At 62.6% G+C, this 57671-nt stretch carries 51 protein-coding genes (1 of these 51 running past the window's edge); 8 read left to right on the top strand and 43 right to left on the bottom strand.

All coding sequences use genetic code 11. The features are described from left to right. The 40 genes from fliH to IAE36_RS15720 form a co-directional block, all read right to left on the bottom strand. Positions 1-111, bottom strand: partial view of a flagellar assembly protein FliH gene (gene fliH / locus IAE36_RS15915; RefSeq protein ID WP_201213387.1) — the beginning only. It extends 669 nt beyond the left edge of the window; only the first 111 of its 780 coding nucleotides appear in the window; the start codon lies at positions 109-111; its stop codon lies beyond the left edge, outside the window. A gap of 189 nt (positions 112-300) precedes the next feature. Next, a complete protein-coding gene (fliG, locus tag IAE36_RS15910) occupies positions 301-1320 on the bottom strand; it encodes a flagellar motor switch protein FliG (protein WP_028633471.1) in 1020 nt (339 codons plus the stop codon). Beyond that, positions 1313-3091, bottom strand: a complete 1779-nt coding sequence (gene fliF, locus IAE36_RS15905) for a flagellar basal-body MS-ring/collar protein FliF (protein WP_028633472.1) — start codon at positions 3089-3091, stop codon at positions 1313-1315. The genes fliG and fliF overlap by 8 nt, the downstream gene beginning before the upstream one ends. A gap of 15 nt (positions 3092-3106) precedes the next feature. Then, positions 3107-3439 carry a flagellar hook-basal body complex protein FliE gene (gene fliE, locus IAE36_RS15900; protein ID WP_028633473.1) on the bottom strand — a complete coding sequence of 111 codons (333 nt, stop codon included), beginning with the start codon at positions 3437-3439 and terminating at the stop codon, positions 3107-3109. A gap of 173 nt (positions 3440-3612) precedes the next feature. Beyond that, positions 3613-4959 carry a sigma-54-dependent transcriptional regulator gene (locus tag IAE36_RS15895; RefSeq protein WP_060481440.1) on the bottom strand — a complete coding sequence of 449 codons (1347 nt, stop codon included), beginning with the start codon at positions 4957-4959 and terminating at the stop codon, positions 3613-3615. Next, positions 4959-6149, bottom strand: a complete 1191-nt coding sequence (locus IAE36_RS15890) for a sensor histidine kinase (protein WP_201213402.1) — start codon at positions 6147-6149, stop codon at positions 4959-4961. The genes IAE36_RS15895 and IAE36_RS15890 overlap by 1 nt, the downstream gene beginning before the upstream one ends. Positions 6150-6264: 115 nt before the next feature. Continuing rightward, on the bottom strand, positions 6265-11136 hold the full coding sequence (locus IAE36_RS15885; protein WP_236408963.1) for a glycosyltransferase: 4872 nt from the start codon (positions 11134-11136) through the stop codon (positions 6265-6267). 77 nt (positions 11137-11213) lie between these two features. Then, positions 11214-12623: a glycosyltransferase family 2 protein gene (locus IAE36_RS15880; protein ID WP_201213385.1), complete on the bottom strand. Its 1410-nt coding sequence runs from the start codon at positions 12621-12623 to the stop codon at positions 11214-11216. After that, positions 12620-13567, bottom strand: a complete 948-nt coding sequence (locus IAE36_RS15875; RefSeq protein WP_201213383.1) for an FkbM family methyltransferase — start codon at positions 13565-13567, stop codon at positions 12620-12622. Before IAE36_RS15875 ends, IAE36_RS15880 begins: the two co-directional genes overlap by 4 nt. After that, a complete protein-coding gene (locus tag IAE36_RS15870; RefSeq protein ID WP_236408961.1) occupies positions 13564-14733 on the bottom strand; it encodes a class I SAM-dependent methyltransferase in 1170 nt (389 codons plus the stop codon). The genes IAE36_RS15875 and IAE36_RS15870 overlap by 4 nt, the downstream gene beginning before the upstream one ends. Positions 14734-14757: 24 nt before the next feature. Next, the gene (locus tag IAE36_RS15865; RefSeq protein ID WP_201213380.1) at positions 14758-16107 is read right to left on the bottom strand and encodes a polysaccharide pyruvyl transferase family protein; all 1350 of its coding nucleotides are present in this window, start codon (positions 16105-16107) and stop codon (positions 14758-14760) included. After that, positions 16104-17147 (bottom strand): NAD-dependent epimerase/dehydratase family protein, encoded by a 1044-nt coding sequence (locus IAE36_RS15860; RefSeq protein WP_201213378.1) that lies wholly within the window; start codon positions 17145-17147, stop codon positions 16104-16106. Before IAE36_RS15860 ends, IAE36_RS15865 begins: the two co-directional genes overlap by 4 nt. Next, entirely contained in the window at positions 17134-18168 is a 1035-nt protein-coding gene (locus IAE36_RS15855; protein WP_236408959.1) for a class I SAM-dependent methyltransferase, read from the bottom strand. The genes IAE36_RS15860 and IAE36_RS15855 overlap by 14 nt, the downstream gene beginning before the upstream one ends. Next, the gene (locus IAE36_RS15850) at positions 18168-18800 is read right to left on the bottom strand and encodes an HAD family hydrolase (protein ID WP_201213376.1); all 633 of its coding nucleotides are present in this window, start codon (positions 18798-18800) and stop codon (positions 18168-18170) included. The genes IAE36_RS15855 and IAE36_RS15850 overlap by 1 nt, the downstream gene beginning before the upstream one ends. Further along, complete coding sequence (locus IAE36_RS23925; protein ID WP_201213374.1) at positions 18800-20626, bottom strand: thiamine pyrophosphate-binding protein; 1827 nt, start codon at positions 20624-20626, stop codon at positions 18800-18802. Before IAE36_RS23925 ends, IAE36_RS15850 begins: the two co-directional genes overlap by 1 nt. 1 nt (position 20627) lies before the next feature. Next, positions 20628-22157, bottom strand: a complete 1530-nt coding sequence (locus IAE36_RS15840; RefSeq protein ID WP_201213372.1) for an N-acetylneuraminate synthase family protein — start codon at positions 22155-22157, stop codon at positions 20628-20630. Then, positions 22157-23482: a lipopolysaccharide biosynthesis protein RfbH gene (gene rfbH / locus IAE36_RS15835; RefSeq protein ID WP_201213370.1), complete on the bottom strand. Its 1326-nt coding sequence runs from the start codon at positions 23480-23482 to the stop codon at positions 22157-22159. The genes IAE36_RS15840 and rfbH overlap by 1 nt, the downstream gene beginning before the upstream one ends. After that, complete coding sequence (gene rfbG / locus IAE36_RS15830; protein WP_201213368.1) at positions 23475-24542, bottom strand: CDP-glucose 4,6-dehydratase; 1068 nt, start codon at positions 24540-24542, stop codon at positions 23475-23477. The genes rfbH and rfbG overlap by 8 nt, the downstream gene beginning before the upstream one ends. Beyond that, positions 24533-25303 (bottom strand): glucose-1-phosphate cytidylyltransferase, encoded by a 771-nt coding sequence (gene rfbF / locus IAE36_RS15825; RefSeq protein WP_060481428.1) that lies wholly within the window; start codon positions 25301-25303, stop codon positions 24533-24535. Before rfbF ends, rfbG begins: the two co-directional genes overlap by 10 nt. Positions 25304-25510: 207 nt before the next feature. Then, the gene (fleQ, locus tag IAE36_RS15820) at positions 25511-26986 is read right to left on the bottom strand and encodes a transcriptional regulator FleQ (protein ID WP_060481427.1); all 1476 of its coding nucleotides are present in this window, start codon (positions 26984-26986) and stop codon (positions 25511-25513) included. Positions 26987-27151: 165 nt separating this feature from the next. Beyond that, positions 27152-27445 carry a flagellar protein FliT gene (gene fliT / locus IAE36_RS15815; protein ID WP_028633477.1) on the bottom strand — a complete coding sequence of 98 codons (294 nt, stop codon included), beginning with the start codon at positions 27443-27445 and terminating at the stop codon, positions 27152-27154. A gap of 16 nt (positions 27446-27461) precedes the next feature. Next, positions 27462-27863 (bottom strand): flagellar export chaperone FliS, encoded by a 402-nt coding sequence (gene fliS, locus IAE36_RS15810; protein WP_028633478.1) that lies wholly within the window; start codon positions 27861-27863, stop codon positions 27462-27464. A gap of 126 nt (positions 27864-27989) precedes the next feature. Then, positions 27990-29375 carry a flagellar filament capping protein FliD gene (gene fliD / locus IAE36_RS15805; protein ID WP_201164329.1) on the bottom strand — a complete coding sequence of 462 codons (1386 nt, stop codon included), beginning with the start codon at positions 29373-29375 and terminating at the stop codon, positions 27990-27992. A gap of 83 nt (positions 29376-29458) precedes the next feature. Continuing rightward, entirely contained in the window at positions 29459-29809 is a 351-nt protein-coding gene (locus tag IAE36_RS15800) for a flagellar protein FlaG (protein ID WP_060481425.1), read from the bottom strand. Positions 29810-29885: 76 nt separating this feature from the next. Beyond that, positions 29886-31328, bottom strand: a complete 1443-nt coding sequence (locus IAE36_RS15795; protein WP_201164330.1) for a flagellin N-terminal helical domain-containing protein — start codon at positions 31326-31328, stop codon at positions 29886-29888. 349 nt (positions 31329-31677) lie between these two features. Further along, a complete protein-coding gene (locus tag IAE36_RS15790; protein ID WP_060481423.1) occupies positions 31678-32607 on the bottom strand; it encodes a ketoacyl-ACP synthase III in 930 nt (309 codons plus the stop codon). A gap of 278 nt (positions 32608-32885) precedes the next feature. Continuing rightward, positions 32886-34448, bottom strand: coding sequence for a flagellar hook-associated protein 3 (locus IAE36_RS15785; protein ID WP_201164331.1), 1563 nt, complete (start codon positions 34446-34448; stop codon positions 32886-32888). Positions 34449-34460: 12 nt separating this feature from the next. After that, entirely contained in the window at positions 34461-36503 is a 2043-nt protein-coding gene (flgK, locus tag IAE36_RS15780) for a flagellar hook-associated protein FlgK (protein ID WP_201213366.1), read from the bottom strand. A gap of 12 nt (positions 36504-36515) precedes the next feature. Further along, positions 36516-37685 (bottom strand): flagellar assembly peptidoglycan hydrolase FlgJ, encoded by a 1170-nt coding sequence (gene flgJ / locus IAE36_RS15775; protein ID WP_060481421.1) that lies wholly within the window; start codon positions 37683-37685, stop codon positions 36516-36518. A gap of 11 nt (positions 37686-37696) precedes the next feature. Continuing rightward, on the bottom strand, positions 37697-38806 hold the full coding sequence (locus tag IAE36_RS15770) for a flagellar basal body P-ring protein FlgI (RefSeq protein ID WP_028633486.1): 1110 nt from the start codon (positions 38804-38806) through the stop codon (positions 37697-37699). Between the two features lie 11 nt (positions 38807-38817). Beyond that, entirely contained in the window at positions 38818-39513 is a 696-nt protein-coding gene (gene flgH / locus IAE36_RS15765; RefSeq protein ID WP_028633487.1) for a flagellar basal body L-ring protein FlgH, read from the bottom strand. Between the two features lie 36 nt (positions 39514-39549). Continuing rightward, positions 39550-40335, bottom strand: coding sequence for a flagellar basal-body rod protein FlgG (gene flgG / locus IAE36_RS15760; RefSeq protein ID WP_028633488.1), 786 nt, complete (start codon positions 40333-40335; stop codon positions 39550-39552). 47 nt (positions 40336-40382) lie between these two features. Beyond that, positions 40383-41123 carry a flagellar basal body rod protein FlgF gene (locus tag IAE36_RS15755; protein ID WP_201213364.1) on the bottom strand — a complete coding sequence of 247 codons (741 nt, stop codon included), beginning with the start codon at positions 41121-41123 and terminating at the stop codon, positions 40383-40385. A 155-nt stretch (positions 41124-41278) separates the two neighbouring features. Next, the gene (locus IAE36_RS15750; protein ID WP_201213362.1) at positions 41279-41476 is read right to left on the bottom strand and encodes a hypothetical protein; all 198 of its coding nucleotides are present in this window, start codon (positions 41474-41476) and stop codon (positions 41279-41281) included. A gap of 47 nt (positions 41477-41523) precedes the next feature. Then, positions 41524-42846: a flagellar hook protein FlgE gene (gene flgE / locus IAE36_RS15745; protein ID WP_060481420.1), complete on the bottom strand. Its 1323-nt coding sequence runs from the start codon at positions 42844-42846 to the stop codon at positions 41524-41526. Between the two features lie 29 nt (positions 42847-42875). Continuing rightward, positions 42876-43577: a flagellar hook assembly protein FlgD gene (gene flgD, locus IAE36_RS15740; protein ID WP_028633492.1), complete on the bottom strand. Its 702-nt coding sequence runs from the start codon at positions 43575-43577 to the stop codon at positions 42876-42878. Positions 43578-43589: 12 nt separating this feature from the next. After that, a complete protein-coding gene (gene flgC, locus IAE36_RS15735) occupies positions 43590-44033 on the bottom strand; it encodes a flagellar basal body rod protein FlgC (protein ID WP_028633493.1) in 444 nt (147 codons plus the stop codon). A gap of 2 nt (positions 44034-44035) precedes the next feature. After that, complete coding sequence (gene flgB / locus IAE36_RS15730; protein WP_028633494.1) at positions 44036-44446, bottom strand: flagellar basal body rod protein FlgB; 411 nt, start codon at positions 44444-44446, stop codon at positions 44036-44038. 255 nt (positions 44447-44701) lie between these two features. After that, positions 44702-45529: a protein-glutamate O-methyltransferase CheR gene (gene cheR, locus IAE36_RS15725; protein ID WP_060481419.1), complete on the bottom strand. Its 828-nt coding sequence runs from the start codon at positions 45527-45529 to the stop codon at positions 44702-44704. A 51-nt stretch (positions 45530-45580) separates the two neighbouring features. After that, the gene (locus tag IAE36_RS15720) at positions 45581-46510 is read right to left on the bottom strand and encodes a chemotaxis protein CheV (RefSeq protein ID WP_028633496.1); all 930 of its coding nucleotides are present in this window, start codon (positions 46508-46510) and stop codon (positions 45581-45583) included. A 77-nt stretch (positions 46511-46587) separates the two neighbouring features. Between IAE36_RS15720 and flgA the strand changes: the two genes are divergently transcribed. The 4 genes from flgA (at position 46588) to IAE36_RS15700 (ending at position 49157) form a co-directional block, all read left to right on the top strand. Next, positions 46588-47337 (top strand): flagellar basal body P-ring formation chaperone FlgA, encoded by a 750-nt coding sequence (gene flgA, locus IAE36_RS15715; protein ID WP_028633497.1) that lies wholly within the window; start codon positions 46588-46590, stop codon positions 47335-47337. A 164-nt stretch (positions 47338-47501) separates the two neighbouring features. Next, complete coding sequence (gene flgM, locus IAE36_RS15710) at positions 47502-47816, top strand: flagellar biosynthesis anti-sigma factor FlgM (RefSeq protein WP_028633498.1); 315 nt, start codon at positions 47502-47504, stop codon at positions 47814-47816. Positions 47817-47865: 49 nt separating this feature from the next. Continuing rightward, complete coding sequence (locus IAE36_RS15705; protein ID WP_201213359.1) at positions 47866-48333, top strand: flagella synthesis protein FlgN; 468 nt, start codon at positions 47866-47868, stop codon at positions 48331-48333. Between the two features lie 80 nt (positions 48334-48413). After that, positions 48414-49157: a flagellar brake protein gene (locus IAE36_RS15700; protein ID WP_201213357.1), complete on the top strand. Its 744-nt coding sequence runs from the start codon at positions 48414-48416 to the stop codon at positions 49155-49157. Positions 49158-49257: 100 nt separating this feature from the next. On the opposite strand, the gene IAE36_RS15695 is transcribed toward IAE36_RS15700, so the two are convergent. Together IAE36_RS15695 and bkdR are read right to left on the bottom strand one after the other, a co-directional pair. Continuing rightward, positions 49258-50589 carry an MFS transporter gene (locus IAE36_RS15695; protein WP_201213355.1) on the bottom strand — a complete coding sequence of 444 codons (1332 nt, stop codon included), beginning with the start codon at positions 50587-50589 and terminating at the stop codon, positions 49258-49260. A gap of 135 nt (positions 50590-50724) precedes the next feature. Beyond that, positions 50725-51210, bottom strand: coding sequence for a Bkd operon transcriptional regulator BkdR (gene bkdR / locus IAE36_RS15690; protein ID WP_028633502.1), 486 nt, complete (start codon positions 51208-51210; stop codon positions 50725-50727). Positions 51211-51409: 199 nt separating this feature from the next. Here bkdR and IAE36_RS15685 point away from each other — a divergent pair, with 199 nt between their 5' ends. Genes IAE36_RS15685 through lpdA form a run of 4 tightly spaced genes read left to right on the top strand, consistent with a single transcriptional unit; the run spans position 51410 to position 56338 of the window. Then, a complete protein-coding gene (locus IAE36_RS15685) occupies positions 51410-52642 on the top strand; it encodes a 3-methyl-2-oxobutanoate dehydrogenase (2-methylpropanoyl-transferring) subunit alpha (protein ID WP_028633503.1) in 1233 nt (410 codons plus the stop codon). 1 nt (position 52643) lies between these two features. Then, the gene (locus IAE36_RS15680; protein WP_201213353.1) at positions 52644-53702 is read left to right on the top strand and encodes an alpha-ketoacid dehydrogenase subunit beta; all 1059 of its coding nucleotides are present in this window, start codon (positions 52644-52646) and stop codon (positions 53700-53702) included. After that, on the top strand, positions 53703-54956 hold the full coding sequence (locus IAE36_RS15675) for a dihydrolipoamide acetyltransferase family protein (protein WP_201213351.1): 1254 nt from the start codon (positions 53703-53705) through the stop codon (positions 54954-54956). Positions 54957-54958: 2 nt separating this feature from the next. Further along, the gene (gene lpdA, locus IAE36_RS15670) at positions 54959-56338 is read left to right on the top strand and encodes a dihydrolipoyl dehydrogenase (RefSeq protein WP_201213349.1); all 1380 of its coding nucleotides are present in this window, start codon (positions 54959-54961) and stop codon (positions 56336-56338) included. A 22-nt stretch (positions 56339-56360) separates the two neighbouring features. On the opposite strand, the gene IAE36_RS15665 is transcribed toward lpdA, so the two are convergent. Then, a complete protein-coding gene (locus tag IAE36_RS15665; RefSeq protein WP_201213347.1) occupies positions 56361-57359 on the bottom strand; it encodes a sensor domain-containing diguanylate cyclase in 999 nt (332 codons plus the stop codon). Positions 57360-57671: the final 312 nt, after the last annotated feature.

Here is a 57671-nt window from a genome sequence, read left to right as displayed (position 1 = left end):
TTCGGACCGAGGCGGCGGCTGGGGGTCAAAACTGGGCAGCGCCCATACGTCCACCCCCTCAAGGTCACGGGCACGGATCAGGTCGCTGGGATGGTGTTCTTTGGTGGACATGAACTCGCCTGTTTAAATAGCTACGAGTGGCAAGCTGCAAGCTGCAAGCTGCAAGCCAAAGCAGACTGCATGAGGGCTGCTTTTTTCTTACCCCTTGAAGCTTGTATCTTGCAGCTTAAAGCTACAAGCCTAAGCAGGCTGCATGGGGGCTGCTTTGTCTTGCAGCTTGCAGCTTAAAGCTTGCAGCTTTCAGATCATTTCTTCGGCGCCCTTGCCGCCGAGGACGATTTCGCCGGCGTCGGCCATGCGGCGGGCGATGGTGAGGATTTCCTTCTGCGCCGTTTCCACGTCGCTGACCCGCACCGGGCCCTTGGCCTCGAGGTCGTCGCGCAGCAGCTCGGAGGCACGCTTGGACATGTTCTTGAAGATCTTGTCCTTGACCCGCTCGTCTGCACCCTTGAGCGACACCACCAGCACATCCGAAGACACCTCGCGCAACAGCGCCTGGATACCGCGGTCGTCGACGTCGGCCAGGTTGTTGAACACGAACATCAAGTCTTCGATCTGCTCGGACAGGTCGCTGTCGATCTCGCGGATCGAGTCCATCAACGCGCCCTCCACCGAGCTGTCGAGGAAGTTCATGATGTCGGCAGCGCGCTTGATGCCACCCAGGGTGGTACGCGCGGCATTGGAGTTGCCGGAGAACTGCTTCTCCAGAATCTGGTTCAGCTCTTTCAACGCAGCCGGTTGCACGGTGTTCAGCGACGATACCCGCAACACGATGTCCAGGCGCACCTTGTGGTCGAAGTTGCTCAGCACTTCACCCGCCTGGTCCGGGTCCAGGTAGGCCACCACGATGGCCTGGATCTGCGGGTGTTCGTAGCGGATCACGTCGGCAACCGCGCGCGGTTCCATCCATTTCAGGCTGTCCAGGCCGCTGGTGTTGCCACCCAGCAGAATGCGGTCGACCAGGCCATTGGCCTTGTCTTCACCCAGTGCCTGGTTGAGCATCTTGCGGATATAGGCATCGGAACCCACGCCCAAGCTGGTCTGGTCGCCGACCACTTCGACGAACTCGCTCATCACCTGCTCGACCTGGTCGCGGTGAATGTTGCCCATCTGCGCCATGGCCACACCCACCCGCTGCACTTCCTTGGGCCCCATGTGGCGCAGCACCTGCGCGGCATCGGTTTCGCCCAGTGAAAGCAGCAGGATGGCTGCCTTGTCGACGCGGCTCAGCTTGGCGGTAACGGCTCGGTTATCACTCATCGGCGTTGATCCAGTCTTTCACGACCTGGGCGACACGGCCCGGGTCCTCGGCCACAAGGCCTTTGATTGCGTTGAGCTGTGCCTCGTAGCCCTCGGTGGGGCTTGGCAGCAGAATGCTTGTCGGGCCACCCAGGCTGACGCGGTCGCTGGCCAGTTCGCCATCGAGCCCGATCATGCCGCCCAGCTCCATGTCGCTGTCCGGGGCAGCCTGCTTGCCACCCCCTGTGAGGTTGTTGAGCACCGGGCGCAGCACGCCGAACACCAGCACCAGGATGAACAGCACACCCAGTACCTGCTTGACGATATCCCAGAACCACGGCTGCTGGTAGAACGCAATGTCGGCAATTTCTTCACCGCGGTCCGGTGCGAACGGCACGTTGATCACCGTGACGCTGTCGCCCCGGCTGGCATCGTAGCCCACCGCATCCTGTACCAGGCGCGTGAAGCGTGCCAGGTCTTCGGCGCCCCATGGCACATGGGTGGTGTTGCCATTGGCTGCATCAACCTTGACCTGGTCATCCACCACCACCGCCACCGACAGGCGCATGGTGCGCCCCTGCTGCTGGCGAGTATGGCTGATGGAGCGGTCCAGCTCGAAATTCTTGGTGCTTTGCTGACGCTTGTCCGACGGATAGGGCGCGAGCATGGGCTGGCCAGTGGCCGGGTCCATGATCTGCTGGCCATTGGCATCGACCAACGGCTGGCCAGGCTGGATCGCCCCGGCCGCCGTGGCCGCGCCACCGGTGGTCTGCGGCGCGGACGCAGCGCCCGGCGGCTGGTTGCTCAAGGCACCGGGCACACCCTGCGGGCCCTGGCTGCTGGCACGCTGCTCGTCTACCGACTGCTCGCTGCGCAGCGCGGGCTGGTCAGGGTTGAACTGCTCGGAGGTGGACTCGACCGCACTGAAATCCAGGTCGGCAGACACCTCGGCCTTGTAGCGGTCATTGCCCAGCACCGGCTGCAGAATGTTGTGCACGCGCTGGGTGAGCATGCTCTCCACCCGGCGGCTGTAGTCGAACTGCTTGCCCGCCTGGGTCAGCGCAGAGTCCTGGATCTGGTCGGACAGCAGGTTGCCCTTCTGGTCGACCACGGTTACCTGGGACTTGTCCAGCTCAGGCACGCTGGTGGCAACCAGATTGACGATCGCCATCACCTGCCCAGGCTCCAGGGCGCGGCCCGGGTACAGCTCAACCAGTACCGAGGCACTGGGTTTGCGTTCATCACGGACAAACACCGAGCTCTTCGGGATGGCCAGGTGCACGCGGGCGGCCTTGACGTTGTTCAGGCTCGACACGGTCCGCGCCAGCTCACCTTCCAGGCTGCGGCGGTAGCGGGTGGCTTCCATGAACTGGCTGGTGCCCAGCCCCTGTTCCTTGTCCAGCAGTTCGAAGCCGACATTGCCGTCGCTGGGTGCCACGCCGGCCGCTGCCAGTTTCAGGCGCGCACGGGAGAGGTCGTCGGCCTTCACCAGCAGGGCGCCGGAATTGGGTTCCACGTTGTAGGGGATGTCAGCGGCCGACAGGGTATCCATGACCTGCTTGGTGTCCATGCCCGACAGGCTGCCGTACAGGGGGCGGTAATCGGGCTGCTGCGACCACAGCACCACGGCAAAGCCGATGGCCACGCTGGCGGCCAGGCCGACCATGAGGCCGATCTGACGCAGAATGGGCATCTGCGCGATGTTTTCCAGAAACGCCAGGCGCAGCATCGGCGGCTTGGACGCTGGCGGGCCACTTTTGGCGGGCGCGTTGTCGACGACTGCTTCAGCCATGGTCTACGTCCGCCCTCACACCGGCATCTGCATGATGTCCTGGTACGCCTGGACCAGCTTGTTGCGTACCTGGGTCAAGGCCTGCATCGAGACGCTGGCCTTCTGCGAAGCGATCATCACATCGGTCAGGTCAACGCCGCTCTTGCCGATTTCGAAGGCGTTGGCCAGCTGGTTCGAAGCCTGCTGGGTTTCGTTCACCTTGCCGATGGCCTGGCCGAGCATGTCGGCGAAGGTGCTTTGCCCAGGTGCCAATTCAGGGGCGACAGCCACCTTCGGCAACGACATGGCGTCGGCCTGCATGGCGCGCATGTCCAGCATCAGACGATTGAATTCAACACCTTGGCTCATGACCTTCTCTCTCCTGCGGCCGCATTTTTTTGACAGTGATGCGGCAGATACCCTACCTAAGCAACAAAGGTGCCAGCCTTGGCAGGAGCGGTCGGGATGTTGGAGGGGAGGTGTTCTACTTGCCTGGGTCTGCGCCTATCAGACCGAGCGCCGCTGCAACCCGGCAGCCAGGCTCACTCACCGTACAAGCTGGCTTCCACATCGAAGCCGGCATCACGCATCTGTGCAAGCTTGTAGCGCAAGGTACGCGGGCTGATGCCCAGGCGTTCGGCGGCTTCCTTGCGCCGACCGCGCTCGGCACGCAGGGTGTCAATGATCATCTGGTACTCGTGCCGGCGAACATCGCCCTCCAGCCCGGCGCTCTCCAGTGATGGCTCAGTGCCAGCTGCCAACGGAATGGCGCCTTCCAGACAAAAATCCGCCGCCTCGATAATCCCGCCCTGCTGCAGGATCAGCGCACGCTGCAAGGCGTTGTCCAATTCCCGCACGTTACCCGGCCAGGCCCAGGCCTGCAGGCAGGCACGGGCTTGTGCAGACAGCCGTACAGGCGGGTGCTTCATCTTCTGCGCATGCCGCGCCAGCAACTTTTCGGCAAGCGGCAGGATGTCGCCCTGGCGCTCGCGCAGTGGTCGCCAGGCCAGCGGGAACACCGAAAGCCGGTAGTACAGGTCTTCCCGGAAGCGCCCCGCCGCCACTTCGCCCGCGAGGTCGCGGTTGGTGGTGGCCAGCACGCGGATATCCAACTGAATGGGCCGGCGCCCGCCCACCCGCTCCACCTCACGCTCCTGCAGCACCCGCAACAGCTTGGCCTGCAAGCCCAGGGGCATCTCCGAAATCTCGTCAAGCAGCAGGGTGCCGCCGTCGGCCTGCTCGAACTTGCCGGGCTGGGCGGCAATAGCCCCGGTGAAGGCCCCCTTCTCGTGGCCAAACAGCGTGGCTTCCAGCATGTTGTCGGGGATGGCTGCGCAGTTGATGGCCACGAAGGGTTGGCTGGCACGGGTGGACTGCTGGTGAATGTAGCGCGCCAGCACTTCCTTGCCCGTGCCGGACTCACCAGAGATCAGCACCGTGGAATCGCTGCGGGCCACCCGCGCGGCCAGCTCCAGCAATTGGCGGCTGGCGGGTTCACAGGCAATCGGGCCGTCCGCGTCCTCGGCGCGCCCTGCCGCGTGCTGCTGCACCAGGCTGAGCAAGGCCTTGGGTTCGAAGGGCTTGACCAGGTAATCAACGGCGCCTTGGCGCATGGCCTCTACGGCGCGCTCCACGGCGGCATGGGCGGTCATCAGCAACACCGGCAACTGCGGTTGCTGGCGGCGTAATTGCGTCAACAATTGGTGCCCGTCCATACCTGGCATGTTCACATCGCTGATCACCAGGTGGAACGACCGTTCGCGCACGGCCTGCAGGGCCTGCTCGGCACTGCTCACCGCCTGGTGGGCGACGCCGCCGAGGTCGAGGGTATCGGCCAGCGCCTCACGCAGCACGCGGTCATCCTCGACCAGCAACACCGTAACGGGCATCACGGGCCGTCTGCCCCATCGATCAGCGGCAGCTCGATGCGCACGCAGGTGCCACGGCCAACCTTGGAGCGCAGGCTGAGCGCGCCGTCATGGGCCTTGACCACGGCCTTCACCACCGCCAGGCCCAGGCCGGTACCCGTGGATTTGGTAGTAAGGAACGGTTCACCCAGGCGGCCCAGCAGCTCGGGCGCGATGCCACTCCCGGCATCACTGACGCACAGGTGCAGGGTGCCATGGCGGCGCCACAGGTGAACCTTGAGCCTCGCCGGCGCCGGGCTGGCCTGCAAGGCATTCTCGATCAGGTTGAGCAACGCACCCACCAGGGTGTCGCGGTTGCACAGCAACTCGCCCAGGCGGCTGTCGCACTGCCAGCGTACGGCATGGCCCTGAACGTGGGTCTGGGCCGCTTGCTGCAGCGCCTGGAACAGCGCCTTGGGGGTTACACGGTCCTGTAGCGGCAGCTCTCCGCGGGCAAACACCAGCATGTCGCGCACTTGCTGTTCCAACTCGTGCAAGCGTTCTTTCAGGCTGCCGGCAAAGCGCTGGCGGGTCTGGGTGGTCAGCGCCTGCTCGGGGTCTGCCAGGTGGCTGGCATACAGCATGGCGGCCGACAATGGCGTACGGATCTGGTGCGCCAGCGAGGCCACCATGCGCCCAAGGGACGACAGGCGTTCATGACGGGCCAGTTGATCTTGCAGGCGACGGGTTTCGGTCAGGTCATTGAGCAGCACCAACTGCCCGGGCTCGGCGTCCAACGAACGGGTTGCAATGGACAAGCGGCGCCCGTCGCGCAGCGAAACCTCGTGGCCGTCGTCCTCACGCGGGGCAAAGCTGCGCGCGATCACGTGCCGCCACAGCTGGCCGAGCAACGGCTCGCCCAGCAGCTCGCAGGCAGCCGGGTTTGCCTCGCGCACCCGCCCTTGCCCGTCGATCACGATAACGCCACCCGGCAGCAGGTCCAGCAGGTTCTGCAGGCGGTTGGCCAGGCGCTCCTTTTCGTTCAACTCCTCGATGCGCTGGGCGCTGACCACGGCCAGCTCGCCTTTCAGCTCGCTGACCCTGGCTTCGAGCAGGCTGTAGGACTGGCTGAGCTGGCTGGAGACCTGATCGAACAGGGCGAACGCCTGCTCGACACCCTGCCGGCTCTCCTGCTCGGCCAGGGACGGGGATACGTGGGCGGCCTGGGGCATCGTGCTCTCTCGCATGGCTGACCGTCATAAAAACGGTGTGATGCCAGCGATGAAGCAATAGCCGTGCCGAAACTTGGGCACCGTGCACCCAGGCGATTCCCAGCTTACCCCGCTGTCACTGAGCAGTGTCCGGCAACCACGCCCTGCCCCACCTGGCCAGGTTCTCCCCTTCCAGCATCCACCCGCCCAGCACCGCATTGCGCAGCTCATCACCTGCCCTGGCCGTGGCATCCAGGTCGGCAATGTGCATGCGAATCGCATCCACCCAGGCCCGGAACCGGTTTTTCACCAGGGTCACCGGCAATTCCGGGTAGCCCTGGTAGCAGCGCACATCACTGGCGATGACCGGGAAGCCGCACGCGCCGTACTCCAGCAAACGCAGGTTGCTCTTGCAGTCGTTGAACAGGTTTTGCTCAACAGGGGCCAAGGCCAGGTCCAGGTTCATCCTGGCCAGCGTTGCCGGGTAACGCTCGATGGCAACGCTCTCATGGTACTCATGAATGTATGGCCGCAGCTTGGCCGGGCACAGGCCGAAGAATACCCACTCCACTTCGCCTGCCAGCTCCTTGATCACATCCGCGATCACTTCCAGGTCACCGGTGTGGCTTGCGCCGCCCGCCCAGCCCACACGGGGTTTGCGCGATTGCCGGCGCAAGGCACTGAGCCCGCTCCAGATCCGCGGCTCCAGGGTGTTGGGCACTACCCGTATATCGTCATGCAGCCCGGCGAAGGCCTCGGCCAGCGGCTGGGTGGACACCACAAAGCGGTCCACATAGGCCAGGCCACGGCGTATGGAGCGCAAGATGTCCTTGGGCATGTGCGACCGGTGCACGCTCTTGACCGGCAGGTTGGGCAGGTAGTCGTCCAGCTCGAAGACCTTGAACGCCTGCGAAAACGCATGCATTCGGCGTATGTGTTCGATCTGCTCGTCGCCGACCTGGCGCTGCAGCACGATGCTGTCCGGGCTGAAGCGCTCCAGCTCGGCAGGCGCCAGGTGGTTCCAGGACAACACGCCCTCGGCCAGCCCCTCACGGCTGAGCGCCTCCAGCGGCTGCATGACGCGATAATGGCCGCACCCATGACGGTCGGCGGCATGGGCCAGAATCAACGGCAGCGGTTTCCACGACGCCAGTGGCCGCCAGCTCAACTCGGTGGGCGCCAGGGCAAAGCCGTTGGTCGAAGACAGCGAGAAGTTGGGGTTGTAATACGGGTCGCGCGCCAATGCAGGCAGCCAGCGGGCATACAAGGCGTCTTCCTCCTTGACGCTGGGCGGCGTGGCGGCGTCTTCGCTGAGCAGCAGTTGCGCACGGGGGGTCCAGACGTTCAGGTAACCCGCGCTGTGCAGGCGCAGGCACAGGTCCACATCCACCCAGCGCTGCAACTCGGGCGACTCGTCGAAACCGCCCACCTCCAGGAACAGGCCCTTGTTCACCAACAGGCATTTGCCGCTCACGGCCACGTAGTTCTGGTCCACCTGCAGGCGTTGCAGGTAGCCGGGCGCATCCAGCGGCAAGCCGGCGAACGCCTCGGCTACCGGGCCATTGAGGCCAAGCACGTAACCGGCATGGCGGATGGTCGCGTCGCCTGCCACCAGCTTGGCCCCTACAGCGCCGACTTCCTGACGCATGCCATGGTTGAGCAATTGCTGCAGCCAGTCGTTTTCGAGCACCGCAGCGCCTTCGTCGAGCCACAGCAGGAAGTCGCCACGGGCCTGGGTGGCTGCCTGGTTGCGCATCTGCGCCGGCGACAGGCCGGCAGCAAAGCGCAGGCAGCGAATGGCATCGGTACCCAACTGGGCAACGGCGCCCAGCCAACCGTCAACCGCAGCGCCAGCATTGGCCGGGGCCACCAGCAGCACTTCGTAGTGGCGGTGGGTGGTCTTCTCCAGGATGGTTTCCATGCACCGCTGGGCCCGCTCGGTGCTGGCGCCTTGCAGCAGCACCAGGATGCTCACCGGAATGTCGCCAGGGGCGCCGTAGTTCAGGTCGTAACGCCCCGGCTGACCCGACGCGACCTGCGCCTGGGCAAAGCCCCGGGCGTGCAGATGGCGCTGGATGACGCCGCGCTGGTCAGGGCAGTCCTGCAACGACGGGGCCTCACCGATCAGCAACGGCTCGCTGATATGCCCCAGGCCTGCAAAGCCGCCAGACTCGATCAGCCGCAGGATGTAATCCAGCTCGAAGGCCTGGCCGGCCTCCTGCCGGAAGCCGCCCATGTCCAGCCACACCTGGCGGTTGAACAGCCAGTGGCGCGACAGGCTCGCCGGCAGGCTCAGCAGCAGGTCCAGGTTCAGGTCAGGGCGCAGTGCTGCGCCCATTTCCGCGCCATCGCCGCGCAAGCCCTCGTCAGCATAAACGGCGCGGCAGCCCGGTGCCGCCAGCAGGTCCAGCGCCGCAATCAGCAAACCGCTGGCCGTGAACTCACTGCCCGTCTCCACCACCATGAACCAGTCGAACTCACCCGCCTGCACCAGCGGGTTGAGCTGCTCACCCAGGCCGGCAGCGCCCAACGGCATGACAGTCAGGCCATGTTGCTGCGCCATCGTGGACGTGTCGGCCGCAGTCAGCGCCAATACCTTAACGGTGGCGTACAGGCAGCGGTCACTGGCCAGGCTCTGCAGCGTGGCGTTCAAGGCATCCAGCTGGGCGTGCGCATCGACGACGATGACCCCAATTACCGGGCCACCTTCGTGCGCTTGTAGCCGCTGCTCGATAAGCCGCCGCTGCATGTCCCCCGGCACCCGCTGGTCCAGCCAGTCCTGCAAGGTCGATGCTGCGGGCTTGCCCGCCAGAAAATCCAGCATCTGCTGGCGGCCGCGCTGAATCTCCTCGCTGCCCGCATCGCTGTGGCGGGCATACAACTCGCGGTACAGCGCAGGGTAGTCCTTCAGCGCTTGCTCCGAGCGCCGGGCAGGCGCGCCATCATCCAGGCGCATGCGCACCTGCACGGTCTCGTAAGGCAGGTGATGGAACGCGCTGCGGGCACACAGGCGCATGAGCAGGTCCCAGTCTTCCAGGCCTGCCAGGGTTTCGTCGAAATCCCCCACCGCCAGTGCCAGTGCCCGTGGGCAGGCAAAGGTATTGATGGGGATGTAGTTGTTGATCAGCAAACGCTCACGAGAATACTGCCCGTGGGGGTAGCGCTGCTCGCGGGACACCTCGTTGCGTTGCCCTGCCGTGATCACTTCCTGGATGAACACCGCGTCGGTGTACACCACGCTGTCGGGGTGCGCCTCCAGCCCCTGCGCCAACCGCTGCAGGTGGTCGGGCAGGTACAGGTCGTCATCGTCCAAGTACACCACGTACCTGCCACTGGCCAGCCGCAGCGCCGCATTGCGCGCAGCGGCCGGGCCACGGTTACGGCCCTGGCGCAGGTAGGTGACGGGGAAGTCGTAATCGGCCAGCAGCGACTCCACCGGGTCGCCGTTGTCATTGACCAGAATGACCTCGAAGTCCGTGAAGGCCTGGCCGGCGATGCTGTTCAGCGCATCACGCAGCATGTGCGGGCGGTTGTAGGTGGTGAGGATGATGGAGAACAGCACCTGCTCCTGCTGGCGCGCCAGCTGTTCCAGACGCTGGCAAAGCTGACGTGCCCGTACGCCCAGGGCGGTGCCGTGCTCATCAGGGTACAGTTCAAGACGCCGCTTGAGGTGAGCCCCCACCTCACGCTCACGCCCGCGCAGGTGGTGCTGCGCGTCGCGTTCAAACACGCCTTCGACCATTGCCAGGTGCCCCAGCAATGGCTCGGTGGAGGCGTAGAACTGGGTCGAATACTGCGCCCCATGCCAGCGGTAGCTGACACCCGGCGTATCCACATAAATGAAGTCCGGATAGCGCTCGGCCATCTGCACGACCATTTCCCAGTCGCCTGCGCCGTAGGTGTTGCCCGGCCTCCAGGTTTGCAGAAACGCCTCGCGCCGATAGATGACCGCCGATGGCGTCATGTAACTGTCGTAGATCAGCAGGTCAGCCACTTCGTTGCGCCCGCCCACATAGTCACCGTTGTGGTAGCCCGGATGACGCGGCTGGTTCAGCGGCTGCCCGCTACCATCGACCCAGGTGATGCCGGTGTAGCCGACCGCACTGTGGGGGTGGCTTTCCAGTACTGGCAGCAAGCGCGCCAGGTGCCCAGGGTTGAAGTAATCGTCTGCAGACAGGAACGTGAAGTAACGGCCCTGCGCGATACCCAGCCCATTACGCCAGTTGTACCCTGGGCCGTAGTTATAGCGGTTACGGATATAACGCACCTTCGGGTTATCTGCGAATGCCGCCATCACCTGGGGGGTGTCATCGGTGGAGGCGTTGTCCAGTACCAGAATCTCGATATCGTCGACGCCCTGCTCAAGCACCGACTGGACGCAATCAACCAGGTACCGGCCGTAGTTGTAGGTGGGAATGACCACGCTCAACAGGGGTTCGGTATGTCGTGCAGCAGCAGCTGCATGGGCCATGGCAGCGGTTACCTTGAATAGCCAGTAATCAGCCGAGCAGTGGTAGTTTCGGGCGTGGTCGCGGTCTTGCGCACCCTGTTCGACAGGCCATGCCTGCGGCCCGGTCGAATCGGCTTCGGGCACTTTCAGGCTGTCGATATAAACGCTCGAATGCTGTGGCGTGCCTTCCTTTGAAGGAATGAAGACCTTGCTGAACGCCGACGCGTTGGGCAGCGCCTGGTGCTGCCCGGCATCACGCAGCAGCAGGTAGCGCTGGGCCTCTGCCGAGAGGGGCAATACTGGCTGGCTTTCTCGGTCATGAACAATCAGAAAGACCCCGTCACAGGCCTCAAAGGCACCGGTGGCACGGGTGATGGCCAGGCCGTTATCGGCCCCGTAGGCAGCCAGCGGCTGCAACGGCAAGGCCTGCTGCAGCGCCGCCCACTGTGTGTCGGACAACAGGAAAGCCTGCTGTTCGTCCAGGCTGAAGCCGGCGACCTGCACCTGCCAAGGCTGCCCGGCACAATGCCCACCTGCGACCAACGCCCAATTCGTCATGCTCTCAATTCCCCCAAAAATGGTTGTTCGCTCTGCGGATGCGCCGCGCTGCCTTGCGGCATACGGCTGGCGGGTGCTCAGCCGTGTGGCTCGGTCAATGCTTTCCAGCTCAGCACAGTTGTCGACGGCCGCACATGCTGACGAATCAGCGCTTCCAGATAATGCTCATGGTCACGTTCCGAGCTGATGATCACCACATCGTCACCTTGCACATGCTCAGCCATCCAGCTCAGGGGGTGGATAGGCACGCCCAGCATCCTCTGCCCCTGACGATTGGCATTGGAATCGATGCAGGCGACCACCTGGTTACCACTGTTTTCGGCGTCGAGGATCAACAGGGCAGCCACGAAAGCACTGCCGAAAATGATGACTCTGCGCCCTTCCAGCCCCTTGATGATGCTCGACCCAGGGTTCAGAACCCTGCTTTGTGCCCACGCCAGCAAGCACTGCGTGGCCTGAGGGTGGGATGCGGCCGACAGCGCATCAAGCCCGCAGCCATAGCGGCCGGGAAACAGGAGCTGGGCCAGCAAAAACACCGGCAGCCCGGCCAAAAACGCTTCCGGTGCGCGGGCTACGCTGGCCTGTAGGCCTACAGCCAATTTTTGCAGTTTGGCCAGCAGCGCTTTACTGACGACCCGGGCCGACTGAGTCGTGACGGCTTCCTGAACAGTGAACCGCGCCGTGTGTGCATCGCACTGCAGTATCTGTGCTTCAAGGCCCGGTACACCCTTGGCGATACGTCCGAGTTCTCGATAAAGGTGCACGCCCGGCAACGACAGGCTCGCCACGTGGGAGAACTGCCTGGTGTGTACGCGACGGCGCAGCAGCGGCTCGTCCAGGTAACCCACGGCATGCCGGCGGTTGATGCGCGCCGGCATCAGCACATCTTCGATACCCGCCGTTTCCAACGTGTTGCGGCCACCAGGGCTACCACCCAGGCACGCATGCACCGCATAGAACCTGGGCAATACCGCCCGTTCCAGCATCACCCCACTGGGCATTGGCCACAGCCGCTCCCTGAGGAAACCGCTGATGAACTGCCCTGGGGCGAATACACGGTCCAAGCCCGCCTCAGCGTCGCTGGCAAGCAGGGCCTGGCCGTCCTGGTCGATATCGCTGACACGGGTCCACACCAGCCGAACCTCCGGGTGTTCATCCATGAAGCGCATCTGGCGCTCCAGCATCTGGTGCTCCATCACATCGTCGTCATGGGTGACGATGACCCGCCTGCCCAGTGCCAGGTGATAGGCAGAACGGCAGTTGAACTCGACGGTGGAAATATTGCGCGAGTTTCTCACGTAGCGGATACGCGGGTCCTGCAAACCCAGGACGAACTGTGCGGTGCCATCACTGCTGCCATTGTCGAGCACCAGCAGCTCGAATGCGTCGAAGCTCTGGTCAAGGATGGCCGCGATGGACTGCTCAAGGTAATGCAACCGATTGTAGGTCAGCAGGGCCACGGTCAACGGTGGAATGGCTGGGCTCATGTCAGCGACCGCACCCTGTCCAGAAGTTCGCAGCGGGCATGTGCGTGCACGAAAACGAAGTTGGTCTCCGGGGTTTGCTCATCAATGCCGGGGCAAGGATGAAGGCCACGCTCGCTCAGGGTGTAGGCCTGGTAGCCCAGCGCCACCAGGCGCTGCACCACGTCGTTGGGGTGGTAGTCGAACTGTTTGGCCCACTTTCTCAACAGCTCGATCAGGATCACCGGCTTGTGCTCGGCCAGCACATGCTCGCCGCCCTGAATCACCATCAACTCGGCGCCTTCCACATCGCACTTGATGACCTGCGGCGCCAGCCCGTTCCGGGCGCAGAACAGGTCGAGCGTGGTCGCCTGGCAGGCCAGCTTCTGCAGGCTGGCCTGATCACCCGGCTGCCCTGCCACTACCTGCGAAGTGGCGCCCGAGCAATCCGGGGTATACAGAAACTCCAATGTGGTCTCCTGGTTGGAGAAAGCCAACTGGTGCGGGGTGATGTTGAACAGGCCGTTGTGCTGGATGTTGCGCGTTAGAATGTCGTGCGTATGCGCAATGGGCTCGAACGCATGTATAACCGCGGTGGGGCGGTGCTGCGCCAAGGCCAGTGCGTACCAGCCGCAGTTGGCGCCGATGTCCAGGACCACAGCATGGTCACCGGTGACCGCCTTTAGAAACTCGGTCTCCAGGGTTTCGTAGGCGCGGAAGTTCATCAGCGTGCAAGGCACCAGGTGCTGGTCCTTCGGGTCCAGCAACAGCTCGATCTGCTGCGAGCGGGAGCGAACAAAGACGCCCTCCGGCAACAGGCGCACACACTCAACATCAGTACCGGCAAGAAACGCGGGGTAGTCGAACAGCGCGGCATGCTGTGCATGGATGGCTTCAATGTAGTCCTGCTTTGCACTGGTGCCTGATTCATAGGCGTTGCGCAAGCGGTCAAGCGTACTCATGGTCATTCACCCGCTCCAGTTGCAAGGCTGAGAATCCGGCCACGCCAGCCAAACTGCTGCTCGAGCGTGTTGCGGATTTGCGCAGCGTAGGTGGTACTGGCAATGAACACTGTGGTGTCCGCCTGGCCTGCCAGGCTCGCCGGGTCGGTGATGGTCACACCCAGCAGGGGCTTGCCTTGAAGGTTGCGGTTTCTATCGACGATGCCGCAGATGTTGGCCTTGCCCAGCGGGGTATCGCAAAGCAGTCGACTGGTCAGCGAGCCGGCCCCCCAGATCACAACCGGCTCTGCACTTGCCTGAAGTTGTTCGGCCAGCACCTGGACGGGGCGCAGCACCTGCTGCGACAGCTCGACATAACGGCGCAGGCTTTTGCCTGCGACCTCATCGGCCGCCCATGCGGTGGCGGCGTTGCTTACCTTGCGGTACAAGGCCAGCAGGTAATAGTTGTCGTAGAAATCGTTGTGCTGGGAAATCACCGTCACCTTCTCAAAGCCATTGGCGCTCAGCAGGTTATCCAGGCTGACGGCGCTGAAGAAGTTGATGTGTTCCAGCGCGAACTCCAGATATGGCTCGGCCGGCGGGGCCTTGCCGAAGGTTTCGGCATCTGGAACAGCAACGAACAGATACCCCTCATCCGCCAGCAGCGCCCTGATCTTGTCCAGGCTGCGGCGCAGGTCGGCGATGTGCTCCAGCACGCCACACAGACTGATCAGTTGGAAGCGCTCTGATGTGACGAAAGCATCCACCGTCGCGCTTCTGATCTCCAGCCCATAGGTGGCCTGCGCCTGCTCGGCAGCCGCAGGGCTGGGTTCCAGGCCAAGCAGGCGGGGGTAGCCCGCGTGCTTGAAGTGAGCCAGAAAATGGCCCATGCCCGAGCCTATATCGAGTATGCGCGCATCGGCGGCCAGGTCAGCATGGGTTTCGACGAACTGGAAGAACCGCTCATGGATACGCGCAAGACCGGGCGGCAGCTCGGTATGCAGGTGGTGCTCCACGCTCTGGTAGAACTGATCGAGGGCCGACTGGTCCGGTATGTCGCTGGCGTAGGCAAAACCGCAATGCTGGCACGCCACCACATCGTAATGGACAGGTTGGGCAAGCCCGGGGAAGAGGAAATGCTGACGATGCAACTGCGCCAGCTGGCTCCCACTACAGACTTCACATGTTCTCATGTTGCTCTTCACCCTGTTCATTGTTCAGTGCCCGCTTGCCTGACGGTGCTGGCGGGTTAGATACCAACGCTGTGATAGGGCGTTGACTTGGGCCAGCTTGGCGAAAACTTCATCTGGAATGCCCGCGCAAAGTGCCAGCTGCGCTTCCAGATTGAGCAGTTCTTCGGCTGCCGGGCCGGGCGCATGCTCCTCGCGAGCCACCCGAACATCCGGCTCGGGCTCCCAACTATCGAGAAGGGCGCCGTCTGCGCCAATGTTGCTATCCAGGCCCAGGGTACGCAGCGTTTGCACGAAACTGGCATAGGCCTGCTCATAGCGCGGCAGCGTGGCGGTGTAGTCACAACGGGACAGGAAGTAATCGACTGTCATCGTTGCGGGCAGGTCGTGCTCTGCGACAAAGGGCAGTGAGAAGAACTCGCACATTTCCCTAACCCTGGCGTCGTGGGCAATGAACACCGCCGGCTTGCCAGCATGCACCGCCGGCGTCACGCCATGCATCCTGGCGCCGAAGACGAAATCCATCGAGCCGAGAAAGTCTTTCCACAGGGTGTAGTTGGTGAAATAGCGCACACGCCCTTGCTTGAGCAAAGCCAGCAACGGCGACAGGTCTTTGTAGAGCCGTCGAGCGGTGTACACATCCGCCCCCGTGATCTTGCCGGGGTAGTACAGCACCTGGGCAAGCAGGCCGAATACCTGCTCGACATAGTAGTAATGGTTCTGGCTGGCCAGGCGCAGAACGTCGTCGATGCGGCTATGGTCATTGCCCTGGTAGTTTGAGTAGCACACCGCCACTTTTGCAGGCGCGTCTGGCACGCTCAGCAGCGAGTGCTTGAGCGAGGGGCCATTCAGGTAAAGCGAGGGGCAACCCAGCGGCACTGCATTCTTGATGCCCAGGTCATTGAGCACCTGGGCAGAGTGATGGCCCCGGGTGCCTACCAGCGGTGAGCGGTCGGCGATGACCTGCAGGTAGCGAACCACGGCTGGCGACAGGGCCCGGTGAAAGTCGGGGCGATATTCATAGTCCCTGGATTGAATGGATTCACCGAGGCTGAAAAAGGGAATGGTCAGCTTCTCGATGAAGCGCGTGACGTACTCATAGGGGTACCCGTCGTGATCGTAAGGCGCCGGGGCAATCCTGCACGGGATGAAGAAGATGACCCTCGCATACTTTTCGTTGACCTCCTCGGCACTCATAGCGAAGTTCCAGGCCTCGAAATGACGCCCTGAAGTGAGCATCGCGCCAGCATTGGCGTAGACGATATCGCCAATGTTGATCAACTGGGCATGATGCGGGTAATTCGCTCCCGTCTTGCGGATACCTCCGGGTGGAGGCAGATAACCGATCAGGGTCGGTCGTGGGTCGACAACGTTCATGTATTGGCCTGCCAGAGCCTGGACAATCCCACATCCAGGCAGGTGAGAGGCGCCCATCCCAAGGCGCGGATCTTGTCGATATTGAAGTGCCCGGCGCTTCTGGCTGCCGGTGCCAGGCCACTGCGGGCCTTGGGCAGTACGCTCAGTTGCCCGGTTTTGCCAGCGGCGGCAATCAGGCGCTCGGCCAGTGCCAGAATGCTGGTTTCCTGGGTTTCACCGACGTTGTAGGCATGCCCAGGTTCGCCACGCAGCAGGATATGCAACAGCCCGAGCACGGTATCGGACACATAACAGAACGGGCGCGAGGCGCTACCGTCGGAGTCAAGCTGGATATCGCGGTCGTTCAGCACATCGGCCAGCAGGTCAGAAATGGCCCGGCCATCGTCGAGCCGCATGCCCGGCCCATAGCAATGGGAGATGCGCGCAATCCGGGTGTCCACGCCGTACTGGGTGTAATAGGCACGGCACAGGGTCTCGGCCAGGCGCTTGCTTTCGCCGTAGCAGGCCCGCGGCGACAGAGGGTCTTCATGACCAAAGTCACCCTCGGCAATCGGCCCGACCTGCCCTGGATTGTCGCCGTATACGGCACCGCTGCTGAGAAACAACAACCGTGCATGGGTGGCCCGGGCCAGTTCCAGCAGCGCCCGAGTGCCATCAGTGTTGGCGCGTATCGTATCGACGGGCCGTTTCAGATAGTCCCGCGGGCTGGCGGGGCTGGCGGCATGAATGATGAAATCAAGGGGTGCCGCCGGTTGGCACGGTTGCGTCACATCCTGGATAAGCGGCGTCACCTCACCGGGGATATCTACCCACGGCATACGCCTGTGCAACTTTTGCAGGTCGCGGGCCAGCGCATACAGGCGAAGGTTCGCCCGTGGGTGATGGCGGTTGAGCCAGACCAGGGCTTCGACCACATGGCCGCCAATAAACCCTGACGCGCCAGTGACCAGCACCTGCCGGCCATACAGCGCTTCCCACGGCAACGAGGCACCCAGCAGGCCGGTCAGGTCCTGCGCGAGAATACGATCAGGCGTCTTCATAGATGCTGTCCAGGCCGATGATGCGCTGTGCGGCAATGCCGACACTCAGCAAATGCTGCCGGATGTCTGTGGCGAAACGAATCGAACAGATGACGATAGGCAAATTGGCATGCTGCTGCGGGTCGTAGCCGGTGACCACGTGCTTACCGAAACGCTGCCCCCATTTAGCAGATGACGAGTCGAGCAACGCGCGGATCTGCAGCGACTCCGCCAGGGGAGCGATGTAGTTGAGGTAGTCACCCCCAATGCCATACACAAAAAACGGGCCACCTGTGCGTTGCTCGAAGCGCTGCAGCAAAAGCTGTTGGCGTTGCTCAGCGGCAAGTTCCAGGTGCGCGACAAGCCGCAGCGAATCGGAGTACACCGGCGATTCGTAATGCCCTGCCGACAGGGCTTGGCAGGCAAACCCGCAGCGGGCCAGCAGCAGGGCCAGGGATGCTGGGGTGAACTGGTGCAGATGCTCGGGGTTGCAATCACTGGCCAGCAGTGGGTGCCCGGCCTGGTTCGGCACCTCTACCAGCACACGCCCTTGCCCGCTCAGCAGCCTGGCCCAGGCCGCTACCTCCTGTTCCGGTCGCAGGATGTGCTCAAGCACATGGAACGAAACGATAAGGTCATACGGGGCCGCCTGAACCTGGCTGGCCGGCGTGCTGAACACGGTGTCCAACTGCTGCGCAGCCAGCAACCGGTCCTGGGACAGCTCTACCCCATCATAGGTGACAGCACAGCGCGCCTTTATCTCACGCCCCAGTTCGCCTTCTGCACAGCCAATTTCGAGCACGCGCTCACTGCCGGTTTTCAGCAGCCCGGTCACAGCAACAATGCGTTCGCGCATCTTGCGCTTGAACCACGGGGTATTCAGGTCGTTACGGGCAACCAGGGTTTCGTAGTAGCCAAGCCCCTCCGTCGGCAACCGCCAACGGTGCCCGCAGCAGCGACAGCGCGTATAGGCCGGGCTGGGCAGCAACACTGCGGCGGTCATGCAGCAGGGGCATTGGCTGGCGGTGCTGGAGGTATTCATCAGGGGACCAGGCGCTCCAGCATGTGCTGCGGCGAACGCAAGGGTTGCTCGCTGCTGGCGAAGTGGCCGTAACCCCACGCCACAGGCCAGAACTCCACACCGTTGGCCGCCGCTGCACGGCCATCTGCCGACGTATCGCCGATGTAGATCGCTTGCTGGGCAGCGATACCTGCCTCTTCGAGCAAAGCGGCGATCATGCCGGTCTTGTCCTGATAGCGATCTGGGTAGGAATCGCTGGCGAACACCTCGCTGAATAGCCCCTCCCAGCCCAGTGCCGCAAGAATGCGCTGGGTTGGCAGCAGGCGTTTGTTGGTGGCGATGCACAGGTTGAAACCCTGGGCATGCAACTGCTCGATAACCGCCTGGCAACCGGCGTAGGCGGCAGTTTCCAGGCATGCCTCGGCGTCGTACAGGGTCTTGAAGGTGGCGCTCATGGCGTCGAGCAACGCGTTGTCGGAGCTGCCGCTCAGGGTCGCAAGCGTCTGGCGCAGCGGTGGCCCGATAAGGCTGTCGTCCACCGGGCACACAGCCTGCTGGCCGTGCACCTGGAGCACGCGGGAAAAACAGCCGAGGATGGCCGGCGCGGAGTCCACCAGGGTGCCATCAAAGTCGAACAGGATATGACGCTTCATCATTCCCCCTGCCGAACTCGGCGCGACACCTGCGCGAGGTTGCCTGCCATTTCTTTTTCCAGTACCGCCAGCGGCAACAACGGGCTCATGTCCTCCAGCGGCATGGACGTCATGGAGCCGTCGGCCTGGGGAATCGCCGCCACCTTCGGGCTCAATGCCTCATCCTTCATCAACAGCACCTCGACGATCATTGGCCGAGGTACTTGCAGCGCCTCGGCCAGGCCTTGCTCCAGCTCGGCAACATCACTGATTCGCTTGAACGGCAAGTGATAGGCCTGGGCGAGTTCTTGCAGGTCCGGCATCCACAACCCTGCTTCGGGCCCAGTGCCCACATAACGGCCCTCGAAATAGTTACGCTGGGTATTGCGGATCGAGGCGTAACCGCCGTTGTTCATCACCACCAGGCAGATGGGCAGGTTGAAGCCGCGCAATGTGGCCAATTCCTGGATGTTCAGTTGCAGGCTGCCATCACTTTCCACCGCCACCATCGGTTTGCAGCCATTGGCGAAGCAGGCACCAATTGCCGCTGGCAGGCCATAACCCATGGCACCGAGGCCGGAGGTCAGAAACACCCGCTGCCCTTCACGGTTGCGGAATACGGTGTAGAACACTTCAACCGCCAGGCCGGAACTGCCTGTGCTGACAAGCGTATTTTGCGGTACGGCATTGGACAGCGCGTCGGCAAACTGGAAGTGGCTGATCGGCCCCCTGTCAGGGAATGGCTTGCCATCATTGACGCCGTAACGGGCCTTCCAGTCGCGGCAACGCGACAACCACTGCGGGCGACTGAACGATGCACCTTGCAGCGATGCTGCCAGCGCCTCGATGAAACCGGCAGCATCACTGTTGACCGCAACATCAATGGCCATGTCCAGCTTGGCGATCTCGTTGGCATCCACATCGACCACCACCTTGCGTGCATGACGCGCAAAATCGCGTGGAGCATAGGCGGTGATGATGTTATCCAGGCGGCAACCAATGGTGATCAGCAGGTCGGCGTTCTGTACAGCGAAATTAGGCGCACGTAACGCCACTACGCCGGGACGGCCCACATAAAGAGGATGCTCGTAAGGCAGCAGATCCATGGCATTCCAGGTGGTGACCAAGGGCACGCCGATGCTTTCGATCAAGTCGCGGAACGCTGCTGCACCGCCACTCAGGCGAACCCCATGGCCCGCAAGAATCAGCGGCCGCTCGGCACCTTCGAGCAAGCCGCGAACCTGCGCGAGGGTAGCCGGGTCGAGGGCCTCGACCACTGCTGCCTGCTCGTCGAAGCCGGCCAGGTTGGCGGCATCGATTGGCGCACCTTGCACGTCCAGGGGCACGTCGATCCACACCGGCCCGGCACGGCCGTCCCGGGCCAGGAAGACGGCCCGCTCCAGCTCCCGGCGAATGTCCTCCGGCTGCTGTACGGTGATGGCATATTTGGTGATCGGCTCGACCACACTGACGATGTCGACTTCCTGTACGCCTTTCTGGCGCAACGGCGCACCGCGCAGCAGGTCGGCACGCTTGACCTGCCCGGATATGACCAGCAATGGTACCGACTCGATCCAGGCACCTGCCACGGCTGTCACCGCGTTTGTGGCGCCAGGGCCTGTGGTCACCATCGCCACACCGATATTTTCGTTGATCCGGCAATAGGCTTCGGCAGCGATCGCAGCGGCCTGCTCATGATGACAGGCCACTACGTCCAGGTCGGGGTGTTTGCCGACCGCGTCATTGAGGTGCATGGCACCGCCGCCCGGCAACAGGAAAACATGCTGCACCCCAAGTCCTGCGATGAAATCAGCGATGTAGTCGGCAACACGATAAGGAGTCGGCACGTCAGTCCATCCAATAGCTCAAGAGGGTTTTACGGTCGCGATTGGCATTGATCGCTTCATCGGTATAGAACGAATCATTGCTGAAATGGGTAGAAGACAATTCTTCGATGATCGCCCCTTCCTGGCTGTGGAAGGCATGGCGTACACCCGGCTCCACGGTAACCACGTCACCGGGGCGGCAGACCCGCGTCACGCCATCCAGCTCCAGCGTCAGCTCGCCGTGCAGAACGTGGAAGGTTTCTTCCTTGCGCTTGTGGTATTGCTCCGGGTGCCGCTGGCCCGGCAGCAGCATCAGCAGTTTCTTGCAGTAGCCGCGGTTGACCACCGTGAGCATGGCCAGCCCGGTATCGTCGAAGCGGTCCAGGCCATAGTGGTGGGAGATCTCCAGGTCGACACGCCCTGGCACCACGACGTGGCTGCCACTGAGCTGCGCCCGCACCTGCTGGACGATGGCCCAGACCTTGCCCCGCACATCACGCTGGTTGCTGTTGTCCGGGCTCAGGGCAGCGTGTTCGGGGATGTCCGCCTGGGCGGTGAAGGTGCTGTACTTCGACCAGTCGTTGGCCGTGAACTGGCCGTCTTGCGGTGGAAAGGCGAAATACACATCGTCAGCTTGCACCACCTCACCCGCTGCGATGGGCCGGCGAGCGAACACGCCCCGACGCAACGAACGCAGGCTGGCGCGTTCACTCTCGTTTACCGGCAGGCGCTGCTCGCCTTCACCACACAGCAACAGGGCATATTGGGCCGCTTCCAGCCAGCGCCGGACCTGCTCGGGGCTCGCGGAATAGGCGTTGATCGGATAGTGCTCGGTCGGCAGCCCGACATGCTTCTCGAAGACCCGGGCGCCCTTGGCCAGCGCTATTTTGACGATATCGGTGTTGTCCGGGTTCTCGTGGGTGGAGAAACCTACGCGCACACCGGGGTAGCGGCGGCGCAGAAAGTCCACCTGCGACAGGTGCATGTTGGCATCAGGCGTCGGGTATTCGCCCACGCAGTGCAGGATGGCGAAGCTCTTCTGCCGATGGGTAAGGAAGCTGACCAGCCGGTCTAGCTCCTCCAGGGTGGAACCTGCGGTTGACACAATCAGTGGGTGCCCGGTCTGCACCACGCGCTCCAGCAGCGGCCAGTCGCTCATCGAGCAGCTTGCAACCTTGATTGCATCAAGCTGCTGGGCTTCGATCACATCGACTGACGCTTCATCGAACGGTGTGGACAGGCAGAGAAACCCATGCTCACGAATTTCCGCGACCAGGGCATCGAACTGCTCGCGGGATAACCGCGTCTCGCTGAAGCGCTTGATGTATTTCACATCATCGCGGCCACGCATCGACGGGTGAATGAAGGTGTCCAGGTCGCGGTATTGCAGCTTGAAGGCAAAACGGAACGGGAAATCCTTGCAAACGGCGGCAAATGCACGAATCAGCGCCACGCCATGGGCCACGTCGCCCATGTGATTGTTGGCCATCTCCAGGATGAACAGGGGTTTGTCGAACAAGGTACCGGCGGTGGCGGCAGGGGCTGTGCTCATCAGTGTGTTCCTCGATTGAGCCAGGCTTCGATGTGACTGGCCGCGTGTTCCAGGTGACCATCGCTCAAGCCCGGCCACAGGCCGATCCAGAACGTGTCGTTCATGATCTTGTCGGTGACTGCCAGCTCACCCGCCACCCGGTACCGCAACCCCTGCATGTAGGGCTGGCGGGTGAGGTTGCCGGCGAACAGCAGGCGTGTGCCGACGCCCTGGGCGTCCAGGTAGCGCACCAGCTCCACCCGGCGGCCTTCAGCGCCGTCGCGCAGGGTGATGGGGTAGCCGAACCACGACGGGTCGCTGCCGGGCGTGGCCTGGGGCAGGATCAACCGGTCGGCACAACCGGCCAGGCGCTCGCTCAGCCAGGCGAAGTTGCGTTTGCGTGCGGCGACAAACCCGTCCACACGGTCCATCTGCGCCAGTGCGCAGGCGGCCTGCATGTCGGTGATCTTCAGGTTGTAGCCCAGGTGCGAGTAGGTGTACTTGTGGTCGTAACCTTGTGGCAGGTCACCCAACTGCCAGCAGAAGCGCTTGCTGCAGGTGTTGTCCTCGCCCGGCGCGCAATAGCAGTCACGGCCCCAGTCGCGGAACGATTCGATGATGCGCTTGAGCAGCGGGGAATCCGTGAATACCGCCCCACCCTCGCCCATGGTGATGTGGTGCGCCGGGTAGAAACTGAGGGTACCGATATCGCCAAAGGTGCCGACCATGCGCCCTTCGTAGGTGGAGCCCAAGGCATCGCAGCAGTCTTCGATCAGCCACAGGCCGTACTTGTCGCACAAGGCGCGGACCATGCCCAGGTCGAATGGGTTGCCGAGGGTGTGGGCCAGCATGATGGCCTTGGTCTTCGGGCCAATGGCGGCTTCGATCAGTGCCGGGTCAATGTTGTAGGTGCCCATCTGCACATCAACGAACACCGGGACCGCGCCAAACTGCAGGATCGGGTTGACCGTGGTCGGGAAACCGGCCGCCACGCCGATCACTTCATCGCCAGGCTTGATCGCTCGATCACCCAGCCGCGGCGAGGTCAGGGCCGAGAACGCCAGCAGGTTGGCCGAAGAGCCGGAGTTGGTGGTGAGTACGCAGCGCCGCCCCAGGTATTTGGCCAGGCGCTTCTCGAACGCCTCGTTGAAGCGGCCCGTGGTAAGCCACCCGTCCAGTACCGCTTCGGTCATGGCCTGCAGTTCGCCCGCACCGATGACCTTGCCCGAGGGCGGCACATTGCTCTGCCCTGCAACAAAGGGTTTGGGCGCCATCTGCAGGTCGGCATAGCGGCCGACCAGCTCGGCAATCTGTTGGCGCAACTGCTGCGCCGTGCTGTCACTCATGGGTTTCGCCTTGATGAGCCGCGATCTGCTCGCGGGTAACAATGTTCATGTCACGCCCCGCACGCCATGCCAGGTGCCAGGCCAGGGTCTGCTTGAGGGTGTGGTCCAGCGACCAGCGTGGCGCCCAGCCCAGCAACTGCCGCGCCTTGCTGGAGTCCAGGGCCAGCAGCCCTGCCTCATGGGGCTGGGCATCGGCCGCCAACGACCAGCGGGCTTCGCCGGGCCAGTGCTGGGCAAGGCGGCTGACGATGTCACCCACGCTGGCCAGCCCAGCGCTGTCCGGGCCGAAGTTCCAGGCCCCGGCGTGCCGGTCGCCCTCGGTGAGCAGGCTTTGGGCCAGTTGCAGGTAGCCCATCAGCGGGTCGAGCACGTGCTGCCAGGGGCGCGTAGCCCCTGGGTAGCGCAGAACCACTTCCTCTCCGCCCTGCCAGGCGCGGAAGATGTCCGGCAACAGGCGTTCGGCAGACCAGTCACCGCCACCCAGCACGTTGCCCGCCCGCGCCGTGGCCAACGCCACACCGGCAGTGCGCAGAAACGAGTCCCGGTAGCTGGCGCACAGCAGTTCGACACAGGCCTTGCTGCTGCTGTAGGGGTCGAAGCCACCCAGGGCGTCCTGTTCACGGTACGGCCAGTGCCACTCGCGGTTGTCGTAGCATTTGTCGGTGGTCACCACCAGCACGGCGCGCACTGAAGGTGTAGCGCGCACCGCTTCCAACAGGTTGAGCGTGCCCATGACGTTGGTGGCGTAGGTATCGACGGGTGTACGGTAGGCCTCGCGCACCAGCGGCTGGGCTGCCAGGTGCAGCACCAGTTCGGGCTGGAACGCCTGCACGGCGCCCGCCAAGGCCGAGCCATCGCGGATGTCGCCAAAGTCACCGGCCACGTGCTGCTGCAATTGCGCGACCTGCCACAGCGAAGGCATGGTGGCGGCGGGCAAGGCGAAGCCACGCAGGTCAGCGCCCAGCTGGCGCAGCCACACTGCCAGCCAGCCGCCCTTGAAGCCGGTATGGCCGGTGAGCAGCACCCGGCGGCCCGCCCAGAATGCCGGGGTCAACGCCATAGCTGCCACGCTGCCTCGCCGTTTTTCCAGTGAGCCTCGAGCAGGTTGCGGTCACGCAGGGTATCCATGGGCTGCCAGAACCCCCGGTGCAGGTGGCTCATGAGTTGGCCATCCTCGGCCAGGCGGCGCATGGGCGCGTCCTCCCAGGTGGTGGCATCGCCGTCTATGTAGTCCAACACGGCCGGCTCCAGCACGAAGAAGCCACCGTTGATCCAGCCGCCATCGCCTGCGGGCTTTTCCTGAAAACCGCGTACCTGGTCACCCTGCACGTCCAGCGCGCCATAGCGCCCCGGCGGCTGCACGGCGGTGACTGTGGCCATCTTGCCGTGCTGGCGGTGGAAGTCGATCAGGCGCGGAATATCCACGTCCGAAACGCCGTCACCGTAGGTCAGGCAGAAGGTTTCATCGCCAACGTAGTCGCGCACTCGCTTCAGCCGGCCACCGGTAGCGGTGTATTCGCCGGTGTCTACCAGCGTTACCCGCCAGGGCTCGGCATGGCGGTTATGGATGTCCATGCGGTTTTCGGCCATGTCGAAGGTGACGTCCGACATGTGCAGGAAGTAGTTGGCAAAGTACTCCTTGATCACGTAGCCCTTGTAACCCAGGCAGATGATGAAGTCGTTGATGCCGTAGTGGGAGTAGATCTTCATGATGTGCCAGATGATTGGCTTGCCGCCTATCTCGATCATCGGCTTGGGTCGCAGGTGGGATTCTTCGCTGATGCGAGTGCCCAGCCCACCGGCCAGAATGACTGCTTTCATTGTACTTTTCGTCCGCATTGGTCGGAGGGGTGACAAAAAACCGACCCCTGGCACTGGATGCTAGGCAATAGCAAAACACATGCCGGGTTGGTGGTTGGGCGGGCGGATTCTGGGGAATTGGGGTGAAGTGGGGAGGAAGGGCTGCCTTGCAGCCCATCGCGAGCTCTGCTCGCTCCTACGGGTGCGCGAGCGGAGGCCGCTTGAGCGTTAGTCTTCTGCCTGGTCCTCGCCACCTTGGCGGCTCATGCCGTATTTGCGCATCTTCTCCACCAGGGTGGTACGGCGGATACGCAGGCGTTCGGCGGCACGGGCAACGATACCGTTGGCATCGTCCAGCGCCTGCTGGATCAGGCCTTGCTCCAGGCTGCCCAGGTAGTCCTTGAGGTCGAGCCCCTCTGGCGGGAGCATGGCAGGGTTGCTGAAGTTGGGAGTGTGGCCGTTGATGGCCACGCGCTCTTCCAGGTCACTGCGCAGGCTGTCGACCATCTGCTCGTCTTCGTCGTCGATGTAGCGGAATTTCTTCGGCAGTTCCGACACACCAATCACCCCGTACGGGTGCATGATCGCCATGCGCTCGACCAGGTTGGCCAGTTCGCGCACGTTACCCGGCCAGCCATGGCGGCACAGGGACATGATCGAGGCCGAGTTGAAGCGGATGGAACCCCGTTTCTCGTGCTCCATGCGCGAGATCAGCTCGTTCATCAGCAGCGGGATGTCCTCGACGCGCTCGCGCAGGGGGGCCATCTCGATGGGGAACACGTTAAGGCGGTAGTACAGGTCTTCGCGGAAAGTGCCGTCCTCGATCATGTTTTCGAGGTTCTTGTGCGTGGCGGCGATGATGCGCACATCGATGCTCTGGGTCTTGTTGCTGCCCACACGCTCAAAAGTGCGCTCCTGCAGCACGCGCAGCAGCTTCACCTGCATGGGCAACGGCATGTCGCCGATTTCATCCAGGAACAGCGTACCGCCGTTGGCCAGTTCGAAGCGCCCTGCCCGGCTGGTGATGGCCCCGGTGAATGCGCCCTTTTCATGGCCAAACAACTCGCTTTCCAGCAGCTCAGCAGGAATTGCACCACAGTTGACCGGCACGAAGGGTGCCTCACGGCGCTTGGAGTGGTAATGCAGATTGCGCGCGACCACCTCCTTGCCGGTGCCCGACTCGCCCAGGATGAGCACGCTGGCGTCGGTATCGGCCACCTGCTGCATCATCTGGCGCACGTGCTGGATGGCGCGGCTAGTACCGACCAGGCTGCGGAACAGGTTGGGCTCGCGCTGACGCCCCCGCTCACGGGCCTGGTCATACATCTCACGGTATACCTGGGCGCGGTGCAGCGAATCGAGCAACTGGCTGTAGCTGGGCGGCATTTCGAGGTTCGAAAGCACGCGGCGGCGCAGGTCTTCAGGCAACTCGCCAGAAGAAATGTCGCCTAAAAGCAAGACCGGAAGGAACTCATCCCAGGTTGCGACTGTCTTAAGCAACCCAAGCAGGGTGCCAGGCGCATCCACAGCGCCGACGAGTACGCACAGTACCTCGCGGCTGGAAGACAGCGGCTCGACCACCTGCTGCCAGTCAGCACTGGTGCAGGGCAGGTTGTCTTCGCCCAGGAAGTTCAGCACCACCGCCAGATCGCGGCGGCGGGTGCTGTCGTCATCGATCAGGAGAATCTTGGTTTCACGCCACATGCAATAGCAACTTCCCTAGTCATATCGGCGCCCGAAGGCATGCTCGACATCATTCCGACTGAATGGTCAGTGTTCGGACGTCTGAAATACGAAAACAGCCACTAGTTAAGTCAAAAAGGGTCGCACAGTCAAATTTATGGCGCCTTTTGTTCAGTTGTTCGCATCTTAACTGAACAAATGATAAACCTTTGAAGCATTCTTCGCTTGGTTGATCTGTGTCATCTCTTCGGCAATTGCCTGGCGCTCGCCGGTTGTCACTTCGATGAGGCTGCGGTAGACCTCCATCACCCCTTCGAGCTTTTCCCGCAGCAAGCCTTGGTCGTACGCGTGCGTTTCGAGCACTTCGTCGATACAGGTACGGCATGCAACGTCCAGCTTCGCAATGGAATCCCAGTCACGCTCGCCCAGGGCGCCAAGCAGGGCATCACATGTATCGTCGAGGCGTTGCAGTGCAGTCATGGTCGTCTCCTTGCCGTCAGCTGGCAGGCTGGATGTCGGCGATGCCGTCCCAACCGCTCTTCACGGTGATCAGCAGCCGGGCCACTTCATCGATGATGCCGGCATCGTTGTCGATGTTGGCCTGCATCAGGCGGTTGGTCATGTACACGTAGAGGGCATCGAGGTTTTCGACGTATTGCGGGTTCTCGCTCTTCTCAGGCGAGAGGCCGTCGCGCAAGCCGATGATGATGTCGATCGCCTTGCCCAGCATCAGCCCCTTCTCGGCCACGTCACCCCGCGCCATTGCCCCTTTGGCCTGCGCCATGCGATCAAGGCCACCTTCCATCAGCATCTGCACCAGGCGGTGCGGCGTGGCTTCGGAAATCTGGGCATGGGAATTGACCTTCTGGTACTGACGAAGGGCTCTCATGGGATTCATCTTGCGACCTCGTGGCGGGCATGCTTCTGGAAGGTTGATACTTTATGTATCGGGCAAAACACGGAAAACTTTACGGGTTATTGCCCGAAACCAGCGATAAAACCGGTTTCGGGCAACGGCTTACGGTCAGTCGTCGCTGCTGGACTTGTTCAGCGCATTCAACGTACTGAGCACCGAGCTTTGCTGCTGGCGCAGCTGGGTAACCAATGTGTCCATGTTGTTGTACTTGTCCTGCAGGCTCTTCTGCAGGGCCTCCATCCGTGCATCCAGGGTGTCCTGCTCGGTCTTGAGCTTGGTCAGGCTTTCGCTAAGGGTTTTCGAACGCTCGGCCAGGGTACCGGTGGACGCCTTGGCAAACGGCTCGGTAACTTTTTGCAGGCGGGCCAGCAGCCCGTCCTTGCCATTGAAGATGCTGGTCAGGTCTGCCGCATTGGTGCTGGCGACCTTGTCCCACTTCTTGTCATCCAGGCTCAGCGTGCCGCCATCCTGCGAAGAGGTAACCCCGAAGGCTGCCAACGACTTGAGGGTGCCGTTGCCGGACACCGCATTGAGTTCTTCACGGATGGACGTCATCAGCGTGCGCATCGATGCATCGCCGGTCAGCGCAGCCGCTGTCATGCTGCCATCTGCATTCTTGGTGACCTTGGTTTCGGCGTTCACCACTTTCAGCAGCGCGTTATAGCTATCGATGAAGCCTTTGAGGCCCGACTTGAGGGTAGCGCTGCTGGTGCTGAGTGAGAGCGTGGTAATCGTATCTTCGCCCGTTGAGCTTTTTGGAGATACACCTACCAACTTGATGTTCAGGCCACTCACTGCATCGGTAATATCATTGGTCTTCGATTTCATGGCAACGCCATCGAGCATGTACTCGGCGTCCGCGGGCTCGTCTACGACCTTGTAACCCGTGTCGATTCCAGAATTCCCAGACAGGGTAATGTCCGACCCCTCGCCCATCTTGGTCGATGTAATGACCAGCCGCGAGCCTGTGGCATCCGTGAGCACGTTGGCACTCAGGCCTGCAGGGCCAAACTGACTGTTGATGCTGTCGCGCACCTGCTGCAACGTTGCACCAGCCGGAACGCTCAGGTCGTAAGCCTTGCCATTCTGGGTCATGGTCAGGGTGGTTGCGGTAGTGCCTTTGTTGACCACCGACCCTGCCCCGTCCGCGTACACCTGGGTGGACACCTTGGACGCCTTGGCCAGCTTGCTGACCAGCAACGAGAACGAACCATTGGCAGCGCCGGCGCCCATGGTGACGGTAGCCACCTTTTCGTTGGACGACTGCAGGCTCAAGCCGCCAAAACTATTGGTATCGGTCATGTTGGTCAGCGCACCACGGAAGGCATCGAGCGCTGACTGAATCTTGCCAATCGAGGACAACGTGGTGGTTGCCTTCAGCGTTTGGGTATTGATTTGCGTCTGCTTGGGCGCCTTCTGGGCGGCCACGAGCGAATCGACGATGGCCTGGGTGTCGATACCCGAGCCGATACCACTGACGGTTGTACCTGCCATCATTGCTCTCCTTGAACGGTAGCTGCCAGATCCTTGGCGAAAAAATCCTTGAAAGACCTAACAACAACAAAAATCATGCCAGCCTAAGCGCGCCCCTCGAACAGCAGGCTGCCGGCTTCGCTGAGGCTTTGCGCGAGCTTTAACGCCGTTTCAGACGGTAGCTGGCGGATGACCTCGCCCGAGTCGGTGGCGATCACCTTGACCACGACCTGCCCGGTGGAATCATCAATGGAAAAGTCCAGCTGACGCTGGCTCGACTGGACGAAATCACGGATATCGCCAACCGCTTTTTCCAGGTCCTCGCGCGTGTGCGGCTTGGGTTCTGGCGGCGCGGCTTCCTGCACCTTGGCAGGCACCGCCGGGTCCCGCTCCGCCGCAGAGGGCTGGGGTAACACAGGGGGGTACACCTGACTCAGCTTGAGACTGATGTCCATGTTCCGAACTCCTCATGTCAAAAAGGGTGAAAGGGCACGTAAACGCGCCCTTTCACCCTTTACTCAGGCGCCTGAATTACTGGAGCAGTTTCAGGACCGAGGAAGGCAGCTGGTTGGCCTGGGACAGGATCGCGGTGGATGCCTGTTGCAGGGTTTGCTGCTTGGTCAGCTCGGCAGTTTCCGAGGCGAAGTCCACATCCTGCACGGTGGAGCGGGCAGCGGTGGAGTTCTTCTGGATGTTCTGCAGGTTGTCCACGGTGGTTTGCAGACGGTTCTGGGTTGCACCCAGGCCCGAACGTACGCTGTCGATCGAACCGATAGCCTTGTCGATAACGGCCAGGGCGTTCTGGGCGTTGACGGCAGCGGTCACGTCGGTGTCGGCGATGGTGGTCTTTTTCGACGACACCGAAGCTGCACCGAACAGGTCAGTTGCGCCAGTACCGGTTGCGCCGTTGGCAACGGAGTAGCCTTTGGCCGAGTCCAGCGAGATCTGGCCAGTCACTACGGCCTTGTCGTTCGCAGTCGCAGACAATGCAGTCAGTGTTGCAGCGTATTCGCCACTGCCATTCTTGGCACCGACCGAGATCGCCTCTGCACCTGCTTTCGAGGTGAAGCTGAGGTTCTCACCGGTGTCGGACTTGACCTCCAGGCTTTTGGTAGATTCGTCGTAGTTAACGCTGATGCCGAGTTTGGCAGCGTTAGACTTCAACTGGTCAGCCAGGCTGGCAGTGTCGGTCACGCCGATGAAGCTGACGGTGCTGCTGCCGACTTTCAGGTCGAAGTTGGCAGGAGTGGTGGCAGCGCCGCTGGCAACGGTCAGCTTGACTTCGGTGCTGGCAGCGGCAGTCAGGCCACCGATAGCGCCATTGAGCTTGGCCGCGATGTCCTTGGCCGAAGCGCCGGCATCGTAGCTGACAGTTTTGGTCTGGCCGTTGCCGGTCACCACCAGGTCGGCTGCAGTCACGCCGCTTGCAGTCGGGGTGATGGTGCCGGATTTAACCTGCTGCGAACCAATGCTCTTGGCCGAGACGTTGTCCAGGGAAACGTTGATGGTTTCGTTGGCGTTGGCACCAACCTGGATGGCCTTGGTACCGTACGAGCCGTCCAGCAGCTTCTGACCACCGAAGGTGGTGGTGTCGGAGATACGGTTCAGTTCGGCAGTCAGTGCCTGGTATTCGTCGTTGTTCGACTTGCGGTCGTCGGCGCTCAGGGAGCCAGTGGCCGACGACAGTGCCAGGGTACGCATTTTTTGCAGGATGTCGGTCGAAGCCTGCATTGCACCTTCAGCGGTCTGCGCGATCGAGATACCGTCGTTGGCGTTCTTCACAGCCTGGCCCAGGCCGTTGATCTGGCTGGTCAGGCGGTTGGCGATCTGCAGGCCAGCAGCGTCGTCTTTAGCGCTGTTGATACGCAGACCCGAGGACAGACGCTGCATCGCGGTGGCCTGAGCGTTGCTGGCCTTGTTCAGGTTTACTTGGGTAGTAACCGAAGCAATGTTGGTGTTTACAGTTAAAGCCATGACGAAATCCTCGTTGTATGGGTACTGCGGCTTCCGGCCTTGGCAACCGCCGGATTGGCCTAGAGAACCTTCGTAATAGTTATCGTCGGATGGCCTGGTTGCTTGAGGGGTTTTTCAAAAAAAAAATGCTGGCACGCGGCCAGCCTTTGAAATCAAGGGGTTGAGGGCGGTTTGTTGGCGCCAGAAATAATGCATACCGGGCATGTAGGAGCGAGCAAAGCTCGCGATGGGGTGCAAAGCACCCTCATCAGATTGCGCATGACTGCCGAGATAGCTGGGGGCTGCTATGCAGCCCATCGCGAGCTGCGCTCGCTCCTACGGGGCACACCAGGCCACGCCGGAAGAGGCCTTAACTGCGATAAAGAATCGCCGAGCCCCACGACAGCCCCACACCGAAGCCGCTGATGGCCACGCGCTTCCAGTTGCCATCGAGCATGTGCTTCTGCAGCAACAGCGGCACGCTGGAAGACACCGTGTTGCCGGTTTCCAGCATGTCCTTCACGAATTTCTCGGGGTGATGCTCTTCGAAGCGCCGCGCCACGGCATCGACGATCGCCGCGCTGCCCTGGTGAATGCAGAAGGCGTCGATATCCGCAGACTGCAGCCCGCTGGCGTCGAGCAGCTCGTGCAGGTGCGCCGGCACCTTGACCAGCGCGAAGTTGAACACCTGGCGGCCATTCATGAAGAATTTGCCATCGCTCACCTTCAGGTGCTCGGCGCCCGAGCCGTCGGTGCCGAAGCGGGCCTGACCCAGGTTCCACACGGCATCTTCGGCCATCCATGTGGCGGTAGCGGCGTCACCGAACAGCATGGTGGTGTTGCGGTCTTCGGGGTCAACGATCTTGGAGTAAGGGTCTGCGGTAATCAGCAGGCCGTTCTTCAGCCCCGCCGCCTCCATAAAGCCCTTGATGGCGTAAAGGCCATATACGTAACCGGAACAGCCCAGCGAAACATCGAAGGCCGCCACGCGGGTGGAGAGGCCGAGCTTGCTCTGAACGATGGCGGCCGTGTGTGGCAGGCCTTCTTCATCGCCGTTCTGGGTGACCACGATCAACGCGTCGATCGACTGCGGATCAAGATCGGGGTTGCTGGCGAACAGGGCCCGTGCGGCCTCTACGCACAGGTCGGAGGTCTCCTGCTCCGGGGCCTTGCGCGGCAGGAAGGACGCGCCGATCTTGCCGAACATGAACTCTTCGTCCTTGCCGAACTTCGCACCCTGGACGTAGTTGTCCAGGCCAGCGGTGGGCACGTAACTCGCGATGCTTTTGATGCCAATCATTCTGGCTTCCCAATGAAAACAGCCAAAGACCACCACTCGATAAATTGAGGGCGCCAAATACCGGGGCGTCACCGCTGGGGAAGGAAAGCAGCGCTTTCCTGCGCACCGGTAACAAAATGCTGCTGCATAGAATACAGGGAAGATGACCGTTTTGACTCATTGGTCACATTGAAATGCAATGAAAGCCGGGTAATACGGCAGCACAGCGCTGCCCCGCCCCCGTAGGAGCGAGCGCAGCTCGCGATGGGCTGCGCAGCAGCCCCGCATTGCATGAGTGATCAGAGCTTGTTGAACAAACTCAACTGGGAAATGCGCGAGAAGGCCAGTTGGGAGGCCTCCAGCATGGCCTGCTGCAGGGTCAGGGTGATCGCAGCCTGAGACATGTCGGTATTGCCGATCGCATCCTGGGTGGTCTTGTTGGCCAGGCCCAGGCTGGTGTTTTCCTGGCGCTGGATTTCCAGCGAACTGCCCCGCGCACCGATCGAACCCCGGGTGATGTCCACCTGCTCACGCGCACTGGCCAGGTTGGCAATGGCCGAGGCCACCGCATCCTTCAGGCCGTTGGCCGCCCCTGCGCCAGTCACGGGAGTGTCCAGCGCCGCACGCAGCTGGCTGATGGTTTCCAGCACGTTCTGGTTCTGGTGGGTGTTGGCCGTGACCGCGAACTGGTCGCCGGCCTGCGGCGCGCCGTTCACGTCATAAGTCACCCCCGCCACCGTCAACTGCGGCGCAGTGAAGGTACCGGTGGCCACCGGTTTGCTGTCAGCTTTCATGGGCTGCGCATAGAACTCGTACGTGTCTGGCCCGGTGAACTTGATCACCGCCCCGTTGCTGGGGAACGTGCTGCGGTAGGCGGTGGGGTCGGTGACAGCACTGCTGGTGACTTGCGCGGTGGAAGAGTTGCCAGCGCCACGGGTCGTGGTGAAGGAGTCCGGGCGCGCTGCCAATGAGAACTCGCGCCCGGCCACGGCCGCGTCGGCGTCCTTGCCCTCCTCCAGCGTGACGGTGATTTCGAACTCGACTCCGCGCAGGGCAATACGGTTGGCCCCCTCGGTCTTGCTGTCGAAATGACCGTTGGTGGGGGTTTCTGCCGTAATGTCGTTGCCATTGGCATCGGTGATCGAATACTGGGTAGCGCTGGTGAACGTGAGCTTGTACGGCTGCCCGGCAGTGAAGCTGTCGTTGTAGCTGTTGCTCGACTTCAACAGACCCGGCGAAACGCCGACCACGCCATCATCGGTGGCCGGCACCAGCAAGGTCGACTGGGTACGGCTTTTGTTCTTCGCTGCATCGAACACGCTGGCACCGCTGTCGTTGGTGGCCAGGTTCAGGGTGTCGGAAACCTGCAGGCTCAACTGGGTCTGGTCACCGTGGTAGCTGTAGGTGCCATCGGAGTTGCGCACGTAGGGCGGTGTAGTGCTCTTGGAGCCGGCGAACATGTAGTCGCCATTGGCATCGCGCGAGTTGAGCAAGCCAAAGATATTGGCCTCGATTTCCTTCAGCTCGGTGCTGATCGATACCCGGTCAGCGTCTGTCACACCCGCGCCGCCGGCGCGGATGGCCAACTCGCTGGCGCGCTGCATCGCGTCATTGATGGTGGAAAGCACGCTCTCTTCCTGCAGCAGCGCATTGCTTACCGTGTTCATGTTGCCGCTGTACTGGTCCAGCAGCGACTGCTGCTGTTGCAGCAGCAGCAACCGCGCCGCGCCCACCGGGTCATCGCCGGCGGTCTGGATACGCACGCCCGACGTTACCTGGGCGCTGGTCTTGTTCATGTCCGAGAAGTTCTTGGAGTAGCTGCTGGCGCTGGCTTCATAGAACTGAGCAGTGGAAATACGCACGGTCGCTACTCCTTACAAGGCGTTGATCAGGGTGCTGAAGGTTTCTTGCGCCGCTTTGATGATCTGCGACGACGCGGTGTAGTAGTGCTGGAACTTGACCAGGCTGGCCGCCTCGTCGTCCAGGTTCACCCCAGACACCGCACTGCGGCTTTCGCTGGCCGACTTGAGCACCGCCTGGGTGGCGGTGGTATCAATGGTGGCCTGGCTGGCTTTGGCCCCTACCCGCTCGACCAACGACGCATAGGCCGAGGTGAAACTGGTGCCACCGCCAGAACCGGTATTGACCGTGGACTTGGTCTGCAAGCCCAGCAGAGCCGTGGCGTTGCGGTTGTCTGCCTTGCCATCGGCGTTGAACGACAGGGTAAAGCTGTCGTTGGCTGCCGGGCTGCCGCCAACGGTGGTTTCCAGCGCGAAGGTGCGCGGGTTGCCGCTGCCATCGACAATCGGGTTGCCAGCCGCGTCGCGCATGGGCACCGAGATGGAGAGCTTGTTGTCCTGCCCCGGCACCACGGTGCCGGTGCCGATTTGCGTGCCCTTGGCATCGAACACCTTGTAACCCTGGGAGCCGCCGCTGGCGGTGTCCATCACCACCCGTACAGGCATGGAGTCGCGAATCGCCTGCTGCACCAGGGCATTGTCGGCGCCGCCATAAATATTCAGGGGCTGGCCCAGCGTAGGCTGGGTGATGGTGCCGGTACCGCTGTTGCCACTGCCGGTGGTGGCACTGACCGGGCCGGCGAAGGCCAGCTTGTTGGCATCGGTGAGCACCGTATTGATGGCACCTGCCGCCGACCGGGTGGGGATGACCTTGAAGCTGTCCCCCGCCGCCAGCGCCCCGCCCTTGAGCGAGAGGCTGAAGCCGTCGATCACCGGCGCGGGGTCGGCGTTGAGGTCGAACGAGCCCATGCTGGTGCCGTCGGAACGGCGCACGCTGTACTGGTTGGCGCTGGTGAACTTGACCTCGTAGTCATAGGTGCTAACCGCGCCGCTGTTGGCGATGGTCACGTCGAGGTTACCGGAGCCCGCGCTGTTGTTGGACGACGCCAGGCTACGCTGGGCGATGGCAGAGGCACTGTTGATGCTGGTGAACAGCGAGCTGCCAAACTGACCGTTGGCATCCAGGCCCTGGCCCAGCTGGCTGTTGATGCTGTCAGTGACCACCAGGGCGACGCGGCCCAGTTCGTTCATGGACGGGGTCAGCACATCCTGACGGTAGCGCAGCAAGCCGCCAATTGTGCCGCCGGTGGCGACCGAGGTCACGTCCGAGCTGAATGACTCATAGTTGATGCGCAGGGTGGCCTGGCTCTTGTCCGCCACCCCCGGCTGTACCGACAGGGGGTTGGCCTTGCCGCCGGTGACCAGTGACTGGCCGCTGCCCAGAATGACGTCGTAGTTGCCTTCGCGCTCCTGCACGGTCACGCCCACCAGCTCGTTCAGCTGGCGTACCGCTTCGCTGCGGGCATCGAGCAGGTTGTTGGGGGTGCTGCCGGTGGCGGTGGCCGCGACGATCTGCTTGTTGTACTCAGCAATGCTGGTGGTGAGCTTGTTGACCTGCCCGGCCAGCGTGTCGAGCTGCGAGTTGATCACTTCGTTCTGCTGGGTCAGCTGGGTACTGACGGCGTTGAAGCGGTTGCTCAGGGTTTGCGCCTGAGTCAGCAGTAATTGCCGCGAAGCGACGTCACCTGGCTTGGCGGATGCTGTCTGCAAGGCCGAGAAAAACGCGGTGAGCACCGAGCTGATGCCGGTATCGCGGTCGGCCAGCAGTTTGTCGACGCTGGTGATCTGGTCCTGGAAGGCAGCCGAATCGGCCTGCAGCGACGTGGCGGTCTGCAGCTGGTTGTCCAGGTAGGCGCTATACACCCGGCGCACGTCGGCCAGTGTGGTGCCACTGCCCAGAAACCCCGCACCGATGTACTGCGACGGGCCCGCCTGCTGCATCGCCTGCTGGCGCGAATAGCCGCTGGTGGCAGCGTTGGCGATGTTGTTACTGGTTACCGACAAGGCCGCCTGGCTGGCACTCAGGCCACTCAGGCCGATGGAAATCAGGCTCGACATGATTTAGTCCTTTTAAAGATTCGTGGGTCTGCCAGCCATGGCGTATTGCGGTGTGTTCTGCATCTGCTGGGCAATGCTGATGATCTTCTTCGCATAGCCCGGGTCGGTCGCATAACCTGCTTTTTGCAGCTCGCGTGCAAACTGTTCGGGGTTATCGGCCGAGTTGAGCGCATCTTGATAGCGTGAATTGCTCTGCAACAAGGTGACCAGGTCGTGGAAGCTGTCCTGGTAGGAGTCGTAGCTGCGGAAGGCGGCCGTTTCCTTGACGAACTGCCCGTCGCGGAACTCGCTGGTGATCGCCCTCGCCTGCTCCCCCTGCCAGTTGCCGGTGGCCTTGATGCCGAACAGGTTGTGGCTGCTGCTGCCGTCGCTGTTGCGCATCACCGATTTGCCCCAACCGGTTTCCAGTGCTGCCTGGGCCACCAGGTAGCGCGGGTCGATACCGATGCGCTTGGCCGCCTGTTCGGCCATGGGCAGCATGGTGGCGACGAATGTGTCGCTGTCGCTGAACGCCTTGTTGGGGGCCAGCGGCGGCTGGGCAACCGCACGGCCGACGATGCGCAAGCCGTTATCCGGCACCGCAAAGGCCCTGGCCGGCTGCTGGCCATCACGGGCCGGCACGGCGGCGGTGTTGACAGTAGCGGCGTCGCTTGCGGTAGCAGACGGCACGATGCCTGCCAGCAGGCGGTCGGTGAGCCTGCTCGGCAACGCCAGGCGCCGCGCATTCAGCGCGGCCACGTCGTTGCGGGTGCCAACGGCGTCATTGCCGTGCACCGGCGCTGCCACCTTGTTGCCCCACAACGCCGGGCCGCCGCTTTCGCCACGCGGGAACGGGCTGGTGTTGGCAGACGCGCCACGGCTCTTGGTCAACTGGCGCACCAGTACATCCTGCAGGCCGATGCCACCGCCCTCGCGGGACATGCTCACGGCCAGCTGCTGGTCGTACATGTCGCGGTACTGTTTCACCGTCTCGGTGTTCATCGGGTTGTCGTCGGCCAGCACGTCGCTGGCCTTGCGCGAAGCCTTGAGCATTTCGCTGATGAACAGCGATTCGAATTCCTGGGCCACCTTGCGCACGTTGGCGGCGCTGTCGCGGTCACCGTGCTTGAGGGCGTTGAGGCGGTTGAGGTCGGTGAAGGCACCACTGTCGCCACTGCCAGACACCAGGCTCTTGCTGTTCATCACTGGCGTCCTCAGATCACGATCAGGTCGGCTTGCAACGCACCGGCCTGTTTCAGGGCTTCAAGGATGGCCATCAAGTCACCGGGCGCTGCGCCCACCTGGTTCACCGCCCGGACAATTTCATCCAGCGTGGTACCCGGGCCGAACTTGAACATCGGCTTGGCTTCCTGCTCGGCATTCACCCGGGAGCGCGGCACCACGGCGGTCTGGCCGTTGGACAGCGGCCCTGGCTGGCTGACGATAGGGTCTTCGGTGATGGTGACGGTCAGGCTGCCGTGGGTGACCGCCGCAGGCGACACCTTGACGTTCTGGCCGATGACGATGGTACCGGTACGCGAGTTGATGATGACCTTGGCCACGGCCTGGCCGGGGTCGATTTCGAGGTTTTCCAGAATCGACAGGTAGTCCACCCGCTGGCTGGGGTCCATGGGCGCGCTGACCCGCACCGAACCACCGTCCAGCGCCTGGGCCACGCCTGGGCCGAGCAGTTCGTTGACCTTGTCGACGATGTGCTTGGCGGTGGTGAAGTCGGGGCGGTTCAGGTTCAGGGTGAGGGTATTGCCCTGGTTGAACCCGCTCGGCACTGCACGCTCGACACTGGCCCCGCCTGGAATACGGCCAGCAGACGGTACGTTGACGGTGATCTTGGACCCGTCACGGCCCTCGGCGTCGAAACCGCCCACCACCAGATTGCCCTGGGCGATGGCGTAGACGTTGCCGTCGATACCCTTGAGCGGCGTCATCAGCAGGCTGCCGCCGCGCAGGCTCTTGGAGTTACCGATCGACGACACCGTAATGTCCACCACCTGGCCCGGCTTGGCGAACGCCGGCAGGTCAGCGTGCACCGACACCGCCGCCACGTTCTTCAACTGCACGTTGCCAGAACCGGCCGGCACCTTGATACCGAACTGCGACAGCATGTTGTTGAAGGTTTGCAGGGTGAACGGCGTCTGGGTGGTCTGGTCACCCGTGCCGTTGAGCCCCACCACCAGGCCGTAACCGATCAGCTGGTTGGAGCGCACGCCGGAAATACTGGCGATGTCCTTCAAGCGCTCGGCCTGCGCGGCAAAGGCGCAGGACAGGAGCAAGGTTGCGGCAATCAGCTGCCTCAGGTTGAGCATGGTCTGTGTACTCAGAAGGGCCAAAGCGGGCTCATGAAGAAGCGGTCCAGCCAGCCGGGCTGGCTGGCGTCGGCGAACGAGCCGGTACCGGAATAGGTGATGCGCGCATCGGCTACCCGGGTGGACGGTACGGTGTTGTCGGTGGCGATGTCATCCGCCCGGATCAGGCCGGCGATGCGCACCAGTTCTTCACCGGTATTGAGGGTCAGCCACTTCTCGCCGCGCACGGCGATGATGCCGTTGGGCAGCACCTCGGCCACGGTGACGGTCACCGAACCGGTCAGGGTGTTGCCCTGGGTGGCCTTGCTGTCGCCCTTGGTGGTGCGGTCGCCGCTGTAGCCGGCGTCCAGCGACAGGTCGCCACCGCCGAATGGGTTGTTGGTATTGGGCTTGCCACCGAACAGCGACGTAAGGCCCAGGTTGGCCTTGCTGTTCTTCTGGATCTGCGAGCCGGCGTTCTTGCTGGCCGAGGTGCGTTCATTCAGCGTGATGGTGATGATGTCACCCACGCGGAAGGCCTTGCGGTCGCCATACAGGTTCTGTTCGAACCCGGCCTGGTAGATCGAGCCGTTGTTGGCCGCTGCCGGCAATGGGGTGCGCGGCAGTACCGGCGCATAGTACGGGTCGTTGGGCTTGGCCACCGGGGCGACACAACCTGCCAGCAACACCGCCCCGCCCAGGGCGAAAACGGACAACAGACGATTCATGATGCTTACCTCACGGGTGCAACGGGGTTGCAAGGGTTACAGCTGCTGGGTCACGAACTGCAGCATGGAGTCGGCGGTGGAGATCACCTTGGAGTTCATCTCGTAGGCACGCTGGGTGGTGATCATGTTGACCAGTTCTTCCACGGTGCTGACGTTGGAGTTCTCCAGGGTTTGCTGCAGGGTGGTACCGAAGCCGTTCAGGCCCGGGGTACCCACCTGGGGCGCGCCACTGGCCGCGGTTTCCAGGAACAGGTTGCCGCCGATGGCCTGCAGGCCGGCCGGGTTGATGAAGTCGGCGGTCTGGATGTTGCCGATCACCTGTGCAGCCGGATTGCCGGCAGTGGTGATCGACACGGTGCCGTCCTGGCCCACGGTGAAGGTCTGTGCGTCGTTGGGCACCACCACCGCAGGCTCCAGCGCGTAACCGTTGGCGGTGACGATCTGGCCATCGGAGTTCAGGTGGAAGGTGCCGTCACGGGTGTACGAAACGGTGCCGTCAGGTTGCAGGATCTGGAAGAAGCCACGGCCGTTGACCGCCATGTCCAGAGGGTTCTCGGTGGTCTGCAGGCTGCCGGCCACGAAGCTCTTCTGGGTGCCGACGATGCGCACACCAGTACCCACCTGCAGGCCGGAAGGCAGTTCGCTGTCCTGGGTCGACTGGGCGCCAGGCTGGCGACGGATCTGGTACAGCAGGTCCTGGAACTCGGCACGGTCCCGCTTGAAGCCGGTGGTGGACACGTTGGCCAGGTTGTTGGAAATGACCGTCAGGTTGGTATCCTGGGCGGACAAACCCGTCTTGGCGACCCAAAGGGCTGGAAGCATGTGTGTTCTCCTCGCGCGCCTGTTTTACGGCACCCGTTCAAATGTGATTAGCCGATTTGCAAAACCCGAGCCATGGCTTCGTCGCCTTCCTTGGCCGTGTTCATCATCTTGACGTGCAGTTCGAACTGCCTGGACAACGCCAGCACCGAGGTCATTTCCTCGACGGCGTTGACGTTGCTGCCTTCCAGAAAACCCGACACCACCCGCACATTGACGTCGGCATCGGCGGGCCGCCCGGAAGCGGTATGGATCAAGCCGTCCAGCCCTTTGGTCATGCCTTTGGCGTCCGGGTTGACCAGCTTGATGCGGTCCACTTCAGCCATCACCCGTGGGCCTTCATCCATGGAGCGGATACTGATGGTGCCGTCTTCACCCACTTCCACCTTCTGCTCGGGCGGGATAGCGATAGGGCCGCCATTACCGATCACCGGCATGCCGTTGCCGGCACGCAGCACGCCCAGGGCGTCGATGTTCAGGCTGCCGGTGCGCACGTACGCTTCGCTGCCATCAGGGGCCTGCACGGCGATAAACCCTTTGCCGGTAACCGCCACATCCAGGTCACGGCCGGTTTCCACCATCGGCCCTTCGCTGAAGTCGGTTGCCGGGCGCTCGGTCATGGCAAAAGCACGCGCCGGAAAGCTGTCACCAAACACCGGCATCGAGCGGGCCTGTTCCAGGTCCCGTTGAAAACCGTTGGTGGATACGTTCGCCAGGTTGTTGGCATGAGCCTTTTGCGCCAGGGCATTCTGGCTGGCACCGGTCATGGCCACATAAAGCAGTTTGTCCACAGCATTTCCTCCGCGCGCCACTGCCGCGCTGTCACCTGGGCAGGGTAAAGCAATAATCGAACCAGCTTTGCAAGCCGTTAAAATCGGGCGCTACAGCCCGTTCAGGGCTAAGCAGTGTCAGTTTGTTGTCGTCGGGCTGCAGAAGGCAGGTTGCATCACTGATCGCGGCAGGCCGCGTTGTTGTAAGGCCCCGAAAACTTCATCCAGCCTGGGCCCGGATTGTTCTCGGTGCAGAAATAGCGGCCGGTGGCCACGCTCTGCCAAAGATAGAAAGGCCTGGGGGCCGCATAGGCCGATAGGGCCACGCCAACCCCCAGGGCCGTGAGCAGGGCCAGCGCCCATGCCTTGTTCATTAAATACCCCTCCAACCGCCGCCGGGCCCCCGGGGGCGCTACCTCACTCAGCTCATCTGGATGATGGTCTGCATGATGGTGCTTTCAGTGGAGATGGTCTTGGCGTTGGCCTGGTAGTTGCTCTGGGCCTTGATCAGGTTGACCAGCTCACCGGTGAGGTCGACGTTGGAGTCTTCCAGCGAAGCGCCGGCAATCTGGCCCAGGGTGCCGGTGTCTGGCGCACCGATCACCGGCACGCCCGACGAGTAGGACTCCTGCCAGTTGGTACCGCCAATCGGGGTAAGGCCCTGCATGTTGGCGAAGCTGGCGACGGCCACCTGGCCAATGACCTTGTTCTGGCCGTTGGTGAAGCTGGCAAACAGCACACCGCTCTTGTCGACGTTCAAACCCGACAGCTCACCGGTGGCGAAACCGTCCTGGTTCTTGGCAGTTACGGCGGAGGCCGCGTTGTACTGGGTGGTCTTGAGCATGTCCAGGCTGATGCCACCGGTGCTGGCGGTGGCGCCATTGGACGACCACTGGCCGGCAGCGTTTTTCTGCGCAGGGACCCAGTTGTCGAGGTTGAAGGTTTTGTTGGCGTTTACGCTCAGGCCGCCCGTCACCGGCCCTGCAGTGAGGCCATCGGCGTTCAGCGTACCGTCGGACTTGAACGGCAGGTTATTGATCAGCGGCTGGGTCGAGGTCGGGTCGGTAGGGTTGCGGCCGTCGATGGTGGTGTACATCTTCCAGGAGTTGGATGCATCGTCCTTGAGGAAGTACTGGTTCAGCTGATGCGCATTGCCCTGGCTGTCATACACGTCGCTGCTGAACGTGTAGTTGTAGCTTTTCACATCGGACGGGTCGAACGGGGTAACGGTGGGCGCCGCATCGCTGGACTTCAGGTTGATGGTCTGCTCGATCTTGCCAGTGGCCTTGGGGGTCAGGTTGGCGGTGTCGATTTGCAGGTTGGTCAGCACACCCTGGATGATCTGGCCGTTGGCATCCACGGCGTACCCTTGCAGGTTCGCACCGGACGAGTTGACCACGAAGCCCTGCTTGTCGCTGTAGAACGCACCGGCGCGGGTGTAGATTTTCGAGCCGTTGTCGTTCAGGGCAAAAAAGCCGTTGCCATCGATGGCCATGTCCAGCGCCTGGCCGGTGCCGTTGATGTTGCCCGAAGTGAAGCGCTGCGACACCGCCGCAGTGGTCACCCCGGTACCGATAGTGGTGCGCCCGGCGCTGGTACCCCGAATGGAGCTGGAATACTGGTCGGCGAATTCGGCACGGGAAGACTTGAAGCCGGTGGTGGCGACGTTGGCAATGTTGTTGCCGGTGACGTTCAGGGCCTTGTTTGCTGCGTTGAGGCCGCTAAGGCCGATGTTGTAAGACATGTGCTAACTCCTGAAGGTTGCTGAAGGCCCTAGATGCCGATGCTCTGGATTTTGGAGAGCGGAACACTGCCCAGCCCGGCGAGGTTGAGCGTCATTTCTGCGCCATTGCTGCCCATGGTCACGCTGGTGACACTGGCCGGCAGGTTGGTGGTCATGGCGGTGGCCGTGCCGTCGACCGAGGCCGTGGCCTTGAACGAATAGGTGCCCGCCGCCAGCGCCTTGCCGTCGTCGTCCTTGCCATCCCAGGTGAAATCGACCTTGCCGCCCGCCTGGCTACCCAGCTCGAGCGTGCGCACCAGCTTGCCATCCTTGTCGTACACCCCCACCGAAGTGGCGGTGCTGGACGCGGTCAGGTTCACCGAGCCTTTCATGTCCTTGCTGGTGTCCACCATGGCTTTGTCGGTTTGCACCATCACGTTGCGGCCCACCAGTGATGAGGCCTGCAAGGCCTGGGAGGACTGGAACGCAGCCGCGATGGAGGTCACCGAACTGTTGAGCGTCTGAATACCTTCAAGGCTGCTGAACTGTGCCAACTGGGCCACGAACTCGCCGTTCTGCTGCGGATCGAGCGGGTTCTGGTTTTTCATCTGGGTAACCAGCAACTGCAGGAACGCGTCCTTGCCCAGGGCGCTGCCGGCCGCACCGGTGTTGCTGTTGTTCTTGCTTTGCTGTTGCTGCAGCGACGTCAGGTAGGCACTACCGACGTCAGCCGTGGAGTTGGTGGTGGTCATGTCGGCTTCCTATCACTGGCCCAGGGTCAGGACCTTCTGCATCATGCTTTTGGCGGTGTTCATCAGCTCGGCATTGGTCTGGAACGCACGGCTGGCAGAAATCATGTCAGCCATCTCTTCCACCACATTGACGTTGGGGTAGTACACATACCCGTCCTTGTTGGCGGCTGGATGGTTCGGCTCGTAGCGTGCCTCCAGGTTGCTCTGGTCCTCGACAATGCCGGTCACCTGCACGCCCTGCCCGGCTTCGCCCTGGTCTTCGAACAGCGACTGGCTGCTGCCGGCCTGCGCGTTCTGGAACGTGGTGGCGAACACCGGGTGACGGGCGCGGTAGGTCTGGTCGATGCTCGAAGACACGGTTTCGGCGTTGGCGATGTTGGAGGCAACGGTGTTCAGGCGCGTGTTCTGCGCGCTCATGCCGCTACCGGCAATGTTGAAGACACTGGACAGCGACATGGTCATTCTCCCCGCAGGGCCGAAACCAGCCCTTTGAATTTACTGTTGAGCAGCGTGAAGCTGGCCTGGAAGCCGATGGCATTCTCGGTGTAGTTGGACTGCTCGATCTGCGCATCCACGGTGTTCTGGTCGATCGAGGGCTGCGCCGGCGTGCGGAACTTGAGGCTGTCGTCTGCCAGTGCCATGCCTTCGGCTTCGATGTGCCGGCTGTTGGTCCGCTCCAGGCCGATGCGCCCGTTGTTCTGCTGTTTCTCGCTCTCGGCAGCCAGCACCGAGGCGAAATCCATGTCACGGGCCTTGTAGTTGGGCGTGTCGGCGTTGGCGATGTTGTTGGCCAGTACCTCGGCACGCTGGGCGCGGAAGCCCAGGGCCTTCTCGTGGATACCAAGCGCCTTGTCGAAGCTGATGCTCATATCGGGGAAACCTTCAGAGGTTGACCGGAATTACGTTGAGCAAGCTATAGCAAAGGCTGTGCCAATCAGCCGAAAGCCTTTAGATAGGGGGGCTACGCGAGAAGTGCGCCAACCGCGATGCCAGAAAAGCGGCAAAGGGCTGCCGCCAGGCGTGCCGAAAGCGGCAATTACAGAGCGCCAAAAGCGGCAAAACAAAAAATTGACAGCACCTGCAACGAAAAAGGCCGACAACCCTGGTTGCCGGCCTGCAGTACCTTATTTGGCCTGGTAGATGATGCCCGGGCTGCATTGCACCATCTGGTAGTGGTCAGGCAGGCCGTTAAGGGCTTCGGAGGCACCCAGGAACAGGTACCCGCCCGGCTTCAGCGTGCTGTGAATGCGCAGCAGAATGTCTTTCTTCACCTGGGCCGAGAAGTAGATCAGCACGTTGCGGCAGAACACCACATCGAACTTGCCGAGGCTGGCGTAGCTGTCCAGCAGGTTGAACGAGCGGAATTCGACCCGGCTGCGGATCGCGGGCTTGACCGCCCAGCGCCCTGGCCCCTTGGTCTCGAAGTACCGTTGCAAGCGCTCCTGGGACAGGCCGCGGGCGATGGCCAAGCTGTCGTACTCGCCGGTCTTGCAGTTGGTCAGCATGGTGCCTGACAGGTCGGTGGCGACAATTTGCGCCCCCATTTTCAGCTGGCCCAGATTGCTGCGTTCGAACTCGTCGATGGCCATCGAAATGGAGTACGGCTCCTGCCCCGACGAGCACGCGGCCGACCACATGCGCAGGCGTTGCCCAGGGTTGGCGCGGATGAACTCGGGGATGACCTTGTTCTTCAGCACCTCGAACGGGTAGGTATCGCGAAACCACAAGGTTTCGTTGGTGGTCATCGCATCCACCACCTGTTCGCGCAGGCCGCTGCGTGGCTGGGTCTGGATACGCTGCACCAGCTCGCCCAGGCTCTTGATGCCCTGCTGTTCCATCAACTTGTTGAGACGGCTGGACACCAGGTACTGCTTATTCTCGCCCAGCAGAATGCCACAGGCTTTCTCCAGGAATACCCGGAACTGTTCGAAATCCAAATTACCCGTAGACACTACTGCCGCCTCTTTTCAATCACTGTGGCCGGGGGCTCGCCCCGGCTGCTTTCAATGCGTTGCCTTGATCCGGTCGACCACACGCTGGGCCAGGTCATCCGGCCTGAACTTGGCCAGGAAGTCGTCGGCGCCCACTTTTTTCACCATCGCCTGGTTGAATACCCCGGACAGCGAAGTATGCAGGCAGATATGCAGTTTTTGCATGCGTGGGTCGCTGCGGATTTCTGCGGTCAAGGTGTAGCCGTCCATCTCCGGCATTTCGATGTCGGAGATCATCATCAGGAACTCCTCTTCGGGCTTCTTGCCCTCCTCCACCAGTTGGTGCAGGTAGTTGAGAGCCTGGCGACCATCATTTAGTGCCACAACCTCCACACCGACCGTTTGCAGGCAACGGCTGACCTGCTTGCGCGCCACCGAAGAATCGTCGACGGTGAGCACCCGCAGCAGCACGGCCTTGTCCTGCACCTCGGCGTCCACCACCCCGGCGGACACCGACTCCGAAGACGGCGCCACCTCGGCCAGTACCTTTTCCACGTCGATGATCTCGACCATGCGGTTGTCCACACGGGTGACGGCAGTCAGGTAATGGTCGCGGCCAGTGCCCTTGGGTGGCGGATGGATCTCCTCCCAGTTCATGTTGACGATGCGCTCTACCGAATGCACCAGAAAGCCCTGGGTCTTGGTGTTGTACTCGGTGATGATCACGAAGCTGCTGCGCGTGTCTTCCTGCAGCGGCCGCAAACCGGTGGCCATCGACAGGTCGAGGATCGGGATGGTCGCCCCGCGAATGTTGGCCACACCCCGTACCACAGGGTGGGCCTTGGGCAGCAGGGTCAGTGCAGGGCACTGCAGCACTTCTCTGACCTTGAAAACGTTGATGCCATAAAGCTGCTCGCCATTGAGGCGAAACAGCAGCAGTTCCAGGCGATTCTGCCCTACCAGCTGCGTGCGCTGGTTGACCGAATCCATAACCCCCGCCATGCCAGACTCCTTAACCTTTCAGCCATTCGTTGCAACTCACCAGGTGAGTCGGCACGGGCTTTGCTTTTTTGAGCGCCATGTACACGAAAACGACATTTTCCCGACGACTGACGCGCCTGCTGACCGGCTTGCTGGCCACGCTGTGCCTGCTGGTGCCTGTTCGCACGTTGGCGGACGCGTTCACCATGCCTGAACAGCTTATCGGTGTCACCCAAGGGTTTCTTGAATTCACCGTTGAAGATTATCTGGCCACCACCCAGACGGCGGGGCGTTACGAAATCCAGGTCAACCCGCTGGACCCTCGCCTGCGCATGCCACTGTGCAGTCAGGCGCTTGACGCGTCACTGGAAAGCCCCAACGTACCGCTTGGCCGGGTGACCGTGCGCGTGCGCTGCGACAGCGCGGCGCCATGGACGGTATTCGTGCCGGCAACCGTGCGCCTGTTCCGGGACGTGGTGGTGGTCACCCGCCCCCTCAGGCGCGACAACGTGGTGGGCGCCGGCGATGTTGCCCTGCGCGAACGCGATGTAGGCACGCTGGGCCAAGGCTTTCTGACTGAACTGGACCAGGCGGTGGGCATGAAAATGCTGCGGCCCACGGTGATCGACCAGGTACTGACCCCGCAACACCTTGAGCAGGCCGAAGTGGTGCGCAAAGGCGACCACGTGGTAATCGTGGCCCGCAGCGGCAGCCTGAGCGTGCGCATGCCGGGTGAAGCCTTGAGCAAGGGAGGCCTCAGTGAACAGATACGGGTGCGCAACCTCAATTCCAAGCGCGTGGTAAAAGCCATGGTGACCGGCCCGGGCCAGGTCGAGGTGAGCATGTAGGCCAGCGGCCGAAGGGTACTGGCGGTGAGGAGGCGCTTTTTCTAAACTGTGTCAGAAATCGGGTTGTGTGCTGATGGAACGCCGGCCACGCATTTTGTGCCTAAAGTTTATTGCGGGTTGGCCGAAAACAAGGCAAGCGTCCATAAACCCAGAGGTTTCTGATCATGGTCATCGACTTCAGTCGTTTGAATAATTCCCCGTCCGTAACGGGCGGTGTGCGCGGTAACAGCGCACCCGGCAGCGCCGAAAAACCGGCGGCCAGCCAGGAAGCGGTAAAAGACACCAGCGCCAGTGGCGAGACGGTGCACCTGAGCCCTGAGGCCCAACAATTGCAAAAGATCAGCGACAAGCTGCGTGATGAGCCCGTGGTCAACAACGCCCGTGTGGCCGAGCTGAAACAGGCCATCGCCGACGGCAGCTACCAGGTCGATGCCGGCCGGGTTGCCAGCAAGCTGCTGAATTTTGAAGCACAGCGCTGACCGCTCGGTGCGCTGACTTCATGGACGCTTGAAAAACCAAGAGTTAGCCATGCACGACACTACCCTGCTGCAACTGATCGAAGAAGACATCGCCCCCATGCAGGAGCTGCTCGAGTTGCTGCAGAACGAGGCGGTGGCCCTGCATGGTCGCGACATGCCCTTGCTGGAGCAGATTCTCGCTCGCAAGCAGTCGTTGATCATTCTGCTCGAACAGCACGGCCAGCGCCGCAGCCAGTTGCTGGCCAGCCTGGGGTTGAGTGCAGACAGGGCCGGCGTGCAGGCAGTCGCTGACACTTCCGTGCATGGCGAGGCCATGCTGCAGCGCCTGGACATGCTCTCGCAGTTGATGGAAGCCTGCCAACAGGTCAACCAGACCAACGGCCGCATCATTCAGGTCCAGCAACACGTCACCAACAACCAGGTGCGTATCCTCATGGGCGGCGATTCTCCATCGCTGTACAACAGCCGCGGCAACACCTCACCTCTGGCCAAGCCGCGCGCCCTCAACCAAGTGTGATTTTTCTATCAAGGCACCGTACATACTGGCAAAATGCCGCTAATTTGCCTGTGTCGCTTTTGCCTGGAGACCGATAAGCCGTGTTCAATGAATCCGATGCCCCGCAACCGCCAAAGGTGTTGACCACCCCTTTGGAAATTGCGGCCAACCTGCGGCAGCTTCAGGAAAGCCACGACCCACTGATCATCACCTTCCACGACCGCGGCCACCGCTTCCAGAGTTACGTGGTGCACGTGGACCGTGAAAGCAACACCCTGGCATTGGATGAAATGATCCCCCGCGATGGCGAGAAGTTCATCGAGAACGGCGAGCACTTTCGCGTCGAAGGTTTCCATGATGGCGTGCGTATCGCCTGGGAATGCAACCATGCGCTGAAGATCAGCGAAGTCAACGGGCACCGCTGCTACGTGGGTGCCCTGCCGGTCGAGATGACCTACCACCAGCGCCGCAACGCCTTCCGCGCCGCGCTGAAACTGTCGCAACTGGTCGACATCATCCTCGACGGCAGCCACCTCAAAGGCAACGGCGCCCTGCGCGGCAAACTGCTGGACGTGTCGGCCACGGGCTGCAAGCTGCGTTTCGACGGCAATGTCGAAGACCGCCTGCAACTGGGGCAAGTGTACGAGCGGTTCAAGGCGGGCAGCCCGCTTGGCCTGGTCGACACCATGGTCGAGTTGCGCCACCTGCATTACGAAGAACGCATCAACACCACGTTTGCCGGCGTGCGCTTCCATAACCTGAGCGGCCCTGCGCAGCGCAAGGTGGAAAGTTTTGTGTACCAACTGCAGCGCGAAGCACGGCGGTTCGACAAAGACGACTATTGAGGGCTGAAGGGTTCACCCGCAAACACCGGCCCCTCAGCAGGGGCTTCGCGCCTGAACCCGTCGCCAGAAGGCCGACGGGTTCAGGCGCGCCGCACCTTCCCTATCTGGCAGACTCCATATCGTTCGCGGATTGCTCCGGTTGCTTTTCCGGGGCTTCGGTGTCTTCTGCTGCCACCGGGGCCTGCATCACATCCTGCACCGTCTGCCCATCCACCCGTGGGTCCAGTGCTGCCGACAGCGGCGAGCCAGCGGCCGGCATTGCCACGTGGCCCAGTGGCGCGTCCTGAACCTGGTGCAGCCCGGTAACCGCTTTCGGGCGGATACGCCATACCAGCACCAGGGCGAAGAACACGAAGAAGGCATACAGCATCTGCACACCCAGCAGCTTCATCAGCACGCCGGTCGCCAACGGGCCGATACATGCCCCCACGCCATAGGTGACCAGCAGCATGGCCGTCAACGACACGCGCCGTTCGCTTTCCACATGGTCGTTGGAAAACGCAACTGCCAGCGGGTACAGGCAGAACTGCAGCAGCGACACCAGAAAGCCGATACCGAACAACAACTCCAACGGCACGCTGGGCAGAATGGCCAACGGCGCTGCCACCAGCGCCAGCCCGCCTGCCACACTGCGGATCAGCACGGCCCGGTCGTAGCGGTCGGACAACCAGCCCAAGGGGTACTGCACCACCAGGCCAGCGAAAATGCAGCTACCCATGAACAGGCCGACCTGCTCGGTGCTCAGCCCCTGGCTGGCCGCGTACAGGGGCGCGAGGCCATAGAACGAGCCAACGATCAGCCCCGCCCCCAATACGGTACTGAGCGACTGCGGCACCCGCTTGATGAAGAACCTGGGCTCCATGGGGGCCGGCCGTAACGGTGCGGGGTGGATGCGGCGGGTCATGGCGACCGGCACCAGGCACAGGGCAAAACACATCGCCACCAACATCAGCAATTCAGGGCCGAGCTCTGGGTGTACCACCAGGATCAACTGGCCAAGTACCAGGCCCAGATAAGACGCGATCATGTACCCGCTGAACACGGCACCACGGTATTTGACGTCCGCCTGCTCGTTCAGCCAACTTTCGATGACCATGTACTGGCACATCATGCCGAGGCCGACGATCATGCGCAGCCCCACCCAGGCCGGCAGCCAGTTGGTCAGGCCGTGGCCCAGCACCGCCGCACCGACGATACCGGCACAGGTGGCGTAGGCGCGGATGTGCCCTACCCGGCCGATCAGCCGGTGGCCGACCTTGCCGCCCACGGCCAGGCCAAAGTAGTTGGCCGCCATCAGCGCACCCACCCACAGGCTGTCGACATGGTCGGCCGCCAGGCGCAAGGCCAGGTAGGTACTGAGCAGGCCCGAGCCGATCAACATCATCAGCGCAGCAAAATACAACGACTGAAACGGCTTCCAGATAGTGCGCATACGTCCCTTCAGGCTCCCTCGTCAACGGGCGGTGGGTGCTAGCAGCATAATGGCAAATATTGCCGGTTTGCAGGCCCCGCTTGCGAATCACAATAGTGTCGGGCGCCGTAGGGCGCCGACAGCCTTGGACCACCGTTATTCGCGCAAGGTCAGACCATTTGGCGGCAGCGGCAACGCGGTCTTGTAACGCACCTGCTTCAAGGCAAAGCTTGAGCGGATATTGGCCACGCCCGGCAAGCGCGTGAGGTAATCCAGAAACCGCTCCAGGGCCTGGATGCTGGGCAGCAGCACGCGCAACAGGTAGTCCGGGTCGCCGGTCATGAGGTAGCACTCCATCACTTCGGGGCGCTCGGCAATTTCTTCCTCGAAGCGGTGCAGAGACTGCTCGACCTGTTTTTCCAGGCTGACATGGATGAACACATTCACATCAAGCCCCAGCACCTCAGGCGACAGCAGCGTGACCTGCTGGCGAATCACCCCCAGTTCTTCCATCGACCGCACGCGGTTGAAGCACGGCGTGGGTGACAGGTTGACCGAGCGAGCCAGCTCGGCATTGGTGATGCGGGCGTTTTCCTGCAGGCTGTTGAGGATGCCGATATCGGTACGATCGAGTTTGCGCATGAGACAAAATCACCGGTTTATTGTGTTTATGCGGAATGTTTATCTGGCCTGTTCGGTAAAGGCAATCAACTAGAGAGAAAAATTCTCCAGCAGGGCAACTACCATGTAGGTGACGCTGACCTACTGGTCACAAGCCGGTGCTCAGCCGCGACCGCTTCAAAGCTCACAAAAACAAATACCCCGAGCGAGCGTAAACAGCATGAACGAGTACGCCCCCCTGCGTTTGCATGTGCCCGAGCCTACAGGCCGGCCAGGCTGCCAGACCGATTTTTCCTACCTGCGCCTGAACGACGCGGGCCAGGTCCGTAAACCTCCCGTCGATGTGGACGCTGCCGACACCTCCGACCTTTCGGGCAGCCTGGTGCGCGTGCTGGACGAGCACGGCAATGCCCAGGGCCCGTGGGCCGAGGGCATCGACCCGCAGGTGCTGCGCCAAGGTATGCGAGCCATGCTCAAGACGCGTATCTTCGACAGCCGCATGGTGGTCGCCCAGCGCCAGAAAAAAATGTCCTTCTACATGCAGAGCCTGGGTGAGGAAGCCATCGGCAGCGCCCAGGCGCTGGCGCTGAACCGCACCGACATGTGCTTCCCCACCTACCGCCAGCAAAGCATCCTGATTGCCCGCGACGTGTCACTGGTCGACATGATCTGCCAGTTGCTGTCCAACGAACGTGACCCGCTCAAAGGCCGCCAGCTGCCGATCATGTACTCGGTGCGCGAGGCAGGTTTCTTCACCATCAGCGGCAACCTGGCCACCCAGTTCGTGCAGGCGGTGGGCTGGGCGATGGCTTCGGCGATCAAGGGGGATACCAAGATCGCCTCAGCCTGGATCGGCGATGGCGCCACCGCAGAATCGGATTTTCACACCGCCCTCACCTTTGCCCACGTCTACCGCGCCCCCGTAATCCTCAACGTGGTCAATAACCAGTGGGCGATCTCGACCTTCCAGGCCATCGCCGGGGGCGAGTCCACCACCTTTGCCGGGCGCGGCGTGGGCTGTGGCATTGCCTCGCTGCGGGTGGACGGCAACGACTTCATCGCGGTGTACGCGGCCTCGCGCTGGGCGGCCGAGCGCGCCCGTCGCGGCCTGGGCCCGAGCCTGATCGAATGGGTCACCTACCGCGCCGGCCCCCACTCCACCTCCGACGACCCGTCCAAGTACCGCCCCGCTGACGACTGGAGCCATTTCCCGCTGGGCGACCCGATCGCCCGCCTGAAGCAGCACCTGATCAAGACCGGCCACTGGTCCGAGGAAGAACACCAGGCCACCACGGCCGAGTTCGAAGCGGCCGTGCTGGCCGCGCAGAAGGAAGCCGAGCAGTACGGCACGCTGGCCAACGGCCACATCCCGAGCGCGGCCTCGATGTTCGAGGACGTGTACAAGGACATGCCCGACCACCTGCGCCGTCAACGCCAGGAACTGGGGGTTTGAGATGAACGACCATACCAACGGCATCAACCCGGAAACCGCCATGGCCACCACCACCATGACCATGATCCAGGCCCTGCGCTCGGCCATGGACATCATGCTTGAGCGCGACGACAACGTGGTCGTGTACGGGCAGGACGTCGGCTACTTCGGCGGCGTGTTCCGCTGCACCGAAGGCCTGCAGAACAAATACGGCAAGGCCCGGGTGTTCGATGCGCCGATCTCGGAGAGTGGCATCGTCGGCACGGCGGTGGGCATGGGGGCCTACGGCCTGCGCCCCGTTGTGGAGATCCAGTTCGCCGACTATTTCTACCCCGCGTCTGACCAGATCGTGTCGGAAATGGCGCGCCTGCGTTACCGCTCTGCCGGCGAATTCATCGCACCGCTGACCCTGCGCATGCCCTGCGGCGGCGGCATCTACGGTGGCCAGACCCACAGCCAGAGCCCGGAGGCGATGTTCACCCAGGTATGCGGCCTGCGCACCGTCATGCCCTCCAACCCTTACGACGCCAAAGGCCTGCTGATCGCCTCGATCGAGTGCGACGACCCGGTCATCTTCCTCGAACCCAAACGGCTGTACAACGGGCCATTCGACGGCCACCACGACCGCCCGGTAACACCGTGGGCCCAGCACCCGCAAAGCGCCGTGCCCGATGGCTACTACAGCGTGCCGCTGGACAAGGCCGTCATCACCCGCCCGGGCAGTGATGTGACGGTGCTTACGTACGGCACCACGGTGTACGTTGCCCAGGTTGCTGCGGAGGAAACCGGTGTCGACGCGGAAGTGATCGACCTGCGCAGCCTGTGGCCGCTGGACCTGGACACCATCGTCGACTCGGTGAAAAAGACCGGTCGTTGCGTGGTGGTGCACGAAGCCACCCGCACCTGCGGTTTTGGCGCCGAGCTGGTGTCGCTGGTGCAGGAGCACTGCTTCCACCACCTGGAAGCGCCGATCCAGCGCGTGACCGGCTGGGATACCCCCTACCCGCACGCCCAGGAATGGGCGTACTTCCCCGGCCCTTCACGGGTAGGCGCGGCATTGAAAAAGGTCATGGAGGTCTGAATGGGTACGCACGTCATCAAGATGCCGGACATTGGCGAAGGCATCGCCCAGGTGGAGTTGGTGGAGTGGTTCGTGAAGGTCGGCGACGTGATCGCAGAAGACCAGGTGGTGGCCGATGTCATGACCGACAAGGCTACGGTAGAAATCCCGTCGCCGGTCAGCGGCAAGGTACTGGCGTTGGGCGGCCAACCCGGTGAAGTGATGCCGGTGGGCAGTGAACTGATCCGCATCGAGGTGGAGGGCAACGGCAACCACACGGACGCGCCGCAGGCCAAGGCCGCCGAGCCAGTGCCTGAGGCGGCCAGGCCCCAGGCGGTGCAGGCAGCACCGCAGAAAGCGGCCGAGCATGAGGCTGGCGCCCCGGTGCCGCGCCAGGCGGGTGACAAGCCGTTGGCCTCACCGGCTGTGCGCAAGCGTGCCCTGGATGCCGGCATCGAATTGCGCTACGTGCACGGCAGCGGGCCGGCCGGGCGCATTCTGCACGAGGACCTCGATGGTTTCATGAGCAAGCCGCACAGCGCTGCCGAGCAGGCACCCGGTGGTTATGCCAAACGTACCGACAGCGAGCAGGTGCCGGTCATCGGCCTGCGCCGCAAGATCGCCCAGCGCATGCAGGACGCCAAGCGCCGGGTCGCTCATTTCAGTTACGTGGAAGAAATCGACGTCACGGCCCTGGAAGCCCTGCGCCAGCAACTCAATGCCAAGCATGGCGACAGCCGCGGCAAGCTGACCTTGCTGCCGTTTCTGGTGCGTGCACTGGTGGTTGCGCTGCGCGATTTTCCGCAGATCAACGCCACCTACGACGACGAAGCCCAGGTGATCACCCGCCACGGGGCGGTGCATGTGGGTATCGCCACCCAGGGCGACAACGGCCTGATGGTGCCGGTGTTGCGCCACGCCGAGGCCGGCAGCCTGTGGGCCAATGCCGGCGAGATCGCACGGGTGGCGAATGCAGCGCGCACCAACAAGGCCAGCCGCGATGAGCTGACCGGTTCCACCATCACCCTTACCAGCCTGGGCGCACTGGGCGGCATCGTAAGCACACCGGTGGTGAACACGCCGGAAGTGGCCATTGTTGGTGTGAACCGCATGGTCGAGCGGCCCGTGGTGGTCGATGGCCAGATCGTTGTGCGCAAGATGATGAACCTGTCCAGCTCGTTCGACCACCGGGTGGTCGATGGCATGGACGCCGCGTTGTTCATCCAGGCCGTGCGCGGCCTGTTGGAGCAACCCGCCTGCCTGTTCGTGGAGTAAGCATGCAACCGATCATTCAAACGACACTGCTGATCATCGGCGGCGGCCCTGGCGGCTACGTGGCGGCCATCCGCGCCGGGCAGTTGGGCATCCCGACCGTGCTGGTCGAGGGGCAGGCACTGGGCGGCACGTGCCTGAACATCGGCTGCATTCCCTCGAAGGCGCTGATTCACGTGGCAGAACAGTTCCACCGCGCCACCGGCTACGCAGCGGGCTCGCAACTGGGTATCAGCGTCAGCTCGCCGCAGCTCGACATCAGCCGCAGCGTGGCCTGGAAAGACGGTATCGTCGACCGGCTGACCACCGGTGTGGCGGCCTTGCTGAAAAAGCACGGGGTAAAGGTGATTCACGGCTGGGCGAAGATTCTGGACGGCAAGCAGGTGGAGGTCGACGGCCAGCGCATCCAGTGCGAACACCTGTTGCTGGCCACAGGTTCCAGCAGCGTCGAACTGCCCATGCTGCCACTGGGCGGGGCAGTGATCTCGTCCACCGAAGCCCTGTCGCCCCAGGCGCTGCCCCGTCACCTGGTGGTGGTGGGCGGGGGCTACATCGGCCTGGAGCTGGGTATCGCCTATCGCAAATTGGGCGCTCAGGTCAGCGTGGTGGAGGCCCGTGAACGCATCCTGCCCACCTACGACAGCGAACTGACCGCACCGGTGGCCGAGTCGCTCAAGGCGCTGGGTATCGCCGTGCACGTCAATCACAGCGTCGAAGCGTACGAGGCCGGCAACCTGCTGGCCCGTGACGGCCAAGGGGCGCTGCTGCGCCTGGAAACCGACAGGGTACTGGTGGCAGTGGGTCGTCGCCCCCGCACCCAGGGCTACAACCTGCAATGCCTGGATTTGAAGATGAACGGCGCCGCCATCGCCATCGATGCGCAGTGCCAGACCAGCATGCGCAATGTGTGGGCCATTGGCGACGTGGCAGGGGAGCCCATGCTGGCCCACCGTGCCATGGCCCAGGGCGAGATGGTCGCCGAGCTGATCGCAGGCAAGGCTCGCCGCTTCGAGCCTGCTGCCATCGCCGCCGTGTGCTTCACCGACCCGGAAGTGGTGGTAGCCGGCATGACACCAGAACAGGCCAAGGCACAGGGCCTGGACTGCATCGTCGCGCAGTTCCCTTTTACCGCCAATGGTCGGGCCATGAGCCTGGAGTCGAAAGCCGGCTTCGTGCGCGTGGTGGCACGGCGTGACAACCACCTGATTGTTGGCTGGCAGGCGGTGGGCGTGGCGGTATCGGAACTGTGCACGGCGTTTGCCCAGTCGCTGGAGATGGGCGCACGCCTGGAAGACGTGGCGGGCACCATCCATGCCCACCCCACGCTGGGTGAGGCGGTGCAGGAGGCAGCGTTGCGCGCCCTGGGGCACGCACTGCACATCTAACCTTTGCCTGCGGCCTGGCAGGCTACTCGGCAATGGCGTTCTTGCCGGCCCCTTTGGCCCGGTAGAGCGCCTTGTCGGCCCGCGCCAGCACCGACTGGCGGTCGTCACCCTCCTGCCACTGCACCACACCGTAGCTCATGGTCAGCGGCCAGTCCCCCACCGGCGCCAGTTGCGCCAGGCCCTGGCGTAACTGGGCCGCACGGCTTTTCGCCTCTGGCAGCGTGGTATGCGGCAGTACCACCACGAATTCGTCACCGCCCCAACGGGCCAGCAGGTCTGCAGCGCGCAAGCTGTGGCGCAAGGTGTCGGCCACCTGCACCAAGGCGGCATCACCGCGGGCATGACCGAAGTGGTCATTGATGGGCTTGAAGTCGTCCATGTCCATGGCGATGACCGAAAACGGCTGGCGAAAGCGCTGGGCACGCTCACACTCACGCTTGAGCGAATCCTCCAGCCGGTAGCGGTTGGCAAGACGGGTCAGGGCATCGCGCTCGGCGAGCTCGCGGTTCTCGTTCAGTTGGCGTTGCAGCTGTTCGTTGACCCTTGACAACTCACGGGTGCGCTCGGCAACCAGCTCTTCGAGCGACTGGTTGCGACGCTCCAGCTGCGCCAGCTGGCGCTTGCCGGCATCGATGTCACGGTGAGCACCGAGCATGCGGGCTACCGAGCCATCCGGGTTGCGGGCGATGACATAGCCGCGGTCCTCGATCCACAGGTAACTGCCATCGCTGCAGCGGCAGCGATACTCGACCAGGTAGCGCTCGTTGCGCTGGTTGATGTATGCATCGAAGTGCGCCATCACCCTGGGGTAGTCCTCTGGGTGGATCACGTTCTCCCACGTGAGCACCGAGTTGTCCATGGAATGCACGGGGTAACCGAGCATGGCGTACCAACCTGGGTTGCGGTAAACGTAGCCGGTGTTGGCGTCCCAATCCCAGACGCCATCGCTGATCAACTCGAACAAGGTATGCAGTTGCTGGTCACTGAAGCCGGAAGGCGCCGGCTTGGTACGCTGATTCATGGAAGCTCCCTGATGCCCAGCAACTACGCTCCACTCAAGGGGCGGCCGACAGTATTGATACGCCGCACGCGTGTAATTGTTATTTGCCGTGGCGAGCATAGGCGCCTTTGGTCGGTGCTGGAATAGTCCACAAGGCGTAGACCGGACAAGCGGCCAGCTGGGAGGGGACAGCCCTGCCCCAGGGGCTGCGCTGTAGCGCAGGAAACTGATTTAGCAAGCATGCCATACCCCCTGTGGGAGCGGGTTTACCCGCGAAGCAGACAGCGCGGTGTGTGGCACCGGCTTCGCCGGTGTTCGCGGCTGAAGCCGCTC

It is taken from the genome of Pseudomonas sp. S36, assembly GCF_016647875.1.
In the GTDB taxonomy this organism is placed as follows: Bacteria; Pseudomonadota; Gammaproteobacteria; order Pseudomonadales; family Pseudomonadaceae; genus Aquipseudomonas; species Aquipseudomonas parafulva.
Note: the sequence above shows the minus strand (reverse complement) of the source record. Positions and strands in the feature narration are given on the sequence as shown.

Coding starts and splice junctions, on each gene's coding strand:
- IAE36_RS15790 (WP_060481423.1), bottom strand. CDS start 32,607: ATGATTGGCATCAAAAGCATCGCGAGTTACGTGCCCACCGCTGGCCTG.
- flgE (WP_060481420.1), bottom strand. CDS start 42,846: ATGTCTTACAACATCGGCCTTAGCGGCCTCAACGCAGCAAACAAGGCC.
- fliT (WP_028633477.1), bottom strand. CDS start 27,445: ATGACTGCACTGCAACGCCTCGACGATACATGTGATGCCCTGCTTGGC.
- flgG (WP_028633488.1), bottom strand. CDS start 40,335: ATGCTTCCAGCCCTTTGGGTCGCCAAGACGGGTTTGTCCGCCCAGGAT.
- IAE36_RS15675 (WP_201213351.1), top strand. CDS start 53,703: ATGGGTACGCACGTCATCAAGATGCCGGACATTGGCGAAGGCATCGCC.
- IAE36_RS15800 (WP_060481425.1), bottom strand. CDS start 29,809: ATGGACATCAGTCTCAAGCTGAGTCAGGTGTACCCCCCTGTGTTACCC.
- IAE36_RS15880 (WP_201213385.1), bottom strand. CDS start 12,623: ATGAGCCCAGCCATTCCACCGTTGACCGTGGCCCTGCTGACCTACAAT.
- IAE36_RS15770 (WP_028633486.1), bottom strand. CDS start 38,806: ATGCTCAACCTGAGGCAGCTGATTGCCGCAACCTTGCTCCTGTCCTGC.
- IAE36_RS15750 (WP_201213362.1), bottom strand. CDS start 41,476: ATGAACAAGGCATGGGCGCTGGCCCTGCTCACGGCCCTGGGGGTTGGC.
- IAE36_RS15705 (WP_201213359.1), top strand. CDS start 47,866: ATGCACGACACTACCCTGCTGCAACTGATCGAAGAAGACATCGCCCCC.
- IAE36_RS15855 (WP_236408959.1), bottom strand. CDS start 18,168: ATGAATACCTCCAGCACCGCCAGCCAATGCCCCTGCTGCATGACCGCC.
- rfbF (WP_060481428.1), bottom strand. CDS start 25,303: ATGAAAGCAGTCATTCTGGCCGGTGGGCTGGGCACTCGCATCAGCGAA.
- flgH (WP_028633487.1), bottom strand. CDS start 39,513: ATGAATCGTCTGTTGTCCGTTTTCGCCCTGGGCGGGGCGGTGTTGCTG.
- IAE36_RS15840 (WP_201213372.1), bottom strand. CDS start 22,157: ATGAGCACAGCCCCTGCCGCCACCGCCGGTACCTTGTTCGACAAACCC.
- IAE36_RS15685 (WP_028633503.1), top strand. CDS start 51,410: ATGAACGAGTACGCCCCCCTGCGTTTGCATGTGCCCGAGCCTACAGGC.
- flgB (WP_028633494.1), bottom strand. CDS start 44,446: ATGAGCATCAGCTTCGACAAGGCGCTTGGTATCCACGAGAAGGCCCTG.
- IAE36_RS15680 (WP_201213353.1), top strand. CDS start 52,644: ATGAACGACCATACCAACGGCATCAACCCGGAAACCGCCATGGCCACC.
- fliG (WP_028633471.1), bottom strand. CDS start 1,320: ATGAGTGATAACCGAGCCGTTACCGCCAAGCTGAGCCGCGTCGACAAG.
- bkdR (WP_028633502.1), bottom strand. CDS start 51,210: ATGCGCAAACTCGATCGTACCGATATCGGCATCCTCAACAGCCTGCAG.
- IAE36_RS15895 (WP_060481440.1), bottom strand. CDS start 4,959: ATGCCCGTTACGGTGTTGCTGGTCGAGGATGACCGCGTGCTGCGTGAG.
- IAE36_RS15890 (WP_201213402.1), bottom strand. CDS start 6,149: ATGCCCCAGGCCGCCCACGTATCCCCGTCCCTGGCCGAGCAGGAGAGC.
- IAE36_RS15885 (WP_236408963.1), bottom strand. CDS start 11,136: ATGACGAATTGGGCGTTGGTCGCAGGTGGGCATTGTGCCGGGCAGCCT.
- fliF (WP_028633472.1), bottom strand. CDS start 3,091: ATGGCTGAAGCAGTCGTCGACAACGCGCCCGCCAAAAGTGGCCCGCCA.
- IAE36_RS15720 (WP_028633496.1), bottom strand. CDS start 46,510: ATGGCGGGGGTTATGGATTCGGTCAACCAGCGCACGCAGCTGGTAGGG.
- IAE36_RS15695 (WP_201213355.1), bottom strand. CDS start 50,589: ATGCGCACTATCTGGAAGCCGTTTCAGTCGTTGTATTTTGCTGCGCTG.
- fliS (WP_028633478.1), bottom strand. CDS start 27,863: ATGAATCCCATGAGAGCCCTTCGTCAGTACCAGAAGGTCAATTCCCAT.
- IAE36_RS15860 (WP_201213378.1), bottom strand. CDS start 17,147: ATGAAGACGCCTGATCGTATTCTCGCGCAGGACCTGACCGGCCTGCTG.
- flgA (WP_028633497.1), top strand. CDS start 46,588: ATGTACACGAAAACGACATTTTCCCGACGACTGACGCGCCTGCTGACC.
- flgC (WP_028633493.1), bottom strand. CDS start 44,033: ATGTCGCTGTCCAGTGTCTTCAACATTGCCGGTAGCGGCATGAGCGCG.
- IAE36_RS15795 (WP_201164330.1), bottom strand. CDS start 31,328: ATGGCTTTAACTGTAAACACCAACATTGCTTCGGTTACTACCCAAGTA.
- rfbG (WP_201213368.1), bottom strand. CDS start 24,542: ATGGCGTTGACCCCGGCATTCTGGGCGGGCCGCCGGGTGCTGCTCACC.
- IAE36_RS15850 (WP_201213376.1), bottom strand. CDS start 18,800: ATGAAGCGTCATATCCTGTTCGACTTTGATGGCACCCTGGTGGACTCC.
- fleQ (WP_060481427.1), bottom strand. CDS start 26,986: ATGTGGCGTGAAACCAAGATTCTCCTGATCGATGACGACAGCACCCGC.
- flgK (WP_201213366.1), bottom strand. CDS start 36,503: ATGTCGAGCCTGATTTCCATCGGCCTGAGTGGCCTGAGTGCCAGCCAG.
- fliE (WP_028633473.1), bottom strand. CDS start 3,439: ATGAGCCAAGGTGTTGAATTCAATCGTCTGATGCTGGACATGCGCGCC.
- flgD (WP_028633492.1), bottom strand. CDS start 43,577: ATGACCACCACCAACTCCACGGCTGACGTCGGTAGTGCCTACCTGACG.
- IAE36_RS15870 (WP_236408961.1), bottom strand. CDS start 14,733: ATGAGAACATGTGAAGTCTGTAGTGGGAGCCAGCTGGCGCAGTTGCAT.
- rfbH (WP_201213370.1), bottom strand. CDS start 23,482: ATGAGTGACAGCACGGCGCAGCAGTTGCGCCAACAGATTGCCGAGCTG.
- flgJ (WP_060481421.1), bottom strand. CDS start 37,685: ATGAACAGCAAGAGCCTGGTGTCTGGCAGTGGCGACAGTGGTGCCTTC.
- lpdA (WP_201213349.1), top strand. CDS start 54,959: ATGCAACCGATCATTCAAACGACACTGCTGATCATCGGCGGCGGCCCT.
- IAE36_RS15865 (WP_201213380.1), bottom strand. CDS start 16,107: ATGAACGTTGTCGACCCACGACCGACCCTGATCGGTTATCTGCCTCCA.
- flgM (WP_028633498.1), top strand. CDS start 47,502: ATGGTCATCGACTTCAGTCGTTTGAATAATTCCCCGTCCGTAACGGGC.
- IAE36_RS15665 (WP_201213347.1), bottom strand. CDS start 57,359: ATGAATCAGCGTACCAAGCCGGCGCCTTCCGGCTTCAGTGACCAGCAA.
- IAE36_RS15875 (WP_201213383.1), bottom strand. CDS start 13,567: ATGACCATGAGTACGCTTGACCGCTTGCGCAACGCCTATGAATCAGGC.
- fliD (WP_201164329.1), bottom strand. CDS start 29,375: ATGGCAGGTACAACCGTCAGTGGTATCGGCTCGGGTATCGACACCCAG.